Source organism: Aquamicrobium sp. NLF2-7 (assembly GCF_022359935.1).
Lineage (GTDB): Bacteria > Pseudomonadota > Alphaproteobacteria > Rhizobiales > Rhizobiaceae > Mesorhizobium > Mesorhizobium lusatiense.
This window is the reverse complement of the sequence record NZ_JAKSED010000001.1, coordinates 3,310,732-3,368,402: the sequence shown is the minus strand read 5'-3', so window position 1 is coordinate 3,368,402 and position 57,671 is coordinate 3,310,732. Positions and strand designations below refer to the sequence as shown.

Genomic DNA, 57,671 nt, shown 5'->3' with positions numbered 1-57,671 from the left:
CTTCTACAACCTTTTGTCGTCTTATGACGACAATACCTTCTCCAGCCAGAACGCGGGCTATGCGTTCGACAGCGATTATCATGACCGCTCCTACGGTTTCTCCGCCGAAGGTGGCACGGAACTTATTGAGCGTAACACGCTGAAAGCAGCACTTCATTACCGGCGCGACATCCACCGTCCGCAGCAGTTTGCCCGGCCGACACATCCGACCTCAGCCTTCCTCGAGCCACGGCTGGAACGGTCTGAGGACACGTGGTCGGCAGCGGTCGAAAACACGTTCCATGCCACCGACAAGCTCGATCTGGTTGCCGGCGTCAGCTACGACTGGAACAAGCTGCTGAAGGCGCAACGTTATTCAAATGGCATCGTGGAGTATCCGCTCGGCAGCAGCAATGCCGCCAACTGGCAGCTGGCGGCTATTTACCGGCCCACCGACCTTCTGGAACTGAACGCCAGCGTTTCGTCGCGCACCCGTTTCCCGAACCTGTTTGAACGCTACAGCTCACGCTTCGGAACCGCGGAGCCGAATCCCGACCTGAAGTCGGAACGGGCAACGCACTATCAGCTTGGGGCCACCACGACGCTTTCGGAAACGGCCCGGGCAGGCGGGGCGATCTTCTACAGCGATCTCAGCGATGTGATCCAGTCGATCCAGATCGGCACGACCTCCAACGGCGGTCAGCTCACCCAGAACCAGAACATCGGCAACGGGCACTATTACGGCATCGAACTGAGCGGCGAATGGGATATTCTCCCGGAGCTGACCATCGGCGGCAACTACACCTGGCTGAAGCGCAAGCTGGACGATCCCGTGCGTCCGGATCTGAGGCCGACCGATACGCCCGAACATACCGCGCATATCTATGCCCACTGGACGCCGTATGAGAATTTCACGGTGTCGCCTGACATCGAGCTGACCAGCTGGCGCTGGTCAGACTCTTCCTTAGCCCCGAACATCCCCTATGTGAAGACATCCGGTTTCGCGCTCGCGAACCTCAACATGCAGTACGACTTCTCCGACGGCATGTCCGTCAATTTCGGCGTCCGGAACATCTTCGACAAGAACTACGAGCTGACCGAAGGCTTTCCGGAGCCGGGCCGGAGCTTCTATCTCAAGACCCGCCTCACTTTCTGAGGCATCCTCCCCAAAGCAAAGCCGCCGGCGAGAGCATCGCCGGCGGCTCTTTCAAATCTGAGGGGGCCTTCAAAGCGTGTCGCGATCTTTCAGATTCGCTCCCTGCGCTTTAAGTTCCCGTTTTTCACGCATGTCGTCGTCCCGAAACCGGTTCCCTCTTTCGGGCGACATGCTTTAACCGACCTCAAAATCACCCGGCTGCGGCGGAGCGATGGCGGTGAAACCGGTCCGCTCCGGCTTCAGGTCGAGCAGTGGCGTGCCGTCGAGGCAATCGAGGCCGCGCACCAGAAGCGTGTTTGCCTCGCGCCCGGCCAGCGTCACGATTGAGGTGCCTATCGGATTGGGCCGCACCGGCGAGCGGATGGAGAAGGTTCCGCGAGACGTGCCATCGCTGGCGGGGCTTTGCAGCACCAGATCACGCCGCGACATGTGCAGCCAGTACAGCACTTCCAGTTCATCGAACTCTTCGATATTGGCCAGCGCCGCCACCCACGGCTCGAACACTTCCATGCGGCACAGCGGGCCGTCGCGCCGGCCCTGTCGCGGCGTCATCATGCGCGAGGTCCACGGTGTATGGATGCGGCCGATGAACACCAGTCCGGCATCGCTCGCCGGCGGCATCGCCACGGCCCGCTCGCCCTCGCGGATTTCGTTTTCCCTCACCATCCCTTACTCCTGACGGAAGCGGCCGAGCGCGGGTGCGCATATGCTTCGCCCGGCACCCTGCATGAATTCCACGGCAACCTCCACGCCATAAAGGCCGTGCAGGCTCTCCGGCGTCACCGCCTCGCTGGGCGAGCCATCAGCGACCACATGCCCCTGCTTCATCAGCACCGCCCGGTCGGCACAGGCGAAGGCATGCCCGGGATCGTGCGTCGACAGAACGATGGAAAGACCGGACCCCCGCAGTTCGTTGATGCAGTCGAGCACGCGCGCCTGATTGCCGAAGTCGAGGCTGGCGGTCGGCTCGTCCATCACGATCAGTTCCGCCTCCTGCACCAGCGCGCGCGCAATCAGGGTCATCTGCCGCTCTCCACCGCTGATCTCGTTGAAGGAGCGTTTGGCGAGATGTGCAAGGCCAAGCCGGTCCAGTGCGGCAAAAGACAATTTCCGGTCATGGGCGGAGGGCGTGGCGAAGGTGCCGATGCGGCTCGCCCGCGCCATCATCACCACGTTGAGGACGGTGAACGGAAAATAGGACGAGCCCGCCTGCGGCACATAGGCGACATGACGGGCGAATTCCGCTCTCGTATAGGCCTGCACCGGCCTGCCGCGCATCTCCAGATGGCCACCGAGCGGCGGCAGAAGGCCAAGCAGCGTGCGAAACAGCGTGGTCTTGCCGCACCCGTTGGGTCCCATCAGGCACAGCACCTCGCCTGAGTTGACGGAGATGTTGACGCCCTGCCCTATGGCCTTGCCACCATAGCCGAAGGCCAGATCCTGCGCGGACATCATCACTGCCATCCGCGCCTCCCGCTCACCAGCAGCCACAGGAAGAACGGCGCGCCGATCACCGCCGTCAGAATGCCGAGCGGCACCTCGATCCCGGCAATGGTCCTTGCCAGCGCGTCCACGCCAACCATGTAGCCGCCACCGAGCATGAGGGAGGCCGGCAGCAGGCGGCCGAAATCCGGTCCCACAAGAGAGCGGGCAATGTGCGGCATCACCAGCCCCACCCAGCCGATGATGCCGGAAACGGAAACGGCAGCCGCCGTCATCAGCGTGGCGGCCGACACCAGAATGAGGCGCAGGCGCCCGGTTTCGATGCCGAGTGCGCGCGCGTCCTCCTCGTCGAGAGTCATCAGGTTCATGCGCCAGCGCAGAAGCACCATCGGCACCAGCCCCAGCAGCATGGCCGGCAGGAGTGACGCAGCATCGGCGCGGGTGATGCTGGCGAGGCTTCCCAGCAGCCAGAAGGTGATGGCGGGCAACTGGTTGTAGGGGTCGGCAAGTACCTTGAGCAGGGAAATGCACGCCCCGACCAGCGCGCCCACTGCCACGCCGGCGAGAACGAGCACGAGCACGGGATCGCGGCCCCGCACCATCGACCCGATCGCATAGACCAGCGCGACGGCCGCCAGGCCTCCGGCAAAGGCCATGCCCTGTATGGCCAGTACCGGCAGCGACAGAAAGATGCCGCCAACCGCGCCGAGGCTTGCACCTGCGGAAACGCCCAGAATGTCGGGCGACACCAAAGGATTGCGGAACAGCCCCTGATAGACGCAACCGGCGGCCGCCAGCGAGGCTCCCACAAGCAGCCCCGCCAGCACCCGCGGCAGACGCACATTCCAGACCACCGTCTCGACAGTGGCGTCCAAACCACTCGGTGTTCCTGTCAGGCGCGACCAGACCACCCGCGCCATATCGGAAAGGGAAACGTCATATTTCCCGGCCGAAAGGGCCAGTATTACGACGACCGCCAGCAGCAAAGGCGGGAGCAGCACCGGGAAAAGAGAGCGCCCTGCCCGATTGCCGGCCTCTGGCAGCGCCCCGCTTTTGCTCATTTTATCGCGGAATCCGCCAGAAGCTGGTCAATCTGCTCTTGCGTGAGCTCGACCTGATAGAAGAGACGGTAGAATTCGCGCGTCCGCTCGCCCATGTCGAATTCCGCCTTGCCCGAATAGAGGATTTCCGTCAGCCACGTCACCGACATCAGCCGGTTGACACCAGGCGGAGAGTCGAACCAGCCGAATGGCAAGGTCGGCGCGCGGTAGACCCGGCCGTCCTTCACCGCCTTCAGGTTCGCCCATGTCGGGTCCGTCTTCACGGATTTCTGAAATTCCGGGCTGAGCGTCAAAATGACATCGGGGTTCCATCCGAGAACCTGCTCGATCGAAACGTTCGACAGGCCTCCCGATCCCGCAAGTGCCGCAACATTGTGCGCACCCACGACGTCGAGAATTTCCATGTTTATGGAGCCGGCGGAGCCGGTCTCAAGCCCGTCCGGCCCGCGCCCGTAATAGACCTTCGGGCGGTCTTCCGGAGCGATATCGGCAACCGTCTCCTTCTGCCATGCCATCGTGCGCTCGGCATAGGAAGCCAGTTCCTCACCGCGTGCTTCTACCCCCAGCAGGCCAGCCACCTCGCGCAGGGTTTCCGGCGTGCGCAGGAAGGCGCCATCAATCAGCACATAGGGAATGCCGGTCTGTTCCTGCACCCTGTCGGCCAGTGAAGCGTAGGTCGGATCGATGGTGCCGACATCGATGATGATGTCAGGCTTCATCGACAGGACCATTTCGATATTGGCCGTGTTGCCGCGTCCGGTGAGCCGGCCGGTCTCCGGCAAGTCCCGATACGGCTCGGCGAGAAACTGCTTTTCCGCATCCGATGGCGAACGCACCCAGCCCACCATTTTTTCCGGAGACACCACATAAAGCAGCACGGAAGCAGGCGGCCCCGCGGCAAGCACGCGCTCTACCCTGTCGGGTATTTCGACAGACCTTCCCGCCGCGTCCGTGAAAAGCCGTGCCGCCTGCGCAAGCGCAGGCATGAGAACCAGTTGCAGCGCGGCAAAGGCGACAAGCAGCAGACGAATTGGGAACATTGCGGGCTTCCGGAACCAGTGGCGTTTCTATGGTTATATAAGCTTGAACATATCGATCAAGCACGAACCGATGGTCCGGCTGCCGGCAATCATTGCTTAATCTTTTTCATTCTAAAGTTGTAAATATACACAATACACACTCGTAAGTTGAATTTCGATTGGAGGGTGTCGTGATTTGCGTTTTGCCGAACCGCCTCTGTGTATTCCGCCGATGTACCCGCGCTGCAGCGGCCGTCGAATTCGCCATCCTCGCGCCGATCTTCCTCCTGATGATATTGGGGATGATCGCCTACGGCATCTATTTCGGTGCCAGCCATTCAGTCCAGCAGCTGGCCGCCGATGCCGCGCGCATCGCCATGAGCGGCCTTTCGGCCTCCGAGCGCACGGCATTGGTAACGGACTTCATAAACCGCAACGGATCCGGCTATGCATTCGTCGATGCCACGAAGCTCACCATCAATGCTCATGACAGTGCCGCCGATGGCAGCCAGTTCGTTGTAGCCGTTGCCTACGACGCCTCCAATCTGCCGATATGGGGTCTCTTCCAGGGCCTAGCCATGCCGGGAAAGACGATCCGGCGGCAGTCAACGATCCGGATAGGAGGACTGTGATGCATGAACCTCCGGCTGCGGCCCCGCAATCGCCCCGGCATTTTCTCAGGAACAGGACCGGCAACTTCGCTGTGATGACTGCGCTGATCATGCCCTTTGCCGTGGTGCTGACCGCCTTCGCGGTCGATCAGGGGTCTCTCTACACCGAGCGGCGCCATGCGCAGGCGATAACCGATATCGCCGCTATCGCCGCCACCGGCAACATGAGCAAGGCGGAAGCAATGGTTGCCGCCACTTTAAGTGACAACGGCCTTGGTCAGGTTCTTGTGCGCGGCGCTGGAGACACCACGAAACCCTTGCCGGGACGGCCGGTCGCCAACGTCATTCGCGGTCGCTACACCCCCGACCCGTCGAAGCCACGCGCAAGCCGTTTCGTACCGGGACAGCAACCTTACAACGCAGTCGAGGTTTCGCTGGAAAAGCTCGGCAACCTCTACTTCGGCAGCAGCGTGATGGCTCCGCCGGTCATCGGCACATCGGCCATAGCCAGCATGAAATCCGAGGCCGCCTTTTCCGTCGGCTCGCGCCTGCTCCAACTCGACGGTGGACTGGCCAATGCCCTGCTTGGCGCCCTGCTGGGCGGCAACATCAATCTGAACGTCATGGACTACAGGGCGCTGGCGGCTGCCGACGTCAGCGTCCTGTCATTTCTGGATGCGCTGGCCATTCGCACAAACGCCACCGCACTTACCTATTCCGATCTGCTTTCCACAACAGCCACGGTGGGCCAGATTGCGGCTGCCATGGCCGATGTTCCCGGCCTCGACAGCGTCAGCCGCATCGCCCTGCAAACGCTGGGCGCACAATCGAGCGCCAGTCTGCTGGTGTCCCTGAACACGCTGATCGACCTTGGCTCCGTGGGTCAGCTCGGCATCGGCCAGCGCCCTGCCGGGCTGGATATAGCAGCCAACGTGCTTTCCATGCTGACCGCAAGCGCTGCGATCGCCAATGGCGACAATATGGTGGCCGCCAATCTTGGCGGCATGTTGCCCGGTCTTGGTGGCCTCAAACTGAAGATTGCAATCGGCGAGCCACCACAGCGCTCGCCATGGCTGGCGGTGGGCGAAGAGGGAACGGTCGTGCGAACGGCCCAGACGCGCGTCAGCCTCGTCGCCTCCGTCAGCCCCTTGTCGAGCAATCTCGGCGGCGGCATTCATCTTCTCTCGATCAACCTGCCACTGCATGTCGAGGTCGCCTATGCCGAGGCAAGGCTCAAGTCGATCGAATGCCCTACCGGCCGGCCGGAAAGCCTGCGGGTCACGATAGATACGACGCCGGGTATCGCCGAGCTCTATATCGCTGAAGCCTACGGTTCGGGGTTTGCCGACTTTACGCGCAAGATGATGTTCCGTGCCGTTGCGATTGCCGATGTCAGCCTCAACATCCTCTTCGTCATCAAGCTCGACCTTCTCAAGATCAAGGGCTTTGCCCATGCCATGATGGGCAATGATGTCGCGATCCCCCTTACCTTCACACAGTCCGACATAGCGGCAAAGAAGACGAAGACGGCGACGACCAGCAACTACACCTCATCGCTCACGTCCACCCTGATCGACGACCTCAAGCTTTCGGTTGAACCTCTGGGCCTTCCGATCGACATCGGCTGGCTGCTCGGCGTGGTCAAGCCACCAGTGCAACTGGCCCTCGGCGCCGTCACTCCGGTTCTGGATAAACTCCTCTACAATCTCCTCGGCGTGCTCGGCATCAGCCTTGGTCAGGCCGATGTGCGTGTCACCGGAGCGACTTGCGGACGCGCCCTTCTGGTGCAGTAGGGACCTCAGGTGATGACGCTCGGGCGCTCGCGGCCGGTATGGCGGCGAATGCCCGCAATCTCGTCCGCCGCTGCGATAAGATCGGCCAGCGCCGCCTGCGTGTCGATACCGTGACTGGCCGTATCGGGCTCATAGCGCTCTATATAGACGCGAAGCGTGGCACCGCTGGTTCCGGTTCCCGAAAGCCGGAACACCACCCGCGATCCGCCCTCGAACAGGATCCGGATGCCCTGCTGAACGCTCACCGAACCGTCCACCGGGTCATGATAGGCAAAGTCGTCAGCCGTTTCGATGGTGAGCCCGGACACCTGCTTTCCTGGCAAGGAGGCCAGCTTTTCCCGCAGTTCCTCCATCAGCGCATTGGCACCGGCGGCGTCCACTTCCTCATAGTCATGGCGCGAATAGTAATTGCGGCCGTATGTGGCCCAGTGTTTCGTCACGATTTCGCTGACGCTTTCGCGGCGGGCCGCGAGAATGGACAGCCACAGAAGCACAGCCCAAAGTCCGTCCTTCTCGCGGACATGGCTGGAACCTGTGCCGGCGCTCTCCTCACCGCAGATCGTCGCCATGCCGGCATCGAGCAAGTTGCCGAAGAATTTCCAGCCTGTCGGCGTCTCGTAAAGACCGACGCCCAGTTTCTGCGCCACACGATCAGCCGCGCCGCTGGTCGGCATCGAGCGCGCAATGCCCGCGAGCCCGCCCGTATAGGCGGGCGCCACCGTTGCATTGGCGGCCAGCAGGGCAAGCGAATCGGAGGGGGTGACGAAAATGCCCTTGCCGATGATCAGGTTGCGATCTCCGTCGCCGTCGGAGGCGGCGCCGAAATCGGGAGCATCGGGTCCCATCATCTCCTCGTAGAGGTGTTTGGCGTGAACCAGATTGGGATCGGGGTGATGCCCGCCGAAGTCCGGCAGGGGCCGAAAATTCCGGCATGAGTCGGGAGCGGCACCGAGACGGCGCTCGAATATCTCCGTCGCGTAAGGCCCGGTCACGGCATGCATGGCATCGAAGCGCATGCGAAAGCCGGAGGCGAACAGTTTCCGCAGCGCCTCGAAATCGAACAGGCTCTCCATGAGGTCCGCATAGTCGCGCACCGGATCGACAATCTCGACCTCCATGCCGCTGGCTTCGACCGTGCCGATGGTGTCGATGTCGATATCGCCGATTTCCGCGATCCGGTATTCGCGGATTTCCTTCGACCGCGCATAGATCGCGTCGGTTATCTTCTCGGGCGCCGGGCCGCCGTTTCCGGCATTGTACTTGATGCCGAAATCTTGCCTTGGCCCGCCGGGATTGTGGCTGGCGGACAAGATGATGCCGCCAAAGGCTTTGTATTTTCTGATCAGATGGGAGGCGGCCGGCGTCGAGAGGATGCCGCCCTGCCCGACCATCACCTTGCCGAACCCGTTGGCGGCCGCCATGGCAATGACCTTCCCGATCACCTCGCGGTTGTAGTAGCGCCCGTCGCCACCGACCACCAGCAGCCTGCCCCCGAAGCCGGAAAGCGCATCGAAGATCGACTGGATGAAATTCTCGGCATAGTTCGGCTGCTGGAACACCGGCACCTTCTTGCGCAACCCGGATGTTCCGGGTTTCTGATCGTCGAAAGGTGTGGTGGAAACGGTGCGTATCATCTGGCGGCGTGCCTTTCCGGGAAAAAGCCTCAGGTCGGGAACAACGCGCTGGCGCGCGCTTCGATCCCCGTCCCAGATACGCTTTCAGACAGCGTCCGTGAAGATGGCACTGGATCAGGCTGCGACGGCAGCCTCCGGCGGCGCCTTTGCCCCGGTCATGAAGGCCACCGCATCCGACATGGTGTAGTCCTTCGGATCGATGACGGTGAGCCGTCGGCCCAGCCGGTGAATATGGATGCGGTCGGCGACCTCGAAAACATGCGGCATGTTGTGGGAAATCAGCACGATCGGCAGGCCGCGCTTCTTCACGTCGAGGATCAGTTCCAGCACGCGCCGCGATTCCTTGACGCCGAGCGCTGCCGTCGGTTCGTCCATGATCACCACCCGGGACCCGAAGGCAGCGGCGCGCGCCACCGCCACGCCCTGACGCTGGCCGCCCGAGAGGGTTTCCACCGCCTGCCCGATATTCTGGATGGTCATCAGTCCGAGTTCGGAAAGCATGTCACGGGCGCGCTTTTCCATGGCAGGCCGGTCCAGCATGCGCAGCCATCGGCCAAGCGGCCCCGGCCGCCTGATCTCGCGGCCGAGGAACATGTTGTCGGCGATCGACAGCGCCGGCGACAAGGCAAGGTTCTGGTAGACGGTCTCGATGCCGGCCTCGCGCGCCTCCATCGGCGAGCGGAAGGAAACCGGCTTTCCCTCCAGCCTGATCTCGCCCTCATCGGGCGTCATCGCGCCGGAAAGCGCCTTGATCAGCGATGATTTTCCTGCGCCATTATCCCCGATCACCGCCAGTATCTCGCCCGGATAGAGATCGAAATCGGCTGAATCGAGGGCTGTGACGCGGCCATAGCGCTTGACCAGACCGCGTGCGGTGAGAATGGGTTCGCGCTGCATCAGCCTGCCACCTTCCTGATCCACTGGTCGACCGTTACGGCACCGATGATGAGCACGCCGATGAGCAGATAGGTCCATTGCGGATCGGTGCCGATGAGCCGCAGTGCCAGCGAGAATACGCCAACGATCAGCGCCCCGAACAGCATGCCGAGAATGGAGCCGCGCCCGCCGAACAGGGATATGCCGCCGATCACCACTGCCGTGATCGATTCGATATTGGCGAACTGCCCTGAAGTGGGCGAGACCGAGCCAAGACGCCCAATCAGCGCCCAGCCGGCCAGCGCGCAGATCAGCCCGGCAAGCGTGTAGACCGAAAGCAGCATTCGGTTGACGTTGACGCCCGAAAGCTTGGCGGCCTCGGGGTCATCGCCCACCGCATAGACATGCCGCCCCCATGCGGTGTGGTTGAGCACGTACCAGAGCACCAGCACCAGAACCACCATGGCAATCACGCCATAGGTGAAGACGGCATTGCCGATGCGGATATTGTTGCCGAACCATTGCAGCAGCGGCGCATTGGCCTCGATATCCTGAGCGCGGATCGTCTCGTTCGCGGAATAGAGAAAGTTGGCAGCCAGAATGATCTGCCAGGTGCCGAGCGTGACGATGAATGGCGGCAGCCTCAGCCGCGCCACCAGCCAGCCATTGAGGAAGCCGCAGGCAGCGCCGACAGCGAAGCCGCAAAGGATCGCAACAGGCGCCGGCAGCCCGTAGCGGAACGTGAACTGCCCCATGACCACCGAGGACAACACCATGATGGCGCCGACAGAAAGATCGATGCCTGCCGTCAGGATCACCAGCGTCTGGGCCGCCCCGATGATGCCGACGATCGCCACCTGCTGCAGAATGAGTGTCAGGGAAAACGGCGAGAAGAAGCGCCCGCCGATCACCAGAGCGAAGACGACAAGCGAAGCAATCAGGACGATCAGGGGCACCGCCGCCGGGCTGGAATGCAGGAAGTGCTGCAATTTCTCGACAGGGGTGCGGTCGTGTCCTTCAAAGCGCGCCACCGAACTGTCGCTGCCTTCCAGAGCCTTTTCGAACTCCTGCGCCCGCCCTTCGCCTGAAGCAGCTTCGTTCATAAGTGCCCTCCTCCCATCGAGCGCTTGCTCACGGAGGACGCGCAGGAAATTCCCGCGCGTCCGCAGAATAGTGTGCTCAAGCCTGCGCCGGGATCAACCCCAGCAAAGCTCAAGGCCTTTCTGGACATCGATCGACTCGACACCTTCGGCAGGCTTTGCGGTGACCAGCGCCACGCCGGTGTCGACAAAATCCTTGCCTTCGGTGGCCTGCGGCTTCTCGCCCGTGTCAGCGAATTTCTTGATGGCCTCGATGCCGAGAGAAGCCATCAGCAGAGGATATTGCTGCGAGGTCGCGCCGATCACCCCTGCCTCCACGTTCTTCACGCCCGGGCAGCCGCCATCGATGGACACGATCAGCACGTTCTTTTCCATGCCCACTGCCTTCAGCGCCTCATAGGCACCGGCAGCCGCAGGCTCGTTGATGGTGTGGACGACATTGATGGACGGGTCCTTCTGGAGAAGGTTTTCCATCGCCTTGCGGCCACCCTCTTCATTGCCGTTGGTCACATCGTGGCCGACAATACGCGGATCGTCCTCGTCACCGATGCGGTTGATGTCCTTGGTGTCGATGCCAAAGCCCTTCATGAAGCCCTGATCGCGCAGAACGTCGACGGTCGGCTGCGATGGCGTCAGATTGAGGAAGGCGATCTTTGCATCCTTCGCCTTGTCGCCGAGCGTGGCTGCGGCCCATTTGCCTACCAGTTCGCCGGCGAGCAGATTGTCGGTGGCAAAGGTCGCGTCGGCGGCATCCGCGGGTTCGAGCGGCGTATCAAGCGCGATGACGAGGATGCCGGCATCGCGGGCCTGCTTCACGGACGGAACGATGCCCGCCGTATCGGATGCGGTAATCAGAATGCCCTTGGCACCATCGGCGATGCAGCTTTCAATGGCCGCCACCTGGCTTTCGCTGTCGCCATCGATCTTGCCGGCATAGGTCTTCAGGTTGACGCCCAGTTCTTTGGCCTTGGCAACAGCGCCTTCCTTCATTTTCACGAAGAAGGGATTGGTGTCTGTCTTGGTGATCAGGCATGCGCCCACTTCCTGTGCGGAAGCCGGAGCGGCAAGCGCTGCCGCACCAAGCGCGGTCGCGCAGAACAGGGCGGCCTTCAACGCGGAGATTTTCATTGCATCCTCCCAGATGATGACGGCTCCGGACCAGTTCCGGGGCCAAGATACGAGCGCTCGCACTGCCTTCCCGGCCGCGCCCTGAGACAAAAACAAACACAGGTTCCGGCACCCTGTCAATAATTAAATCACTCTTATTTATTATTGACAGCATTGCGCCGATCCAACATTCTTGCCAAAGGACAGGGGAACTTTCGGGAGACTGGCTACGGTGGAAACCGGCACTGTGAAACATGGTCCGCCCGAAGCGGCGGAAAGCCGTTTCCACCGCGGCACCAACCAGAGCGGGATGCGCGATCACAATGAGCGGCTCGTGCTGTCGCTCGTGCGCCTGCATGGCAGCCTGTCGAAATCCGACATCGCAAGGATGACCGGCCTGTCGGCGCAGACCGTATCGGTCATCATGCGCGAGCTGGAACGCGACGGGTTGCTTCTGAAGCAGGCTCCGCAACGCGGCAAGATCGGCCAGCCTTCCGTGCCGATGTCGCTCAATCCCGACGGCGCCTTCTTCATCGGGCTCAAGATCGGCCGCCGCAGCTCGGATCTCGTGCTCATCGATTTTCTGGGAACGGTGCGTGCTTCGTCGCAGCTTTCCTACCGCTATCCGGTTCCGCGCGAAACGGTGGAGTTCGTGCTGTCGGGCATGAAGGAGCTGCGGGCAACCCTGAGCGCCGGCCAACAGAAGCGCATTGCCGGCCTTGGCATAGCGATGCCCTTCGAGCTGTGGAGCTGGGCCGACACCGCCGGTGCGCCGCGCGAGATCATGGACGAATGGCGCCACCGCGACATGCGCTCCGAAATCCAGCTTCTGTGCGATTTTCCCGTCTATCTCCAGAATGACGCCACCTCCGCCTGCGGGGCCGAACTGGTATTCGGCCAGACCAGCGCTTTGCGCGATTTCGTCTATTTCTACATCGGTGCCTTCGCCGGCGGCGGCATCGTGCTTGACGGCAGGCTCTACAGCGGGCCGACGGGAAATGCCGGCGCCCTTGGCTCGATGCTTATTCCCGGCAACGGCAACAAGCCGACCCAGCTGATCGACATCGCCTCGATCGCGGTGCTGGAAAAGCGCCTGAACGCAACTGGCGTGGATGCGCCGCATCTTTGGACGACGCCGGAAGAATGGGGCGACCTCGGCCCGACCGTGGATCAGTGGATCCTCGACGCCGCAAATGCGCTGGCCTATTCGATCGCCTCATCGACAGCCGTCATCGACTTTGAAGCCGCGGTCATAGATGGCTGGATGCCGGCTTCCGTCCGCGCCCGGCTGGTCGATGCCGTTCGCAATGCCATGTCGGGCATCGATGCCGAAGGCGTTTCCGTCCCCCGCATCCAGGAAGGCACGGTCGGCGTTCATGCCCGCGCCCTCGGCGCCGCCAGCCTGCCGCTCTCCGAACGTTTTCTGATCGGCCCGACCCTCCCCGCCAGAACGGCGTAGGCGGCAACCAATTTCATTCCCCCAGATTGAGCTACGGAGCGAACGCCTGATGATACTTTGCTGCGGCGAGGCCCTGATAGACATGCTGCCGCGCAGTTCCACGCTCGGCGAGCAGGCTTTCGCCCCCTATGCCGGTGGGGCGGTGTTCAACACTGCGATTGCGCTCGGGCGGCTTGGTGCTCGCACCGGCTTCTTTTCCGGCATCTCACACGACATGTTCGGCACGCTTCTGCGGCAGGAGCTGCAAGCCAGCAAAGTCGACTGCCGCTACCTCCACATCTCCCCGCGTCCGACCACTCTTGCCTTCGTCCAGCTCAACCGGGGGCAGGCCAGCTATACATTCTATGATGAGAACACAGCCGGCCGCATGCTGACAGAAGCCGACCTCCCCGCGCTCGACAACGAGGTCGCAGCGATGCTGTTCGGGGCGATCAGCCTCATCTCCGAGCCTGCCGGCAGCGCCTATGAAGCGCTTATGCGCCGCGAGCACGGCAAGCGCGTGATGATGCTCGATCCAAACATCAGGCCGGGCTTCATTCCCGATCGCGAGAAGCATCTCGCGCGCATCGAAGCGATGATGGCAATGGCCGACATCGTGAAGCTCTCGGACGAGGATCTCGCATGGTTCGGGCAGCCCGGCACGACGGAGGATTTCGTTGAAGGCTGGCTGACGCGCGGCCCCGCCCTCATCGTCATCACCCATGGCGCCAGGGGCGCGACCGGATATTCGCGCGCGGGCTCGGTCACCATCCTGCCGCCACCGGTCGATGTCGTGGACACGGTGGGCGCGGGCGACACCTTCAACGGAGGCTTGCTCGCCTGCCTGTCGGAACATGGAATGCTGTCCCGGTCTGCACTGTCGGGCCTGTCCATGAGCGGCCTGCGCTCTGCGCTGGAATTTGCCACGTCGGCCGCTGCCGTCACCGTTTCACGCGCCGGCGCCAACCCGCCGTGGCGCCATGAAATGAGCTGACTTCGCACACATCAAATTTCCGTCGCACCTGCGCATCGAAATGTGATCTGGCCGCACCGAAGGTTTGCGCCTGCGCCTTTCCCCTGTCGGACAGGTCTGGTACTTGGCCGCCATCTGAAGCGCATTTGCATTGGAGCAGTCATGCAGTTCATCGATCTCAACGCGCAACGCGAACGCATCCGTGACCGGCTCAAAGCCGCCATCGACCGCGTCGTTGACCATGGCCGTTACATTCTGGGACCGGAAGTCACGGAACTGGAAGAAAAGCTTGCCGCCTATGTCGGCACGAAGCATGTCGTGGCCTGCGCCAACGGCACCGATGCCCTGCTGCTGCCGCTCCACGCCTCCGGCATCGGCATCGGCGACGCCGTCTTCGTGCCGAGCTTCACGTTCGCCGCCACGGCAGAGGTCGTGGCTCTGACCAAGGCCGAACCCATATTCGTGGACGTCGATCCCAAAACCTACAACATCGACATCGCCAGCCTCGAAGCCGCCATCGACATGGTGAAGGCGGAAGGCCGCCTGCAGCCGAAGGCCATCATTCCAGTCGACCTGTTCGGTCTTGCCGCCAACTACGATGCCCTCATGCAGATCGCAGCGCGCGAGAAGCTTCTGGTGATCGAGGATGCCGCCCAGTCCATCGGCGGTTCAGCCGACGGCAAGATGTGCGGCGCCTTCGGCCACGTCGCAGGAACCAGTTTCTATCCGGCCAAGCCGCTGGGCTGCTATGGCGACGGCGGCGCCATGTTCACCGATGACGGCGATCTTGCCGAAAGGCTGCGTTCCTTCGCCTTCCACGGCAAGGGCGAAACCCAGTACGACAACATCGTCGTCGGCATCAATTCCCGCCTCGACACCATTCAGGCTGCCATCCTGATCGAAAAGCTCGCCATTCTCGAAGACGAAATGGAAGCCCGCCACCGGGTGGCCGCCCGCTATGCCGCGGGGCTCGGCGACATCGTCAAGGCCGCCAGCAACCCCGAAAACGGACGCTCCGCCTGGGCCCAATACGCCATCGAGACGCCGAAGCGCGACGGTCTGAAGGCACATCTGCAGGAGAAGGGCATTCCTTCGGTCATCTATTACGTCAAGCCTCTGCACACGCAGGTTGCCTATCGTAATTTCCCGCGTACGCCCAACGGCCTTGCCGTATCGGAGGAGCTGCCGCAGCGCATCCTGTGCCTGCCGATGCATCCCTATCTGTCGGAAGACGATCAGGATCGCATCATCGAGACGATCCGCAACTACATAGGCTCGAATTCGGTCGCAGCCGGAGAATAAGCCAGAAAACGGGGGCCGGCGTGAAGTTATGCCGGCTCCACCCCGCGGGCGATGAAGAACGGATTGGCGAAATCGACATCATCGGCAATGTTGCGCTTGCCATATGAAAGCGGCGCGCCATCCACGGTTCTGGTCATGCCGCCGGCCGCCCGCAACACGGCGTCGCCTGCCGCCGTATCCCATTCCATGGTACGGCTGAAACGCGGATAAACATCCGCCTCGCCTGCCGCAAGCAGGCAGAACTTGAGCGACGAACCGACAGAAACGATTTCGGCTGCTCCCAGACTGATAATGTATTCATCCGTCTGCGGCGTGTTATGCGAGCGGCTTGCCACGACCGTCTGCGTCATCGACGGCTCGCGGACGCTGACGCGCTGGCGCGCCACAACGGTGTAATCGTCACCAACCCACAGCGTCTCGGCCAGACCCGGCCGCCCGGAAAAAAAGCGGCCGCTGCACGGTGCGAAAACGACGCCAACCTCCGGCACACCATTGCGGATCAGGGCAATGTTGACCGTGAAATCGGACCGGCGGGCTACGAATTCCTTGGTCCCGTCAAGCGGATCGACGAGGAAGAACGCCTCGCCAAGCTCACCGGGACGAACGCCGGCAGACGCTTCTTCCTCGGCGACACAGACGATGCCCGGGAAGGCATCGCGCAGACCTTCAAGTATGATGCACTCGCTTGCCCGGTCAGCATCGGTGACGGGCGAGGTGTCGGCCTTGGTCTCCACCGCGCAGCCCGCCTCGAAGATCCGCATGATCTCGCGCCCGGCATCCAGCGCGAGAGTTTCAAACAAGGCAAGGACTTGCGTATCGTCAGATACCGCCGCCGCTTTCGTAATGCTGCTGGGCAATGTCACGCTCTGTCAACCACCGTTCCACCGCCTCTACCATCTCTTCCGGCGTCCGGCCGAGCGTCTGAAGGCGTAACTCGGGGTTCTCCGGCGATTCGTAAGGCGAGTCTACTCCCGTAAAGTTGTCGATCTCGCCTTTCAACGCCTTAGCATACAACCCTTTGGGGTCCCGGCGCACACATTCCTCGAAAGGTGTGTCAACGAACACCTCGATGAACTCGCCTTCCGTCATCAGTTCGCGCGCCAGAAGGCGTTCAGACCGGAACGGAGAAATGAAGGAAACGATGACGATCAATCCGGCATCCGCCATCAGCCTGGCGACCTCCGCGACCCGGCGGATGTTCTCCGCGCGATCGGCTTCGGTGAAGCCGAGGTCCCGGTTCAGTCCGTGGCGGACATTGTCACCGTCGAGGATGTAGGTGTGGCGCCCGGCCGCGTGCAGCTTCTTTTCCAGAAGGTTGGCGATGGTCGACTTGCCCGACCCGGACAAGCCCGTAAACCACAACACGGCGGGACGCTGATGCTTGAGGGTGGCACGCGCTTCGCGGCCGACATCCAGCGACTGCCAGTGGATATTATCCGCCTGCCTGATCGCCTGCCGGATCATACCCGCACCGACAGTGGCATTCGTGATGCGGTCGATAAGGATGAACGCGCCGGTGGTCCGGTTCTCGGCAAAAGCGTCGAAGGCCACCGGCGACTGCAGCGTGATGGTGACGTCACCGACCTCGTTCAGCTCCAGCTCGCGCGCCTCTTCCTCGGAAAAGTCGTTTATGTTCAGCCGATGGCTGATCTTGTCCACCGTGGCGCTTGCCTGATCGGTGGCGGTGCGCAAAACATAGCCAGCGCCCGGTCTCAGCACCTTCTCGTCGAACCAGACGACCGAGGCCGAAAACCGGTCGGCAACCTGTGGACGTGCCGAAGGCGCGACAAGCACGTTGCCGCGCGAAACCTCGACCTCCTCGTCCAGCACCAGCGTCACGGCCTGCCCTGCCACCGCAAGATCAAGGTCGCCACCTTGCGCAACGATCCGCCGGACCTTTGCCTGCCTTCCGGATTTGGCAACCACCACCGCATCGCCCGGCGAGACAGAGCCGGAGGCTATGGTGCCGGCGAAGCCGCGAAAGTCGAGATTGGGGCGATTTACGTACTGGACCGGCAGGCGAAACGGCCGTTCCACCGCCTCGTCATCGACCGGAACGGTCTCCAGATGCTCCACCAGAGTGGGGCCCCCATACCAGTCAAGCTGCTCCGATCGCTGGCTGACATTGTCGCCATAGCGCGCGGAAATGGGAATCGCTTCCAGAGTGCGGAAGCCAAGCGTGCCCGCGAACGCGCGATAGTCGGCGACGATGCGATCGAATACGCCCTGGTCGAAGCCGACCAGATCGATCTTGTTGATGGCCACCACGATATGGCGGATTCCGAGCAACGAGGCGATGACGGTGTGGCGCCGCGTCTGGCGAAGCACGCCCTGTCTCGCATCGACCAGCACGATGGCGAGATCGCAGGTGGAAGCGCCGGTGGCCATATTGCGCGTGTACTGCTCATGGCCGGGCGTGTCCGCCACGATGAATTTGCGTTTCGGCGTCGCAAAGAAGCGGTAGGCGACATCGATGGTGATGCCCTGCTCGCGTTCCGCTTCCAGACCGTCGACGAGCAGGGCGAAGTCCATCTCGTCGCCCGTGGTGCCGTGCCGGCGCGAATCCTGCTCCAGCGTGGCGAGCTGGTCCTCGAATATCTGCTTCGTGTCCGACAGCAGCCGGCCGATCAGCGTGGACTTGCCGTCATCGACCGAGCCGCAGGTCAGGAAGCGCAGCAGGGATTTCTTTTCCTGCGATACGAGATAGGCGCGCACGCCCTCGACCGCGTCGAGATTTTCCGGCGTTACGTGCTGCATTTCAGAAATATCCCTCACGCTTCTTCTTTTCCATGGATCCGGCCTCGTCCCGGTCGATCAGCCTCCCCTGCCGTTCGGAGGTGCGCGCCGTCAGCATTTCTCCGACGATGGCCTCAAGCGTATCGGCGCAGGAATCGATCGCACCGGTCAGCGGGTAGCAGCCGAGGGTGCGAAAGCGCACAAGCCGTTCCTGCACCTTTTCGCCCGGAAGCAGTTCCATACGCTCGTCATCCCGAAGTATGAGCATGCCGCCACGATCCACGACCGGTCGGCGTTTGGCGAAATAGAGCGGAACGATGGGGATGTTTTCCTGCAGGATGTACTGCCAGATATCGAGTTCGGTCCAGTTGGACAGCGGAAACACCCTGATGGATTCGCCGGGCGAAATGCGGGTGTTGTAGATATTCCACATCTCCGGCCGCTGGCTTTTGGGATCCCAGGCATGGCTGGCATTGCGGAACGAGAAGATACGCTCCTTGGCGCGTGATTTCTCCTCGTCGCGGCGCGCTCCGCCGAAAGCGGCATCGAAGCCATACTTATCCAGCGCCTGCCGAAGGGCCACGGTCTTCATGATGTGGGTGTGGGTATTCGAACCGTGTCGGAACGGATTTATACCGTCGCGAACGCCATCCTCATTGACATGCACGATCAGGTCGAAGCCGAGACGCGTGGCCATTTCGTCACGAAAGGCAATCATTTCGCGGAATTTCCATGTCGTGTCGACATGCAGGAATGGAAAGGGAGGCTTGGCCGGGTAAAATGCCTTGAAGGCCAGATGCATGAGGACGGCTGAATCCTTGCCGACAGAGTACAGCATCACCGGCCTGGAAAAACTGGCGGCAACCTCCCTGAAAATATGGATAGATTCCGCCTCCAGCCGCTGGAGATGGGTGAGCACCGGGGCCATGGCAGCCTGCTTTCCTTTCAACCGATCCAGAGCGGCTGCCAGATGCCGCCGGGTTCGGCCTGCCGTGCAGGTCGGTGCTTTGGTCGGTAAATCTGCGTCCGCAAACGGTTTTTAGCCGCAGCGGGACGCGCAACCAACGCAAGGTCAACTCACCAAAGCCACCGGAGGCGATAATTTTTCCACGAGCGCGACGATAACGGGTACAATCGTGCGACATGCTCCGTCCGCACGTCCACGCCATCAAACGGGCATCATTTTGTTGCCCTATAACCTCTTCAGCTGTAGGTCCTTTTCCCTGACCGACGCGATGTGCAGCGTGTCTGCACAATCATCGCCAGCCGCGCCGGAATATCGTCATCAGGGAGCCGGAGGTTTTGACCATTCCTGAAAATCCCAAGACAGACCGAAATCGCATGGCAGCAGTCCTTGCCCGGCTTCCGCAGAACGGCATCGATCGCAACAACTACATCTCGGCCTTTCTGATGGGGGCTCTGCCGGCTGTCGGCGGCAGCGTGATATCGGTGCTGCTCTATACCTTTTTCGTGTGGGCTATCTTCTCGCTTGCAATGGGCCGATTCAGCTTCCGGCTGACCGGATCCGACCGCCTGCTGGCATGGACCTTCACCATTTTCGCCGGAATGATCGTTCTCACGGCATTTGCCGGCGAAAACCGGTCCACTGCGCCGCTCTCATTTACCTGGCTGCTGGCTTTCCTTTCCCCCTGGGCGATTATTCCCCGACTGCGGGCAAGCCCCGCGATCGACTATCTCGAACCCTACACCGCCGGTGCCGCGACCGGCGCCATTGCCGCCTGCATCGTCGCTCTCATCCAGCTGTCGTTTCTCGGTATCCGTCCCGAGGCGGCTGCCGGAAACGCAGCGGTCTTCGGCATGATGGCGCTGATGCTCATGGGGCTCGGCGGGCTCAAGATCGGGTCACCGTCGCGTATCGTCGCGCTGTTCGGAGCGGTTGCCATCGGTGCCGGCTGCGCAGCCGTGTTGCTGTCACTGACCCGCGGCGTGTGGATCGTCTGCATCCCCGTTCTTGCGCTGCTGGCCGCATTCGCCCCGGCAAATGTGCGTACTATTGCCCGTCATCCGGTAGCGATCCTCGGAGCAGCGGCGGCAGCTTTGATAACCTATCTGGTTCAGGAGACTATGGACCTTCGCTGGCAGCAAACCATAAATGACTTCAGTCTCGTGCTTCAGGAACGCAGCATCGGCAGCTTTGGCGAACGGGTTCGGCTCTGGCACGCCGCGAAAGAAGCCATCAGCCATTCACCCATCTGGGGCTACGGCATCCAGAACCGCATGAGTGCGCTGCTGCCAACCCTGATGATGGACGGCAACCTCATACATGGCTTCACACATGCGCATAACGGTTTTCTAAGCTTTGCGCTGGATGGCGGCGTGCTGGTTCTCAGCGCCGTCATCGCTGTACTGGTGGTGCCGGTCTACATCGCATGGAATGCGCCGCGTGACCGCAACTACCGGCTCCGCCTGTTTGCGGCGCTGATCGTGACATCGTCCTACGCGCTTTGCGGCATGACACAGATCATGTTCAAGCACGATGTCATGGATTCCTTCTTCGTCTTCTTTTCAATGCTGATCGCGGCATCGATCCCGGCAGCCAACCCTGAAACGAAACCCTGATAAAGCCCGGCATCCCAAGAAACAAAAACGCCCGGCACCGTCAATGGTGCCGGGCGTTTTTCAGGTCTGATGCTTATTCTAGCGGAAGCGGGCCAGGATTGACCAGACTGCCGGCACGAGGCTGGCAGCCAGCGCGACCTTGATGAGATCGCCGACAACGAACGGCACCACGCCGAACTGCCAGGCCTTGTCGGCACCGATCAGCAGAGCAAGCCACGCAAAGCCCATCGCCATCATCACCACTTCAGCGACCATGAAGGCGCCGAACAGCTTGAAGGGGTTGCGGTCGAAGCCGCGATCAGCCGCCCAGCCGGCGATTGCGGCCATGGCAACGAAACCGGCAAGGTAGCCACCCGTGGTTCCAAGCATATAGGCGATGCCAACGCCCTTTTCCGGCGAGCTCTGGAAAACGGGCAGGCCCATGGCGCCCTGCGCCATGTAGAGCACGAGAGTGGCAACCGCCAGACGCATGCCGAACGCGGATGCGATGAGCAGCACCGCCAGCGTCTGCAGGGAAATATCAACAGGGCCGAGGAACACCTTGGTCTTGGCCGAAACCGTCAGCAGCAGCGTACCGCCGATGGCAAGAAAAACCTGAGCCGCAAGGCGGGCAGTGCCTTTCTCGGGCAGAGCCAGTGAAACAAGCGGACGCATCGTCGTTGCAATTGCCATGATCTTCCTCATTCCATTTGGTCGGGGCCGCTTGGTCAGGGCCAGTTGGTCGGGCCTTTCCTTAAAGAGGCAGGCACCGCACAGCACATTTCCCCTATATTGGCTTCCATGCTAAGCGGCAAATGGTTTCGCGAAACAGCACAGCGGATGGCAAGGTTTCATGGCACTTGAATTCGATACTGGTTTCGAGCCGGCGCATGGCTCGGCTGTCAGCGCGGCTCCCGGCATTTTGCGCGTTACCGCCGCAAACGCCTCGCCATTCACCTTCCACGGAACCAACAGCTATATCGTCGGCCATGACACGCTGGCCATCATAGATCCCGGCCCGGAAGACGAGCGCCACCTCAGAACCCTGCTCGACACGATTGCCGGACGGCCGGTCAGCCATATTTTCGTCAGCCATACGCATCGTGACCACTCGCCCCTCGCCCCCCGCCTGAAGGCGGAAACCGGCGCGATCATCGTCGCGGAAGGCCCGCACCGGGCTGCGCGGGAACTGGCGATCGGCGAGATCAACGCGCTGGATGAAAGCAACGACACCGAATTCCGGCCCGATAAGCTCCTGCCGGACGGAGGGACCGTCGATGGAGACGGCTGGTCGATCAGCGGGCTCCATACACCCGGCCATGCGGCAAATCACATGGTTTTCGCATTGGAGGGAACGGGCATCCTGTTCAGCGCCGACCATGTCATGGCCTGGTCCACCAGCATCGTCGCGCCGCCGGACGGAGCCATGGCCGACTACATGGCCTCACTGGAAAAGCTACTTGAGCGCGACGACCGTTTCTTTCTGCCCGGCCATGGCGGGCCGGTGACACAGCCGCAGGCCTTCATGCGCGGGCTGAAGGCGCACCGCAAAATGCGCGAACGCGCCGTTCTCGACCGTCTGGAAAAGGGCGACCGCACCATCGCGGACATGGTGAAGACCATTTATCGCGATACCGATCCGCGCCTGCACGGCGCGGCGGGGCTGTCGATTCTCGCACATCTGGAAGATCTCGTCGGTCGCGGTCTGGCGATAACGGAAGGCGCACCTTCCATCGCCGGCATTTACGAGCCCGTTCGCTGAGGCTTCTTACTGCCCCTGTTCAATCCCGGTCTGGCCTGTCACTTCCTGATCGAGTTCCTTCAGGAAGCGGACGATGCGATCGGCATTGTCCCCGAGGTCATGGCGTCCGTAACGGGATGCCGAACGCATGTCGATGACGCTGATTTCCTCATTGCCCGTAACGCGGATAGCCACATCGACCGGCAACTCCAGAGCGAAGCTGGAGGCAGCAGCGGTAATCAGCAATTCCCGCGCATCCCCGTTTTCGAGCACTGGCATGGTGGAATTTTTCCATCCCTGCCTTCGCAACACCTTCTGGACCATGACAACGGCCTCGGAAAAAGGCAGGTCGTAGCGGCGGCCATTGACCAGCGGATAGGCTTGCGTCTGCAGGCGCCATTCGCCCGGGGTAGCCGCAAAGGTGCGCCCGTCGGCAAGAGCAGGGGCCGTTTCAAGGTCTGTGGAAATGTCGCTCAGCGGCGGGAACGTCAGCGCCCACCAGGATGCAACCGCATAGGGCGCCAGAACCACCAACGCAATCAGTGCCCCTGCCGTGAGGTCGCGTCCTCCCTGATCACCGAAATTCCAGAGCCGAGCAAATGCCCAGCCTGCAAACAGCAAGGCGAATGCTGCCAGCAACGCCACCAGCGCCAGAACCCACAGATAGGCAGGCGTTTCGACAAGACCAAAGTGATGACCGGTCCATACTGTAATCAGCAGGACCGCCGAGAATGCCGCTGTACGGCGAGACCAGCCCGCTGCCATCGTCGTCTGTCGTTCAGGAAACGCCGTCATCGCCCGCCATCCGGATCACGCAATGGCATGGCTTAGAACATTCTGCGTCAAAGTTGAATGCACCGCCTGAAGCCGGCCGCATGTTCACGCAACACACAGCCGGGCGGCGCAAACATCTGCGCCTCAGCCAGCTTTGCGGATGGCGGATTGCGCTGCCGCCAGCCTTGCGATCGGCACGCGGAACGGAGAGCACGACACGTAATCGAGCCCCACTTCCTCGCAGAAACCGATGGAGGCCGGGTCGCCGCCATGCTCGCCACAGATGCCGAGCTTGATGCCGGGCCGTGTGGCCCTGCCCTTCTCGGCTCCCAAACGCACCAGCTCGCCCACGCCCTCGATATCCAGCGACACGAACGGGTCCTGCTCGATGATCCCCTTCTGGCGATAGACTTCGAGGAAGCTCGCCGCATCGTCGCGGGAAATGCCGAATGTCGTCTGGGTGAGGTCGTTCGTACCGAAGGAGAAGAACTCGGCGGTTTCGGCAATGTAATTGGCGCGAATCGCAGCGCGCGGCAGCTCGATCATCGTGCCAGTGAGGTACTCGATGGCAACGCCGGTTTCCTCCATCACGCTCTTCGCCACCGAATCGATACGCGCCTTGACGTAGTCGAGCTCCTTCTTGAGCCCGACCAGCGGCACCATGATCTCCGGGACCACCAGCTTGCCGGCCTTGCGCCCCGCCTCAACGGCCGCTTCGAAAATGGCGCGGGCCTGCATTTCGGCGATCTCGGGATAGGTTACGGCAAGGCGGCAACCGCGATGGCCCAGCATCGGGTTGAACTCGTGCAGCGACTCGGTGCGCTGGCGCAGCTTGTCCGGGGAGACGCCCATGCCCTTCGCCACCTCATCAATTTCCTCGTCCGTCTTCGGCAGGAATTCGTGCAGCGGCGGGTCGAGCAGACGGATCGTCACAGGCAGGCCGGCCATGATCTCGAACAGTTCGAGAAAATCGGAGCGTTGCATGGGCAGAAGCTTGGCCAGCGCCGTTCGCCTGTCCTTCTCCGTATCGGCGAGAATCATCTCGCGCACGGAGGTGATACGATCGCCATCGAAGAACATGTGCTCGGTGCGGCACAAACCAATGCCCTCGGCGCCGAAGGAGCGCGCCATGCGCGCATCCGCCGGGGTCTCTGCATTGGTGCGCACCTTCATGCGGCGTGCGGCATCCGCCCATTCCATGATGGCCGCGAAATCACCGGACAATTCGGGCTGGAGCATGGGCACGGCTCCTTTCAGAACCTGGCCCGAGCCGCCGTCGATCGTGATGATGTCACCCTTGCGGAAGGTCTGGCCGAGCGCCGTCAGCGTACCGCTCTTGTGATCGACCCGCAGCGAACCGACACCGGAAACGCAGGGCTTGCCCATGCCGCGCGCCACCACCGCCGCATGGCTGGTCATGCCGCCCCGCGTGGTCAGAATGCCTTGCGCGGCATGCATGCCGTGAATGTCCTCCGGGCTCGTCTCCACGCGAACGAGGATGACCTTGCGGCCGGCCGACTTCATTTCCTCCGCCTCATCGGAATTGAAGACGATCTCGCCTGTGGCCGCACCCGGCGAAGCAGGCAGGCCGACACCGATGACGTCACGCGCGGCCTTCGGATCGATGGTGGGGTGAAGGAGCTGGTCGAGCGAGGCCGGATCGATGCGGCAGACCGCCTCATGCTTTGTGATCAGGCCCTCACCGGCCATCTCGACTGCGATCTTCAGCGCAGCCTTCGCCGTGCGCTTTCCCGAACGGGTCTGCAGCATCCACAGCTTGCCGCGCTCGATGGTGAATTCGAGATCCTGCATGTCGCGGTAGTGGTTTTCGAGCCGCTGCGATATCTCGACGAAATGGCGGAACGCATCCGGCATCAGCTTTTCCATCGAAGGCCGGTCGGAACCGGCAGCAATGCGCGCTGCTTCCGTGATGTTCTGCGGCGTGCGAATACCCGCTACCACATCTTCGCCCTGTGCATTGACGAGGAATTCGCCGTAAAGCGTGTTCTCGCCGGTGGAAGGGTTGCGGGTGAAGGCGACACCCGTGGCCGAGCTGTCTCCCATATTGCCGAACACCATCGCCTGCACGTTGACGGCGGTGCCCCAGCTTTCGGGAATGTCGTGGAGACGACGATAGGTGATGGCCCGCTGGTTCATCCAGCTTGAAAACACCGCACCGATCGCCCCCCAGAGCTGCTCGCGCGGATCCTGCGGGAAAGGCTTTTCCAGCTCTTCCTCAACCTTCGCCTTATAGAGCGCAATGATGTCCTGCCATTCCGCAGCGCTCAGATCGGTGTCAAGATCATGGCCGAGGCTCGCCTTGGCGTCTTCCAGAATTTCCTCGAACACTTCGTGATCGAGCCCGAGCACGACGTTGGAGTACATCTGGATGAACCGGCGGTAGCTGTCATAGGCAAAACGCGCATCGCCCGAATCGGAAGCCAGCGCCTCCACCGTCTCGTCGTTCAGGCCCAGATTGAGCACCGTATCCATCATGCCGGGCATGGAAGCGCGGGCACCTGAGCGCACAGAAACCAGCAGGAGCTTCGAGGGATCGCCGAAGCGGCGGCCCGTCACCTTGCCGACATGGTCGAGGGCAGCATCGAGCTGCGCCTCAAACTCATCCGGATAGCGCCGACCATTGGCATAATACCAGTTGCACATCTCGGTGGTGATGGTGAAGCCCGGTGGCACAGGCAGGCCGAGACTGCACATCTCGGCAAGATTCGCGCCCTTGCCACCCAGAAGGTTCTTGTCGCCGGCTCGCCCTTCGGCAGCCCCGTCACCGAAGGTGTACACCCACTTGCTCATGCCCGCTCCCCGGCTTGCTGTGGTCGAAATGCCCCGGCCGGGGCTGGATGCGGGCAGCGATAAGGTGCCGAAAAGCGAAAGGCAAGCACGCGCTTGGGATAGCGGCCATCTATATCGATTAAAGACACGCAAGCCGCCCTCGCAGAACAAGGCGGCAATACCGGCCCTGCTCCGCAAGGAAGGTCGCTGAGCCGAAACCGCCTCTTGCCTCAAAATCCAAAGAGGGTTAGAACATAAAGTGAACATGGAGGCGGCAATGAAAAAGACAGGCAAGCTCGACTATCTGGAAATGCCTGCGACCGGAGGGACGCTGGACAGCGTGAAAGCCTTTTACAGCGCCGCCTTCTCGTGGTCGTTCACTGACTATGGCCCTGCCTATTCGGCCTTCAGCGAGGGGCTCGACGGCGGTTTTTACACCGACACAAGCGAGGCATCGTCCAAGCCGCTGCCAGTGCTTTACAGTGAAAATCTCGAAGAGACGCTGGAGGCTGTCGTTTCCGCCGGCGGCCGAGTCGTGAGGCCGATCTTCTCGTTTCCGGGCGGGCGCCGTTTTCATTTCACCGATCCGGCGGGAAATGAACTGGCGGTCTGGAGCGAGTAGCGCACGTTCCAGAGGGATTGCGCTGATTGCGGTCTGCAGGGCAGAGCCCGGCTTTACGCGGCCGCACATGCCCTTTTGGAAAACCTGTTCCGCTATCGACAGGCGCGCTCCGGTGCAGCTCCGACAGAAATGGAAAGCGTCCTCGTGGCTGGAATTACGTCAGAACGAAAGGGGCGGAGCGTTTCTGCGAATTGGAGAAAAGCAGAAATGATCTAATCGCAATATGACGGATTGTGCTTTTGATCGTCACTGCCTATAAGGCCGCTCTGTCCGGTCAAGGACGTTTCAGTTGGGGCGTCGCCAAGTGGTAAGGCATCGGTTTTTGGTACCGACATTCCCAGGTTCGAATCCTGGCGCCCCAGCCATCATCTGACTTTTCTGATTTCAACCGCCTTCTGGTCCGGGTCAAAGATCCGGTTTTTTCCTGCGGCGGGACGACAGGGCGGCTTGCTGAAGGGTCGTTTCCAGAACGTCGTAGACTTTCTCCGCAGCATAATTGTCATCGAAAAAGCGGCGGGCATTGGCTGCGTGCGAAGCGAGCCGTTCCGGTCCGGCATCCATCAGCACCGCGATCGCGCCGGCCAGTGCTTCCGGCTGGCTGGCCGGAACCGCAACGCCCGCGCCCGATTCATTGACGATGCGGGCGCCCTCGCCGTTGAGCGAGGCGACGATCGGCTTTCCGCACGCCAGATAGCTTTGCGTCTTGTAGGGCACGGTCAGTGCGAATATCGGAATGTCCTTCAGGCTGACCAGCATCGCATCGGCATGGGCGAAAAACTTCGGCATATCCTCTTCCGGGTGGCGTCCGAGAAAATGCATTCTCTCCTCCAGCCCGTTCTCCGCCACGAGCCTCCTGACGCGCTCCTCATCTCGGCCGCTTCCGACGATGACCCAATGCAGGTCCGTACGTTCGCGCAGCAATGCCGCGGCGGCCACAAGCGTATCGAAATCCTGGCTTTCGCCGATGTTTCCGGCAAACATCAGCCGGAAACCGTCCTGCGGCACCAGCCGCTCATGCTCCGGGGCATCCTCGGGCCTCAACGGACGATAAAAATCGGGAGCGGTGTTCGGAAGGAATCGAATGCGATCTGGAGGAACGCCGAACCTCGTGATCATGTCGTGGAAAGCAGCGCTCTGCACCATGACGATATCGGCACGGCGGTAAAGCCAGCCGCAAACCGCGTTCAGCAGGCCGACCACGAAGCGGTTATGAAGGCCCAGCGTATATGTCGCGCTTTCCGGCCAGATGTCCTGGACCCAGTAGACAAGTCCACATCCAGTCTTCCATTTTTGCATAATACCCGGCAGCACCATAAAGACAGGAGACAACTGGCTGACGAAAATGACATCCGGTCGTTTCCTTGCGAACAGAATCTTGATGCTTGCAGCGACCGGAAAGGTGATGTAGTTGGCGAACAGGGATAAAGAGCCCTTTCGGCGAGGTATGGTCCATACCCGATGAATGAGGATGTTGCCCCATTTCTCCTTCTTCCTAGCTCGGTTCGAGTACCCCTCGAAAAAATATCCAGACGGATAATTGGGAACTGCAGTATATACTTCTACTTCATTACCCCTATCTACAAGATTTTCAGATATTTTGTTATTTGAAACTTGCTCTGGAAAAAAATACTGAGATATAAATAGTATTTTCATAATTAAATTCCAAAAAGTCCTGACAACAGACCAATACGAAGCAGGGAATGGCCATGGCGAAGTGCAAAATCCTTCTGTCCGGTGCCACAGGGTTTATTGGGCAGCGACTGGCTGCACATCTGCTTGCGGCGGGCTATCACATCTCAGCACTCTACCGCAATGAAAGATCAAACCTCGCACCAGGCATCTCCTGGGTTAGAGTGCGAGACTTGGCAACGGACGCTCCTGACCCCGATATAGGGCGCGGCATCGACATCTTCATCCACCTCGCGGCCACTGTGCGCCCGTCATCCGGGGACCCTTCGGGCCAGGAATCGCAAACAGCAGCTATCGCCCGGAACGTATCACGCTTCGTTGCGGACGCCGGCATACCTCGTGTCCTGGTGCTCAGTTCAATCGCGGCTAGTATCGCCGAACACGATCCGGCTCGCGCGCGCCGCTACGGCACTGAAAAACTCATTGCCGACAGGATTTTCCTCCAAAATTCCAGAAAGGGGCGTCAGGTCGTCATCCTTCGCCCCCCAGCGGTCTACGGGAAGGGTATGCAAAACAGCATTGCCACACTAGCTCGTATGATAGGCAAGGGACTGCCGCTTCCTCTCGGCTCTGCCACCGAGCCTCGCTACTACATATCCGTTCATAACCTCTGTGATCTTATGGAAGCGATCGTCGGCAGCAGCAAAGAGCGCTGGGCCAGTGCGGCGGGACGCGTTTTCGAGCCGTCCGATGGTCAGGCCATAGCCACACGTGATCTGATTGGTATGATGGGCGACGCCATGGGCCGCCATGCTGTGTTGTTGCCAGTCCCCACGGCCTTGCTGCGCGCTCTGGGCAAAATGACTGGCCGCTCCGAGCTGATCGGCGGAGCCATTGACCGCCTCGATGTAGCTCCGCTCGGGGAGCTTGAAACGGCTTTCGGATGGCGGCCCGTCGAGCGGATGCCGGAGAGCCTGGGCTTCCTGCGTGACGAGGTCAGGCGCTCCTGACGGCATCGCCACTGCCGCCGCCCGTGGCAGTGCGCACGATGTAGCGCAGATCGTCCATGAAACGGATTTGCGCCGCATAGCGGGCATCCGCTTCCGCCAGTTCGACGGGCGTCGACATGTCGATGCCGGCAAGCTGGGCGGGGCCGGTGATGCCCGGACGCACTTCATAGACGCCCCGCTTGTCCCGTTCGGCCACCAGAACGTCCTGGCTCGGCAGGCACGGGCGCGGGCCGACAAAGCTCATGTCGCCCCTCAGCACATTGACCAGTTGGGGCAGTTCGTCGAGCTTTGTCCGGCGCAGAAGGCGCCCGATACGCGTGATCTGCGCCGTCGAGATTTCGTGGCTTGCCCGGTCGCCGGTGCCCGTCGACATGGTGCGCAGCTTGTAGAGGGTAAACGGCCGACGGTTGTAGCCGACCCGAACCTGCCTGAAAACGGCCGGAGCGGCATCCTCGCGCCTGATGAGGACGATACAGACGAGGCAAAGCACAAGCGCCGGCAATGCGAGCACGAGCGCCAGTGTGATGTCCATCAGGCGCTTGCCATAATCAGCGTACATGCCGGGGGCCCCTGTCAGTTCAGATCGTTCACGCGAATGCCGTCCCACGCATTGGAAAGCTTCGCGGTGCCGAGGATCAGGTTCACCACACGTTCGGAGGTATTGTCGATGCAGTAGTCGGCCGGAACCGGGTGCGGCCGGCCGGCCGCATTTCGCTCGGCAAACAACCGCGTCACCGCGTCGACGCCGCTCAGGATGGTGTCGCGGTCCAGTCCCGTCATCACGATACAGCCCACATCCAGTGCTTCCGGGCGCTCGATCGCATCGCGCGGCGTGATGGCGGGAAAGCCAAGGATGGAGGCTTCCTCCGCGATCGTGCCACTGTCGGATATGGCGCAAAAGGCGCTCATCTGGAGGCGGTTGTAGTCATGAAACCCGAAAGGTTTCATGAACTGCACACGCGGATCAAGTGCTGCCGCTCCCAGTGCATCGAGCCGCTTGCGCGTGCGCGGATGGGTGGAGACGATCACCGGCATGTCATATCGCCCGGCCAGCGCGCCAAGCGTTTCGACCAGAGCCGAAAGACGCGCGCTGGAATCCACATTCTCCTCGCGGTGTAGCGAGACGATGAAATAGCCCTGCGGCTTCAGGTCAAGGCGCTCAAGAACGTCCGAGCCCTCGATGCGGCCGCGATAGTGCTCCAGAACCTCACGCATGGGAGAGCCGGTGAGATAGATGCGGCGGTGGGCGATGCCTTCCGACAGCAGATGGCGACGCGCATGTTCCGTGTAAACGAGATTGAAATCGGAGATGTGGTCGACCATCTTGCGGTTGGTCTCTTCCGGCACATTGCGGTCGAACGACCTGTTGCCGGCCTCCATATGATAGACGGGAACCTTCAGGCGCCGCGCCATGATCGCCGAGATGGCCGAGTTGGTATCGCCCAGAATGACCACGGCATCAGGTCGTTCCGCCTTGATCACCCGTTCGCTTTCAGTGAGGATCTTGCCCAGCGTCTCGCCGAGCGTTCCGCCGCCCGTCCCGAGGAAATGATCGGGACGGCGCACGCCAAGATCCTCGAAGAAGACTTCGTTCAGCTCGAAATCGTAGTTCTGTCCGGTATGAACTATCCGGTGATCGCAGTGCTGGTCGAGCCGCGCCATCACGCGCGACAGACGGATGATCTCGGGGCGCGTCCCGAGTATGGTCATCACCTTGAGCATCATCTTACCTCAGAACAGGGTCGGCATAAGTATCCGGCGAAGCAGGGTCGAAGACCTCATTCGTCCAGAACAAGGTGAGCATCGGTCTGCTGCCGACATTCTCTATGCTGTGCGTGTGAAGGGTCGGCATGTCCACAACCGCCGGAGTATCGCCGCTCACACGGTACTCCCAGACTGTGTCGTCCAGAACCCGGCGGATGCGTATGATGGCTTCGCCTTCCAGCACCAGAAACCGCTCGATCTTGGAAAGATGGAAGTGGTTGCCGCGTGTTGCGCCGGGCTCGGTCCAACTCAGGAAGGTCTGCCCGCCGCCACCGCCCTTCACCGCTTCGAAAAGTGTTCCGCGCGCGTCGCTGTTGAGCTTCAGCGGTCGGGGAAAGCCATCCGGATAGAGCGCTGCGCGGTAGCTGTTGAAGAGAGCGACCTCAAACGCATCGTCAAGATCGGAAAAAACATTGGCGCCATAGGAGGCGTGGTAGTTTTCTATCCGCGCGAGCAGTTCGGCGACCGTCATGGGACGCGGCTCGGGGCGCAGCGTGCCGGCAGCACCATCGAGCCCCGCGTCGATTGCCGCCTGCGCGGCTGCTCCGGCGTGCAGGAGTTGCACCCTGCCCTGCGGATCGACCTGCGGAGTCTCGCCCGAGATCACCTGTTCGATGAAAGTGGCGGTGACGTTGTTGTAGCGCGGCCTGGCGCATTCGCCGAAGATGTGCGGCAGTACCAGATCGGTGTAGCGGGACGAGAAGGCAGCCAGTATCTCGCCCGCCCTTTTCTTCCCGCGGCCATAGGGCGTGTCTGATGCCGCATGTGTCGAATTGGCGTAAACGATATGGGGGCTTGCACCGGCCTCCCGGCAGCCCTGCACCAGCGTCTCGGCGATCGCTGCGTTGCCCTTTTCGACCTCCTGCTCGGATGCCCGGTTGACGCCCGCGAAATGCAACACCGCATCGGCGCCCGTCACGGCATCGCGCAGGACGGCTGGGTCATCAAACCCGTGATGATCGAGCGCCACGACATCGAAAGGACGGGGCTCATTGCGGAAGGCGGCCGTGCAGTTGGCCGCATGGAGACGCGCCGAGGCATGCCACCCCAGAAGCCCCGTTGCACCGGTGACGACAATGCGCCTCACGCGCTCTTTTTCCATGTAGCGAGCTCAGCCTGAACCTCTGGAAGCGTCATCAACAGGGCTTTTACCTGCTCTACATTGAGGCGCTCGGTGTTGTGCGAATGGTAGTCCTCGTGGCGCACCGTCTCGTCCTCGCCTTCGGTGAAGTAGGCCTGATAGTTGAGGTCGCGGCCATCCATGCGGATGCGATAATAGTCGCCCATATCCTCGCTCTGACCAAGCTCCTGGGCGGTTGCCAGCGTCTCGTAGAGCTTTTCGCCATGGCGCCAGCCGATGTGCTCGACCGGGTGATCCGGCACACCAAACAGTTCGGCAAGCGCCTGCACGAGATCTGCTATAGTGGCGGCGGAGGCCTTGCGGATGAAAAGATCGCCCTGACGCGCATGGGTGAAGGCATGATGCACCAGCGCGACTGAATCGCGCAACGGCATGAGGAAGCGCGTCATGGCCGGCTCGGTCACGGTAACGGGCTGTCCGGCCTTGATCTGCCGGATAAAAAGCGGGATCACCGAGCCGCGCGAATACATGACATTGCCGTAGCGCACGAGCGACACGGTGGTGTCCGCATCCGGTCCGATGGCGCGGGCGAGCGCGGCCGCAATCTTCTCCATCATAGCCTTGGAGATACCCATTGCGTTGACCGGCATCACCGCCTTGTCGGTGGACAGGCAGACGACCGAGCGCACGCCGGCAGCCACCGCGGAATGGACCACGTTGTCTGAGCCCAGTATGTTGGTGCGCACCGCCTCCAGCGGAAAGAACTCGCAGGATGGGACCTGCTTGAGTGCTGCAGCATGGAAGACGCGGCTGACACCGGCCATCGCCCTGTCAACGCTGCCCCGGTCGCGGATGTCGCCGACATAGAAACGGACATTGCCGCTGCGCAGGCTGTTGCGCAGCGCGTCCTGCTTTTCCTCGTCACGGCTGAAGACGCGGATCTCGCCGCAGCCCCGCTGCAACAGGTCCTGCAGCATGGTCTTGCCGAACGAACCTGTGCCGCCGGTGATGAGAACGCATTCGTTTTTCATTCTGTCGCTTTCCGCTGCGCTGCTTTTCCGTCCAGCCCGTGCGTCATGGTATAGTCGAATGAGTTGTGAAAGGTAAAGCTGCTCTGCGGCCGCCCCACGGCCGCAAAGCGTGAATATTTCCCGCGGGCCGCCGCGTTCCAGTCCGCACCAACGGCCCATCGCGGCGGTGATCGTCGCAACGACGTCATGGCAGCCAGCTGTTTATGCCCACAACGATGCCAACATTGTCGTCCACCTCGGTAATGCCGGGGATAAGCGCCGGGCAGGCCAGCAGATAGCGATGCCCCGCCCCGCGCGCGTAGAGCATCAACGGGCGCGGAATGTAACCGTAGCTGGAGTAGGGCAACTCTTCGTCCTGCAAGGTCATGGAGACCCATCCGTCCTCCGGCGCGATGACCTGGTGCGCCTGGCTCCTGCTGCCATTGCGAACGAACGTCTGGCCGGCACCTTCCCTGATCCACGCCACAGGTGCATCGAGCGCGCGGACATACATATGGAACGTCTGCGAAGGCAGACGCGGCTTCTGTCCGAAATAGGTGCTTATGTAATAGATGTTTCCGTCGATCGGGGTGCTCGCAGTCGTAGTCCCCGACCCCATAGTCATCTGTGCAACGTAGAACTCCGGACCATAACGACGGCGGCCGGAGTCGCGGATAGTATCGACAAGGTCTTTGACTGCCGCCGGCAGCGCGCCTGCCGTGCCGCCGTAGTCGGTATTGTTGTGGATGAACTTTCCGCCGTCGGCCGCCGTCGTGCCATTTGAAATCGTAAGATAGGACGGAAAGGAGAAAGCGCCTATGGCGAGATCCTTGGCGCTGTTGCCCGCGAAACGGCCGCTGTCTGGCAGAAGATTGAAGACCGCATCCCTGAGCGTATTGGTGTATGGCAGGGTAACTCTACCGCTCTGACGGTCGATCCTGAGCGCCTCCTTCCAGGCCGACCCATCGGTGCTTACCTTGATCGTCAGGTCATCTCCGCCGACCAGCCCGATCTCTGCCCGGCCGGACCAGTTCGACTGCATCAGCAGCGACAGCACATTGGCCGCGCCTTCCTTGTTCATGGTATAGCGCAGGTCGCCGTTGCCGCCGTCGCCCGCCGGCCGCGCCGTCCACAGCGCCTTGTTGAGCCGGGCGGAAAAGGGATTGGCGGCATCCGCCTCGGTGCCGACGCCAAGCAGGGCGAGATTCTGCAGCGGCGGAAGCTCGGCTGTCACTTTCTGCCACGCCGCCCCGGTCCAGCTAACCAGCGCATGCTCATCCAGCACCCATGCAATCCAGCCTTCCTTCGGCACAAGGAAGCGCCAGCCGCCATCACGCCACACGGCGATCGCGCCGTCCCGCTCTGCCCACTCGCCGTCAGCGCCGGGCGGGACGATCCAGCGCGCGCCCTCCTGCGGTTCGGGCGGAGCAGAGGCGAGGGTACGTCCCCCCACCGCGCATTGAACGAGCGCATCAAGCAACTCCAGCGCCTCATTGTGCGTGACATGCTTCTGCGCCTGACTGGGCATGATGTAGGGTAGGTCGAGATTCGTGGTATTTTCCATCTGGCTATCCTCGGGCTGAGTGTTCGGCCCGAGTATGAGCGAATCATGATGGGTGTGGATAAACTGGATCCGTAATGTGGGTCCGGGATGGCAGTTGTTTGCACTGTTGAAGGAAACTATGTCTTTCCTATCAACAGCTCCAGATATCTGTTAGCGCGCTCCGCTGGAGAGGAGAAGGAAACCGCGTGTTCGCGGGCCGCGCGCAGGGTTCTCGGGTCAAGTCTCCTCCCTCTCCCAAGAACTCCGGCGATGCGGTCAGCCGCCGTTTCAGGCACCAGCGGATCGAAGTAATGAGCGTGGCTCCCACAGACATCGACGTTGAAGGGCCGGTCGGAGGCGAAAATCGGTGTCTCCATCGCCATGGCCTCCAGCGGCGTGGCGGAAAAGCACTCCAGCAGAGATGGGAAGACTACGCCGTCGAGCGCCCGGTAGAACGAAGGACATTGCGCCACCGTCAAGGGGCCTACATTGATGCATACCTTGCGGAACTCCGCGGAACAGGCTCGCCATTCCTCCTCGGTGAAGGTCACATAAAAACGCGCATGAAGACCATGCCTGGCTTCCAGCGCACTTGCGATCTCAGGAAAAATCCCGGTGTTCTTGTGCATGTGGTTACGGCCGACGAAACCGAGCCGCAGGTCGCAATCGGCCTGCGGCATGTCGACCGCTTGCCAGAGGGCTTCGTTCAGATAGAGTGAGGATAGGCAGTTGCGCACGACGTGAATTCGCTCGGGCGGAATGCCCAGTTCCCGGACAAGCCCTTCCTTCACATGGTCCAGCTCGACCACCAGCACGTCGGCACGCCTGAAGAACTGCGCCTGAATCCAGAATTTCAGCCGGGTTTTCAGCCGCTGCACAACAGATAGACGATCATAGCATTCGTTTCGCGGATAGATAATCCAGGCTTGGGCAAATCCGACAATACTGCGAAACGGAGGCGACCAGCGATAGAGCGGGCCGAAGATGGTGAGGACGCTGTCGAAACCGTCCATCCTGCGCCACGCGGCGCGGTTCCACGCGTCGAAACCGCGAATGTCCATTGTTTCTGGACGAAGGTGCCCGGCCGAGCGCAAGAGGCCTGTGTCGAGGTTGCGCTCCACGGCCGAGGAAACGAGGACCGTCAACGGGACTTCGACATCGCCCCGCGCCGCCATCTCGGAGATGACCGAAGCCCCGACCTGCACCCCCCCGCCCGTATGCAGGTTCGAGGCGTTAACAAGGTGCTTCAAGCCGTTGCTCCCAGGCTCCGTGTGCCGCTGGTTTTTTCGGTTGGTCCACCGTTCCTGACGAAGGCAATGCGAAAGGTGATGATGAGCGCGAGTGTGAGGATCAGCCCGCGGAGCGGTCCCAAACTCGACGCAAACCATATAAGCGTAAGCGAAAACTGTGCCTTGAAGAGCAAAAAGCCGTAAATAGGTTTTCCGCTCGCGAAGGTCGCAACCATCTTTCTCTGGGCGAAGCCTAGAATGAAGGTGACTGTAACGTGAAGCAGTAGCGACGCAATCATTCCGAAAGTCAGGATCGAAATAGCGGGCATGAAGCCAGTGAGCGCGTTTCCGCTATCGGCATAGTGGTTGTAGAGTCCTGCAGGAAGGTATCTTTGCGTAATGTAGTCTATGCCGCTTGCAAATGAGCCGCAGCCGAAATAGCAGTCGAGTTGCTGCGGCAGCAGGCCTAGAGCACCTGGCTCGTCAAAGACGCTCCAGAGCAATTGGGCTTGCAGGGCGGCGCGCGTGAAGACAAAGGATATATCCTTTTCATCCAGAAGGTAAGAGGCAGCGGTGTATGCCAGAATGGCGGCCATTGCGACTGCGACCGTAGCGATGTATTTCGGCCCAAATCGGAAACCGGGCAGTACTCCGGGTAGGAGCAATAGCCATGTGTTCAAGAAGATGATGAAAGCGCTGAACTTTTGCCCTAGAACGAAAATCGCGGTCAAGACATAGCCCATCACGACGAGGGCTGGCAAAAGCATGCTCCGACCCGACCTGCGCTGCCACAGGAAGTAGAAGGCGGCGAAGAAGAAGGACTGGTTCACCAGGCTCGGCAGGAGGGAGGTGCCAGATGGCGCCATCGTTTGCCAGAAGGTTACGCGATCGACACCACGAAGGAGCGGGCCGCCGGTCCTCACGAAGACATAGGCCGCGATCGCCAGCGTAGCTCCGACGACGAGGAGCAGGATCAAGCGGCCGGCGCCCGATGGCGGCCGTAGCACGCCCGGGCCAAGCCGAACGCGGCCTCCGCATTCGTAGCCGACACGGGTCATCTCCAACCCGGCTACGAAGTAGATCATCATGATCCAGAAGAAACCGTTCTGCGTGCCGTACTGGTTGATTTCGATCATATGCGTCCCGCCGGAGATAATTGCGGCGCTGACCAGCATGCCGAGCGAATAGTAGACCTGGTAGAAACTTGTAAGCAGGACCGTGCTGCGATCGCGGAGGAACATCCAAAGATACCAGACGAGCAGCACGAAACCGAGGATATGGTTCCAGTTCGCCCAGTCTCCGCCGTAGGCGCGTTCGACGACATAGGCCCCTGCCGACAGAGCGAGCAGAAAAAAGCCGAGCAGTGGCCGTCCCGATCTATGTCGCCTGGTTCCTTTCACGGTCCCTTCAACCTGCTTGCCGCGTGCCGGAGAAATAACCGGCGCCTGTCATCTGCTGATGAACGTGCCCGGCGAGCCGGGCGGCTTCCTCCGCCCCCTGCATGAGGTTGAGCGTTCCCGGAAGGGTCGCGCGATGATAGGCGCAGACGAAATCGTTGTTGTAAGCGTCATCCCAATCGACCTCCCGCGCGAGGCCGTCGATCAGGATGTCGCGCAACGCCGCCGGATTCTCGACTCTCCTAACGCCTTGGTGGAATTCGTAGAAAACACGGCCGTAGAGAAAAACCCGCTTCCTCAGGAGAAGCGCCTCGTAACCCACCGTGCTCGTCAGGGTGATGACGGCGGCGGACATCTTGATCAACTGCTTCGTCGGTTCCTCCGGGGCGAGAATCCTGACATTCGGAAGTCGCCGGGTGCGTCGATAAAAATCCAGCGATGGGAAGGCCCAAGCACTGACATGGTCCTTTACATAGAGGCGAACGCCCTCGGGAAGACTGAAAGCGATGTTTCGAATGACTTCATATTCATCGAGATAAGCGCCAGCGAGGATCGAGGTGGACGACTCCGGATGGAAGTGCAGAGGATAGAGTAAAAATCTCTCCCCTTGCACCGGCTTCTGGTAAAATTTCCTAACGCTTCCACTTCTCAACCGACGCCCGACATTGCGCAGAAACAGATTGGCATGGGTGCGCAGCGGGTTGCCAATCTGGAAGTTGCCTGTGCGGCTGTCCGCGCTGTGGCGCAGGAGCGAGACTATCTTGTCGAGCCGGTCCCGGCGGAAATAGCGCCCGAACAGCGCCAGGTGGTCCAGCCTGTTGATCTTCATGTAGTCCGGGACGACCGTTTCTATCCCGGCGATATAGTCCGTGGCCCAATCACGCAGTTCCTCGTCCACGGTGATTTGCCCACTGCGGATCGCCGCGAAATCGCTTGCGATCGTTTCATCCTCGATCGGGTCGGACGTGAGCTGGAACCGTCCGGGCAGGCGCGTTCCGGCAAGGCCGCAGTAGGTTATGTTCTTTCGTTGCGCTACGAAAAGGGCGAAATGCGCGAAGGCATTGGATACGTTCTCATAAATAACCAAGTCTGTTCCGTGCTGTTCGAATATACCCTCGAAAAAGGTGAGCAGAGCGCTTTTCAGCCTGTCGAAATAGTCGAGGTCAGCACCATCGCCCCAAATTCGATAGACTTCGGCCCGCTCAAAATCAGACAAAAGAGCGGCATTCAGAGCAAAGTCCGAGTAGCGAGCGAGGATTTCGGAATCTGTCCTATGCGTGGCAAAGAACGCCGCAAATTCGTGAATCCTGGCGAATTCCAGATCGTCAAGCCGGTTTTCCTCGCGCGAGAATGCGCTATCGGCAGCTACCGCCACCTTGGCCCCATCGCGTGCTAGCAATCTCACCAGAGCATTGAAGAAATGATGGTAGTTCGGCGCGCTGTTCGAGAGCAGCAGAATATTCATACTTCCTGCATCCTCTCGAGCAATTCCATGCTGACCGGCGTGCAGGCTTCCACGTTTCGCGTCACGGTGCAGCCTATCACCTTCTCGAGATATTTCGGCGCCAGTCCGTAGCCCGGGCGCACGCTGCGCACGGCGTCGGGAGTAATGATCTCCCCGGCCTTCAGGTCCCTGACGAAATATAGCGAGCGGCGGAACTGGACATTGCCCTGCTCGCTCGATTTGCGCCCGTAGTCGACACGGCCGAGCGCTTCCCAGGCGGTCCTGGAGCCGGTGCACAACGCGGCCATCTCCGCCGGCTCCAGCGAGAAGCTGTCGTCGGGTCCGCCGCCGTTGCGGTCGAGCGTGAAATGCTTCTCGATGATCGAGGCGCCCAGCGCTACTGCGGCGATGGCCGTGGTGTTGTCGAGCGTATGGTCCGACAGGCCGGTGATCAGGCCAAAGCGTTCGATCATGTCGGGAATGGTGCGCAATTTGTAGTCCGCGGGCGGGGCGGGATATCCGGAAACGCAGTGCAGGATGGCCAGTTCGCGGCAACCGCCTTCTCGGGCAGCCTCAATGGCTTCGGCGATTTCCTCTTCATCGGCCATGCCCGTGGAAATGATCATCGGCTTTCCGGTCGCAGCGGCATAGCGGATCAGCGGCAGGTCCACTGCCTCGAACGAAGCGATCTTGTAGGCCGGTGCGCCGAGGTCTTCGAGCAGGTCGATCGCCGTGGTGTCGAAGGGCGAAGAGAAAATTGTGATATCGAGCTTGCGCGCATGCTCGAAAAGGGGCGCATGCCATTCCCAGGGCATATGCGCTTCCGCGTAGAGGTCGTAGAGCGTGCGCCCATCCCACAAACCGCCCTCGATCCTGAATTCCTTCCTGTCACTGTCGAGCGTGATGGTATCGGGCCGGTACGTCTGCACCTTGACCGCATCGGCGCCCGCCTTCTTCGCTTCACCGATGATGCGCAATGCCGTGTCGAGGCGGCCGTTGTGATTGGCCGACAGTTCGGCGATCACATAAGGAGGATGGGATGGCCCGATGGCGCGACCGGCGATTTCGAGTGTCGTCACGTTGGTTCTCCAAATCTTTCAGTCGGCCGCCATTCGGCTCTCAAAAGGCCGAAACAAACAAGAGAATGATATAAGCCATCAATAAGATACTGATCGCGCAGCATTCCTTCTCGGATGAAACCGAGAGAGGCATGTAGCGCAATGGAAGCCTGGTTGGAAGCAATGGCCTGACCACAGACTTTATGAAGCTCCAATATGTCGAAACCGTGAGAAAGCGCCACCGTTCCAAGCTTGCGCCCTGTGCCCTTTGGAGCCCCCGGGCGTGCATAAAAACCCCAGTCCGAAATGCCACCCCGGCCAACATTGGCGAACTGCACGTAACCGAGAGGCTCTGTTCGTTCCTCAACGATCAGCAACCGCCGGGTCTCGTCCTTGCTGGCGCGTGCGAACCAGTCCCGGTGCTCTTCCCGGGTGATTTCGTGCCGGGTCAACATGAAATCGCGAATGGACGGATGATTTCGCCAGCCTAGCAGCATCGGCAGATCATCTTCAGTCACAGCGCGCAAAGTGCAGTTTCCGGTCATGTCATGTCACCAAATGGTGCCGAACACGCTTGGCGCCATCCCCGTCTGTAACGCCTGAGGCCGCCAGGCTCATTGCCTGAAGCAATTCCGACAAGCCTCCCGACGATAGCTTGCCCTGCAACGGAGTCACGACTTGCCTCGCATCAGCGGCGATGACAGCAGCCCCTGCCTCCTGCAATGCTGCGGCGAGGCAGCGCTGATTTTCCGCGAGCACCAGTTGAATAGTAGGCAGGGCGAGGCAGCAGCGTTCCCAGGATGTGCTGCCGGCAGCGCCTATGGCGAGGTCGGCTTCAAGCATCAGGCGGGCCATGTCGTCGACGCCCGCCAGCACACGGGTTGGCCGGGACATCGTTTCGGCCTGCGAGCGCACCTGCGCCAACCAGGGCGCATGCGGGCCCAGCACCACGGTTATACGCAAGTCTGAAGGAAGGTCGCAGCATTGCAGCGCCGTCAGAACCGCGCCTGTTGCGTTGTCCTTGTCGACGCCGCCCATCGTGATTAGCAGATTCTTCAATTGCGGATGCCGGCGTCGTGCCAGGCTTTCAGCGCGAAGGGCCGCAAATTCGGGACGCAGCAGCGCATAGTGCGGGCCGATCAGCATTTGCGCCCCCGACGGCAGCAGGCCGCTGTAGTCCTCCGCACGCCGGCCAAGATTCTGATCGAGAAGCAGATCGCAGTCATGCGGACGGTCCGCGAGATCGTCGATCACCATAAGACGGCGAACACTCGAGCGCATCGTCCGCTGCCAGCGTCTGTCCAGGGCATAGTGGTCCGCAACGAGCCAGTCCACGCTTCTGCCCGCCAAAGCTTCCAGGCAGTCTTGACCATCGGTCATCCAATCCGTGCCCAGCCAATGCGCATGGGCAGGCAGCGACTGATCGGGCGCTGTTGATGTCGCAGCATCCCGCGCGGGGAGAGCTATCGCCCTGTGGCCGCGCGCGGCAACCAGCTCAAGCAGATGTCCGTCATGAGGCCGGCACAGGAAAAGACACTCCGCTCCGTCCTCGCAAAGCGCGTCCGCCAGCGTGAGGCAGCGCATGACGTGACCGGTACCTATCTGCACCGAAGCATCGGCGCGGAAGGCGGCTCTCACGCCCCCTCCGTTCCAGAACGGTCGGCAGCAGCGATATGCGCCAACGCCTCAGCCATATAGAAATCATGCCAATCATCGATATCGATCGCGTTATGGACTGGCATTGGGCACAACACATGGCCGGGTCCATAGAAGGTTCTGTGTAACCTTAGTTCCGACGTATCAGCGATCCAGATTGCACCTGTAGGGCAATACAGCCGGTCAAGGTCCTGCGAGCGGGACATACGCGCATCGGGAAAGAGCCAGTCAGGCTTCCCGTTCGACGCTATGCGCGCCGCCCACCAAGGGTTCATCCAACCGAATTCGAAGGCGCTGATCTGAAACCTGTGCGCGCCGCCTTGAAACATCTCCCACGCGGCTCGAATCTCTTCAGCGCGGCGCAACGGACAATTAGGCATTAACTGTGCGACGGTGTCAAACTTGATATCGTAATGCATTTCGGCCTGTCCTAGAGCGGTAATAATCGCATCGCTGACCGGGCTTTGATCGTCGGCGTTAGTCTTGCGTAGAAAAGGCACCTCGGCACCCTCTGCACGGCTTACCGCAGCAATTTCTGGATCGTCGGTGGACACCAGCACACGGTGAAATACTCCACTTTCCAGCGCTGCACGGATTGTCCAGACAATCATCGGCTGACCGCGAAATGGGACTATGTTTTTCCGAGGGATCCGTTTGGACCCACCGCGAGCGGGAATGATCGCGATACTACTCACCACACACTCCACCCGCCATCCGCCATCAGGACATGACCCGTTACTGCAGAACTGGCTGTTTCATCGAGGAGAAACGCTACAGGTCCACCCGCATCCTTCTCTGTCAGCATTCGTCCCAGTGGCGACAGCCGACCGTAGCGCTCTTGGAATACCGCATCCGTGCGTCCTACGAATCCCCCATAGGCCACGCAATTTACACGCACGCGCGGCGCGAGGCGAATTGCCAATTCACGTGTCATATGATGCAGAGCTGCCTTGGCCACACCGTATTGAAGAGGGCTGCGGCTCAGATCGCCGTTATACAGTGCAGGATTTGGCCCTACCTCGCCATATTGTGAACCAATGGTGACGACGGCGCGTATATCGTGATGCGGATCGCGCACCAGTGACATCAGAATGCGATAGGGACCGACGACATCAATCGCGAATTCATCTACAAAGGGCTGTATCTCCGTTAGACCGCCTTCACCTGTTACCAATGTGTCTATCGACCGCGCATTACTGACCACATGGGTTATCGTCACGCCCATATCCGTTACACGGCGACCCATTGTCTCTAAGCTATCCACACATAGTAGGTCGAGATCGGCAGCGTGGACGACGGCCCCTACCTCTCGTAGTTCCTCGGCCAGGGGCGCGCAGCGCCCCGCCTCGCGCGAGGTAAGCACCAATTCCCAGCCCAAAGGAGCTAGGTGGCGAGCGATCGCACTACCTAGCTTTCCCGTCGCGCCAGTTATCAGTACCGTTCTAGTCATTCTATCCCCATCTCGATGATCTGAACCGCGCGGCGGTTGAACGCCTCCGGCAACCGCGAATACCCCTCACGCACACCGGTCACGAATTCCATTAGCGCCAATTTGAAAGCCCGGAAGCTATCTGAGAAGGTCAGCGTGATTTCACCTTCATCGCCAACCACGCGCAGCAACAGCGGCGAAAGCACATCGCTCCCCACTGCCGTCAGGTGCACATCCGGTCCGCCTTGCGGCCAGCGTAACGCCAAGAACCGACCATCGGTTCCGACCGGCCCTGAAAACAACCTCTCTGGCATTGCCTCGTATCCCAACATGGCCAGAACCGGATCGACCAAGTGCATGGCGTAGGTCGTCCAGTACTTCGGCGTCATGCCTTGGATCAGCCGAATCTGCCCAATGCGCTCCGCGGTTTCCGCGTCCAGTTGCATTTCCGGGGCAAAGCGCAGCGCCGAGCAACTGAATATTTGGCCTGGTCGAGTCTGCAATGCGTGAAGCTCGTCGAACTCAACCTCGGACAGCGCAACCGGTTTGTCGATATACACTGGAACTCCCGCGCGCAGGAATGCTTCTACCAATGGTCGATGATTCTGCGCATCGTCGCGCGCCAATAATAGCGCGTCAATCCCGCCTATCATCTCCTCGGGCCGGGCGACCACCGTATCGATCAGGGCCGCCCTTGCGACACGATCAGAGACCGCCCTGTCCTGTGTCCACACATGCGTCACGCGAACCCCGGGAATCCGGTCTTCAGGCCAGTTGCGACGGGCCAGATACTCGGGGATAACAGGAAAGCCACAATCAGCCATCGCTGCGGGATCATAGCCGTTGCAGATTGCCGACCACGAATACGGATGCCCGTTTCCGGGCGACAATCCCAAGATACCCAGTCGAAGTGTCATATATCATTCTTCCAGTAACGGGGATCGGTTAGCTCCGGCGTCACCCCGGGGAAATCCCCGAGATCCGTGCACACTACCCCCGCCGCAAAGACCAGTTCGTCCAACTGTGCGAGGTTATCTGCGCCAACAACCACGCGATGGATGTACGGACTATGCAGCAGCGGAGCAAGCGCCGCCTCCTGTTGCGTCAGCCCGCGAACTGCAGCACGTGCGCGAAAGGTGTCCAGCGTATCACGCCAAGGCCTGAACTGATCGGGCAATCGCTCGGGATTGGACAGGAGAAAACCTTGCAGAAAGGCTGATCGCACATGGACTTCGACGGTGTGGGGAAGCCCCCCGTTGCGAAACCAGGGTGTAAGCACGTTGGCCGGAAGTTGCACGAGAGTTAGAGGATAGCGGGCACACAGCGCTTGCGCCTCATCAAAACCATAGGCCGATACACCGAATCGTTCGACACGCCCGTCGGCAACCAATTGCTCAAGTGCGGCCAGAACGCCAGGAAGCTCTATATCGCGCGATGAGTGCAGGAGATAGCCTGCAAGCCAATTCGTGCCCAGCGCAGCACAGGAGGCATCAAAATTCGCCAGCAACTCCACGGCAGGGTTCTTCGCATAGTCAAGCCTGGGGCATTTTGTAACGATCCGAAAGCGATCCGCAGCTTTCTCTTTTCCAAGGACTGCTTCGGATTCTCCATATGCACGGGCCGTGTCGAGAAGATCTATGCCTGCAATTCTGGCATAATCGAGCATCGCCGAAACCTCGGGCCGCGCAACCTGCCTTCCGGCGCCGAAGGCTCCGTAGTCAAGCCCAAATTGCACAGTTCCGAGTGCAAGTTTCATCTCCCAACGGCCTCTCGCAGGACTTCGATGACGAAATCCTGCTCAGCGTCAGTCAGTGTCGGGTGCATCGGAATGCTGATCGACTCGCGGTAATATTGCTCAGCCTGCGGATAGTCGCCCGGCCGGAATCCCATCTTCTGATAGTGGGGCTGGGTATGCACAGGGATATAGTGCAGATTGACCATGATGTCGCGAGCGCGGAACGCCTCGAATACCTCAAGATGCGTGGCGCGTATCCTGTCAAGCCGGAGGCGGATCACATAGAGGTGCCAGGCCGAGTAGCTGTCGGGATGTTGCCACGGCAGGGTCAACGGCATGTCAGCCATCAACCGATCATAACGCGCTGCTATCTCATGACGGCGTAAAACGTATTCGGGCATGCGGTTTATCTGGCTCACACCGAGAGCGGCCTGAATATCCGTCATGCGGTAGTTATAGCCGAGCGTGACCTGCTGGTAATACCAAGGCCCGTCCATCCCCTGGGTCATGAGAGCCGGATCGCGGGTGATACCGTGGCTGCGCAGCAGGCCAAGGCGGGTGGCCAGTTCATCATCATTCGTCAGAGCCATTCCGCCTTCGGCCGTGGTGATGATCTTCACCGGGTGGAAGCTGAAGACGGTAATGTCGCTGTAACGACAGTTACCGATCGGTTCGCCCTTGTAACGACCGCCGATGGCGTGTGAGGCATCCTCGATGATGCGGAACCCGTATTTTTGACCAAGCGCATGTATGGCCGCCATGTCGCAGGGCTGGCCGGAGAGGTGCACCGGCACGACGATCTTCGGCAGGCGCCCGTCCTTTTCGGCCTGAACGAGTTTCTCCTCCAGTGCCTGTGGGCACAGGTTGTAAGTGCGGGAATCGATATCGACGAAATCGACCTGAGCGCCACAGTAGAGCGCACAATTGGCCGAAGCGACGAAGGTATTGGGTGTGGTCCACAACCAGTCGCCGGGGCCAAGGTCGAGTGCGAGGCAGGCGATGTGAAGTGCTGAGGTGGCGCTGTTGACGGCGACAGCGTGCCGGGCACCTGCATGCGCCTGCACCGCCTGCTCAAACTGAGGGATATTCGGTCCCTGAGTGAGGTTGACGGACTTCAGCACACGGATAACCGCGTCGATGTCATCCTGCACAATATCCTGCTGTCCATATCGAATCATGTGGGACGAACCATTCTGAAGTTAGGGGGATGATGTAGAGGGCTTTAAACTATTAGGGCCGCTTTGGAAGCGCCAGTAAGCAACCACCTTCCACAAGAGCACCAGGGCAAAGCAGGCTCCCAGACCAACGGGCACAGCGATCATGGGAAACGACATGCTCACAAGCCACGTCGCCAGCACGAAAACCGGTAAGGCAGCCAGATGGCTGTAAATGATCGGGCGGTCGAGCCCCAGCGCGTAAAGCGCATAGTGCGGCACCATGCCAAGGGCGTTAATCATCATGGCTGCCAACACCCAAGGGTAAAGATACAGCGCTGCCTTGTAGAAGGGATTGCCGATCCAGTCCAACAGATAAGGTAGCATCATCCAGCTGCAAACGGCGAAGATAGCGCATGTAGCCACGACCTGGAACACCATCTGCCACACCCGCCGGCGGATCAGGGCATAATCCCTTTCATGCGCCAACCGTATGAGTTCAGGATAGGTATACGAGAATACGCCTGCATCGAGAAAGACCATCAGCGCGCTGGCCATGCCCAGGAAAAGCACGTATGCGGCGACGATCTCTATGTTGGCAAGAGCTTCGAACCAATAGCGATCGATCGTCTGAACTCCACGCAGGCACAGGGTCGCCACAAGGAAGCCGCCGCTGACCAGAATGCCTTTTTTTATCCAGGCGACATCAATGGGAAGATCCCAACCTCCCATCTTCAACCAGTGCAGCTTAAGGCAACCCAAAACAACAGCCACGATGCCCGAGCCTGTCCACAACATCATGACGGTGTCGAGATGCCGGCTGCCATCGTCAAGCAACATGAGCGCGATGGCCGCAATAGCCCAACTACCCTGCCGGACAAAAAGCAGGATACTGGCAAAAATCTGATCCGAGAGCGCGATGAGAAGCCGATAGAGTTCCTGATTGAGATGCTCGAGGATAAGTATCGGCGCAAACCAAAGAATGAGGTTCGTCGGCCAACCGATAAACTTCAGAATCAAGAACGCCACGGGCAAAGTTATCACATAGAGAACAGCAGAGAGAGAGATCTGGTTCTTAAGCAGCAATCCCCTGCTCTCTGCTTTTGTTCGTATGATCTCCCGCGTAGTATGTACGTAAAAATCCAAGCCGACCAAATACAGAAAATAAGTGATGGTCGCCGTGAACAGGCCATAATAGCCAACCTCTGACGGCTCAAGATATCTGGCCAGACAGAAAATAAAGATGAAACGGGTGACCAGCGTCGTCACCCGCAGCATCAGGTTCAGTAATCTGGAGTTAAACGACAAGAAAATCCTCTCCTGCCTGTTCCGCCCGGTGCTTTAAAGTCAACACCGGGCAGAAGGCAGTCGCTGTTTTCATCTTCAATCCAGGCGCTGCTGGTGGTGCATCACCGTTCGGACGCAGCCCGCGGGCGCCTCAGACTTCCCGCCATCAACACGCCAACTATACTTAGAAGCAGTCCCGCAAGTGCAGCTGCCCCGACAATCAGCGCGCTTCTCAGCGAGATCAGCGGGCTGGCCCCAAGGCGCGGACCAAGAAGCGGCTGGAACAATTCTCCGCCCCGCGTGCGCAGTTGCTCCTCGGCAGCGCGCAGCATCTGAGAGTATTGCGATGTCAATGTACCAAGCGCAGCAGCGGCGTCTGCGGTGAAATTCGGAGAAACCGCGATGTCGTTGCCACCCACGGTAGCCACCTCACGCTCTTTCTCCAGAGCAGCAAGCTCAATCATCAACTCTCGCCGCTCGTCGAGCACTTGCCTCACAAGACCCGCATAGGAGCCGCGTTCTGCAAGTTCCACAATGCTGGAAAATGCAGAGTCGCCGATCTGAATGGTGCTCGATTGGTCCGACGTTGTGACGGGTACTTGGGAGACCTGTTCCGATCGGCCGCTACGCTGATAATCACCGAGCCCCTTGAGCGCTGCGTCGGAAGCTTCGATCTGGCGATTCTTTTCCGAAATATCGAGACGCAACCGATTCAGGTAGGCCTGCGCGGCAGTATCACCCGACTGGAATGCCCGTGCCTTCAACACATTGAAATATATCGCCTGGAAATTCTGCAATTCGATGAGAAGATCCGCAGGAGATACGCCGTTCGCGACCCTGTGCATGGACAAACGATTGTCTTCCAGAAATGTATTCACTCCCTTGAGCATTGCCGTCAGACGATTGTTGGCAATGAGAATGCTTGCTGTCGTTTGCAAACCCTCCTCAGTCCGCGTAACGGCAAGGTCTGCAAGGCCACGGTCGGTGAAGATTCGATATTTCGTGGTGTAGACCAGCGTCCAGAGACGGGGCACGTCGGCGGCGAGCGCCAGGCCTCGTTCACTGTCGAGCCCCAGAAACGGGTAATCCACGGTGATCCTGAGAGCCGAACGCATAGAAGTGCGCAACTCTTCCAGATAGCTTTGATTGAGAGCTTCAATCTCGGCCTGCGAGAGATTGCGGGCCGCAAGCCTCTGCTGATAGGACTTGGCTATTCCGTCTGCAACCGGCGAATCATAAGCCACTGTGATTGCGTCATTCAGGTCAACATCTGCCGGAATATTGTACAATCGCCGAATCTCATTCAGCACTTCCGGGATCAGCAGGTCGCGGGGCGAGAAATCGGAACCATTGGGATAACGCTGATTTTCGATGTTCCGCAGGTTAACGAGATAGGTTACCTGCCGGCTTTGCCCAAGCGCCGAAAAAACAACGACAAGCGCAGCAATGCCTGCGAGCAGTATTGGGACGATTACGATAAGGCCGCGCCATTGCCATAACCTCCAGAATATATCGGAGAGGGAAATGCCACTCTCTTGTTCCGAAATTTCTGACACTACAACCTCGCTTGATATTCGGATGTCTGGCCCAAGCCTTCCCGCATGAAGACCTGCAATACACAACCCTTGCCCGCTTCGCCAAACAAATTCGATCACATGCCGGAAAGCTGCCGGGAAACTTCGCGGATCTGTCGAAGACAATTACGTCACCACGGCGACAATGGGAGCAAATCGTCGTCTTCGCCATCAGCATACCCGATTGAATCGGGCAAAGACACCGACGTGCTTATCGGATGCAGACACAGCCGTTGTAAAGGCATAGCCCGCAAAGACACGCATTTGTCATGGGCCGCGCGCGCGCGATAGCGGGACCCATGCCGGCTTAAGCTTCAGCGCCCACTCCAATGTCGGGAACAGCACCGGAGGTCACTTTTCGGTATTCCGGCACGATGTGCGCGAGCAGTTCAACCGCGCGCACCGCATCTTCGCGTGTGAGGCACGCCTGCATTTCATTCAGCGTTTTCTCGACCAGTCGGCGATCGACAATGCGCGGCGATGCAACGACATAGCCTTCCTCCCCATGTCCGTCCGGCACCTCGTCCGCATCGAACAGTTCTTCATACAGTTTCTCGCCCGGACGCAGGCCGGTGAATTTGATCTCGATATCGATCCCCGGCCTGTATCCCGCGAGCAGGATCATGCGCTCAGCAAGATCGGCGATACGCACCGGCTTGCCCATCTCGAGCACCATGATCTTGCCGCGCTCGCCCTGACGGTTGAGGGCATGGCCGCTGGCCTGCAGAACCAGACTGACAGCTTCCGGAATTGTCATGAAATAGCGCACGATCTGCGGATGCGTCACCGTGACGGGGCCGCCGGCGGCTATCTGTTCCTGGAAACGCGGCACAACCGATCCATTGGACCCCAGAACGTTGCCGAAACGGACCGTTCTGAAGCGCGTATGCACCGAAGTTATGTCGAGCGATTGGCAATAGGCTTCGGCCGCACGCTTGGTGGCGCCCATTATATTGGTGGGATTCACCGCCTTGTCCGTCGAAATCATCACAAAGGTAGCTGCCTTGCTCTCCAGCGCGGCGTCGGCAACATTTCTTGTCCCCAGTATATTGGTCTTTACCGCTTCGAGCGGGTTCTCCTCCATGAGCGGAACATGCTTGAGCGCCGCTGCATGGAAGACGACTTCCGGGGTGAAGGTTGAAAACATGTTGGAAACGCGGGTTCTGTCCCTGACATCCACCACCCTGGAAACGATGTCCACGTCCGGATGTTTTTCACGCAGTTCCTTGTCAAGCTTGTACAGGTGAAATTCCGAATGGTCGGTGATGATCAGCTTTGCCGGGCTGAACGTAGCGATCTGCCGACACAGTTCAGAGCCGATCGAGCCACCGGCGCCGGTTGCGAGCACAACTTTGCCCTGAATCAGGCGCGCAATATCGGCAACGCTGCGCTTCACTTCCGGACGTTCCAGCAGATCCTCCAGTTCGATGCGCTTGGGCTCCAGAAGAAGATTGCTGGTCAGTTCCGCCATTTCGGTCGGATCGGGGATGCGTGAAACCGTAAGCGACAAGCCGTTGGCGCGCTCGATTATCTCCGCGAGCCGCGCCCGGCCGGGAGCGCTTTCGGTAATGACCAATTCGCCAACATTGATCCCGCGGCGTTCCAGCTTTCCGATAACGCCCTCAAGCGTTGCCAGGCTGCCAAGGACTTTCACACCCTGAATGGTGCGTCCCAGATTCATTTTTGTATCGTCGACAATTCCGACGATCGAGAACTGGCTGTCCAGGTTGCGCCTCGTGGCACGGATGAAGCTCTCGGCCTTATCCGAGAATCCGCAAAGCAGCACGCAGTTGACATTGCGTTCCCTGCCTCCCGACAGACTGGGGAAGTAGACGACCCGTTCCACGATCATGCGATAAGCCAGGCGTGCGCCAGCCATGGCCGTTACCAGATAGATGAAGCCGAGTATCAGAACGGAGCGCGGAATATCGTTGCCGCGCGAAAGCATGAACATGCCCACCGTGTAGATAGCCACGAGGCTTCCGGCGCTCAGAACTATCGTCTTGAGGTCGGGGATCGACACATATCGCCATGACCCGCGATAGGGCCTGAAAACCAGATATACGAAGAATGCGACAGCGACGAAGGCGATTATTTTAAAGTTGAAGGAAGGGACCGCCAAAGTCGCCGGATAGCCAAGGATTGTTATGTAGGACAGCAAAAATGCGCCGGCAGCGGCCAGAAGATCGAACAGAAGGCTTACGAAATGACGCGATATGAGGCGTAGCTGCGTGGTGCTCGGACGAGTGAACAATTTTGTTATCCTAAGGGCAGAGCAAAAACATTCAGCAAATACGACGGGGCAAATCGTCTACCGGAAAACATCACTGATACACCCCGCAGCATACAATCCGCAACCTTCGAGACCTTGCGGCAAAGATATTCGTGGTTGCGCTTCCATCGCGAGGCGGTCTGACAGTGCATATTCTCATTCCTGCGAAAAAACTGCACTACCAAAGCATAAGACCGGCAAACCAGAGCTGTCCCATCCTCATCCCTTCGGCTGCCGGCAGTGCACACCAAATCAATGCCGCCCAAAAAATCGTCTCGCCTGCCGATCACGGCTCACGGACACGGGTGGAGCACTCCCAAAAGGATCTCGAAATCGCTAAAGCGTATGGCGACCTTTCAGGGTAGCTCCTTACGCTTCTATTTCCCCTTTCTTAAGGCGTGTCGTTGTCCCCAAACCGGCTCTGGCTTTCGGGCGACAGGCCTTTGATCCGCCAGTGCGCTTTGATTGACCGGTCAGAAGCGTTCAGATGTCTTGCATTGCCAAATGGCATTACTGTGACACAACGTATACTGATTTCGCTTCAAGTCAGTATTTCAGGAAATTGAACCCCGTTCACGATCCGCTCTGGCGAGCAATCCGTTTTCCACCGGCTTGCTGAGACCGTCCGGCAGTGCCATCGTTGCATCCGCGCTTTCTTCAGCTTGCCTCGCGCAGGGCCTCGGCTTCCTGAAGATCGACCGATACGAGTTGGCTTACCCCCTGCTCCGCCATGGTGACACCGAAAAGGCGGTCCATGCGTGCCATGGTGATCGGATTGTGGGTGATGACGACGAAGCGCGTCTCGGTGCTCGCCGCCATTTCGTCCATCAGATTGCAGAAGCGTTCCACGTTGTGATCGTCCAGCGGCGCATCGACCTCGTCCAGCACGCAGATCGGCGCCGGATTGGTCAGGAAAACGGCGAAGATCAGCGACATGGCCGTCAGCGCCTGCTCGCCACCGGACAGCAGCGTCATGGTCTGCGGCTTCTTGCCCGGCGGACGGGCGAGGATTTCAAGGCCAGCCTCCAACGGATCATCCGATTCGATCAGCTGCAATTCGGCGGTGCCGCCTCCGAACAGATGCGTGAACAGACGCTGGAAATGCCCGTTGACGACCTCGAAAGCGGCAAGCAGGCGCTCGCGCCCTTCGCGGTTGAGGCTCTGGATCGCCTGCCGCAGCTTGCGGATCGCCTCGATGATGTCGTCTCGCTCGGACACGATCAGATCAAGGCGCCCGGAAAGCTCGCGCTGCTCTTCCTCGGCACGCAGGTTGACCGCTCCCAGTCGCTCGCGTTCGATCTTCAAACGCTCCAGCGTACGCTCCACATTGCCGGCGTCGGGCATCGGATCATCGGCCTGCAACCCTGTATGACGGATGACCAGATGCGGTAGCGTATTCAGCGCTTCCTGAATGCGTGCCTCGACCTCCTGGCGCCTGTCGTCAGCAGCCGTGAGGCGCTCTTCGGCGCGGGCGCGGGCCTCGCGGGCCTCGGACAATTGCTGGATCGATGCGGTGGCGGCCTTGTCCAGTTCGATCTGCCGGTTTTCCGCTTCCCGCAACACATCCGAAGCCGCGCTGCGGCTGGCTTCGGCTTGCGAAAGTTGCGACAGCAGCGAGCGCCGGCGCGCATCGAACTCATCCGGTGCATCCGCCAGTCCCTCGCGCTCTTCCAGCGCTTCGGCGCGGCGTTCCTGCAGTGCCCTTATGTGGCCATCGGCGTTTTCCGCCCGCATCAGCCAGTTGCGGCGCTCGGCTTCGATCGCCTGAAGCCGGCGGGCCCGTGCATCCGCCTCCCGGCTCAGGCCATCATGGATGGCACGCGCTTCCGCGAGAGCACCACGGTCAGCTGAAACACGTGCCATGGCCTGTTCAAGGCGCAGTTGCAGGTCCGCCGGATCGGATGTTTCACGCAGCGCCCCTTCCGCCTCGGCATGGATGGAAGTGGTTTCCTCAAGTTCCTCCATCAGCCGCTGGCGCGCATCTTCCAGAGCATCACGGCGGCTTGCGATCTCGCCCGCCGCCCGTTCCGCTTCAGCCAGCGCCCGGCGTGTATTGTCGAGCCCATGCTGCGTATCGCGCAGCGCCTGCCGTGCGACACGTTCCATTTCGGCATTGGCGCGGATGGCGGCTTCGGCGGCGGCAAGCGCCTCTTCCGCCGTACGCACTTTCGACGTCGCCTCGATTGCCTCGGCGTCAAGCTCGGCCAGCCGGTTCTTCTGCGCCAGACGAAGCGCTGCCGCCGTCGGCGCATCGGCGCTGGCCGTAAAGCCGTCCCAGCGCCACAGCGCGCCTTCCCGCGTCACCAGCCGCTGGCCGGGCGCAAGCATCAGCTGAAGCGCCGGGCCATCCGCTGCCTCTACGATGCCGATCTGGGCCAGACGCCGGGCCAGTTGCTGCGGGGCGCGTACGACCGAAGCTAGGCTGCGCACGCCCTGCGGCAGGGCCGGATCGCTTGTCGTAAGCTGAACGTCGCCCCAATGAACCGGCGCACCGTGATCGAGCGGCACGTCGAGGTCCTCCCCGAGCGCTGCACCCAAAGCCGTCTCGAAGCCGCGCTCTACACTGATCTGCTCCAGAACGGCCGGAAACAGGTCACTGCCGCCAACGCTCAGCATCTTTGCCAGCGTGCGCGCCTCGGTCTCGATGCCGGCCAGTTCGGCGCGTGCGTTCTGCAAGGGGCCGCGCGCTTCGGCCTCGGCTTCGCGCGCCTCCGCCACGGCCTGCTCACAGGTCTCGACGGAAGCTTCCGCTTCCTCAAGCGCGGCTTCCGCCTGCTCGACCAGCAGCTTCTTTTCGGCAGGATCGGGAAGTGCGGCCAGACGCGATGCGATCCCGGACAATTCGTGATCCATCTCGCCGAGCTGGCGGGCGAAGCGCTCGCGCCGCTCACCGGCTTCACGCAGGGAGCGTTCGAGCTGATTGCGGGATGCTGCCGCCTCCGCCCGCTCGGCGGTCAGACGCGAAAGCGCGTCCTCGCTGGTAGCCAGCGTTTCGGAAGCGGCCTCAAGAGCCGCTCGCGTTGCTTCCGCGCGCGCGTCGGACCCTGCATTTTCGTCAAGGAGAAGGCTTTCCTCTTCCGCCAGCCGCTCCAGAATATCGGCGTTTTCGCGCACCATGCGCTCTTCGCGGGCGATGTCGGCATCGAACTGCTCCAGCCGCCTGTCGAGTTCCGACTGGCGAGAAAGGATGCGCCTGGCTTCTTCCTCAAGCTGCGCGTTGGCGATGGACAGGCGCTGGAAAGCGGCCGCGGCCGCGGCTTCCGCCTCGCGCAACTGCGGCAGTTTGTGCGCACTGATGGCCTGCTCTTTCGCGGCCTCCATCTGTGCTGCCGCGCGCTCGCCGACCAGCGAGGTTGCTTGCGCCAGCGCGGACCGCGCCTCGCCTTCCTGCGTCTTCGCGGCTGTCCAGCGCAGATGCAGAAGCGTGGCCTCGGCTTTGCGGATGTCCGAAGACAGGTTCTTGAAGCGCGAGGCCTGCCTTGCCTGTCGTTTCAGGCTCTCGATCTGGCCTTCCAGTTCGCCGACCACATCGTCGAGACGCTCAAGGTTCTGCTCCGCCGCCCGCAGCCGCAGCTCCGCCTCATGGCGGCGCGTGTGCAGGCCGGAAATGCCGGCCGCCTCTTCCAGAAGGGCGCGCCGCGCCTGCGGCTTTGCCTGAATGAGTTCGCCGATGCGGCCTTGCCCGACCATCGAAGGCGACCGCGCGCCGGTCGACTGGTCTGCGAACAGAAGCTGCACATCCTTGGCGCGCGCATCCTTGCCGTTGATGCGATAGACCGACCCCGCCTCGCGCTCGATGCGGCGCGATACCTGCAATTCATCGGCATCATTGAATGCCGGCGGTGCGGTGCGGTCGCTGTTGTCGAGAAACAGCGTCACCTCTGCCGTGTTGCGGGCCGGACGCGACCCGGAGCCGGAAAAGATCACGTCGTCCATGCCGGACGCGCGCATGTTCTTGTAGGAGCTTTCGCCCATGACCCAGCGCAGGGCTTCGACAAGATTGGACTTGCCGCAACCATTCGGCCCGACAATGCCGGTCAGGCCGCGCTCGATGACGAACTCACCGGGTTCTACGAAGGACTTGAAGCCGAGAAGACGAAGGCGCGAAAACTTCATCCGCGCCGTCCCGCCGCAGGCGAGAGGCCGTGCATCAGGGTGTACGGCACGCCAAAAGCGTGCCGCCCCGATGCTGCCGAGACGTTACAGCAGCGGATCGATGACCGCCGAGAACTCGTCAATCGACATGGCTCCCTTGTAGACCTTGCCATTAATGATGAAGCTCGGCGTGGAGTCGATCCTGAACTCTTCCGCACCGCGCTTCTGCACTGCTCTCACTTGGTCGAGAAGATTCTGGTCCGTCAAGCAGGCGTTGAAGCTCTCCTGTGTAAAACCGGCGAGCTTGGCGAGCTGGAACATGGCGTCCTTGACGTTTTCGGCCGCTGCCCAGTTCATCTGCTGCTTGAACAGCACATCGATCATCGCAAAATAGTTGTCGCCCGAGCAACGGGCCAGCATGAAGCCGGCTTCGGCGCGCGGATCGAACGGGAATTCACGCAGGATGAAACGAACCTTGCCGGTGTCGACATATTTCTTCTCGACTTCCGGATAGGTGTTCACGGCGAAACTGGCGCAATGCGAACAGGTCATCGACGCGTATTCGACGACCGTGACCTTGGCGTCCTCGCTGCCCTTCACCTTGTCGGGCAGCGCGCCCGGCTTCAGCACTTCGGCCATGTCCAGGGTGCCCGACGGTTGCGGCGCGGCAGCCGATGGCGCGGCATTGGCAGTCCCCTGTTGTCCGGAATCGCTGCAAGCCGCCAGCAGCAGGCCGGCGGGAACAGCCGCCATAGAGGACAGGATCGTTCTGCGGGACAAGGTCATGCGAATCACCCGATTTGTTTTCTGATTGTGCACTGTGAGTGGCTATAAAAGCGAGAGTTGTGGCCAATTAAGGCATTGTCGCGAACAATCCAATCGGCTGGCCCATTTTGCCCGATCACGAAAGCGCGATGGCGCAGCGCCCCGCTTCACTTCCGGCTGCCGAGAACCGTAGCGCCCAGCCGTTCCAGCGAGGCCCGCAGGCCTTCATCCTCGATGGCCTCCACGGTATGCGCCAGCTTCGCCTTTTCCTGTTGCGACAAGGCGCGCAGAACGGGCCGCGCTTTTCGCGCAGCTCCAGCGATGGGTTTCTGAACGATCCTGATGCGGCCGATTGCGGCGAACCCCAGAAAAGCGTTGACCCGGCCGATGATCTCGCTGCTCTGGTGCTGGATATGAAGCGCTGCCAGCCCCTCGCATGCCACGATCAGAACCGCCGGCTCGAACGGATCTTCCTCGCGCATGCGCCGGGGCCACTGTATTTTCTCAGGCCTGCAGCTTCCTGCCAGCCGCTCGCCCACGATCTCGTCCCACGACTGGATGAGCCCCACCGATATGCCGGTGCGCTTGCGCAGCACGGGATCGAGGATAGCGGTAGCCAGATCGCTGACCGGAACGGGATTGCCCCGGAAGGGTTTCCCTGCCATGTGCGTACTCCAGCGACGTTTATCTGAACCTCAGGCACCGGAAACCGGCACTTCCCGATCAATGGCACCGCAGGACCAAAGCCGCAAGTCCGGCATAGCCGCCCGGCTCCTCGACTGGTACGACGCCCACCATCGCGAATTGCCATGGCGCGTGGCGCCGCCCCAACTGGCGCGCGGTGAGCGGCCCGACCCCTACCGGGTATGGCTCTCCGAAATCATGTTGCAGCAAACCACGGTGGAAGCGGTCAAATCCTATTTCACCGCCTTCGTCACGCGCTGGCCGACAGTCGGCTCGCTCGCTGCCGCATCGAATGACGACATCATGAAGGCATGGGCAGGGCTCGGCTACTATTCGCGTGCCCGCAACCTGAAAGCCTGTGCCGATCTGGTCGCCGCGCAAGGCGGCATCTTTCCGGATACGGAGGAAGGCCTGCGCGCCCTGCCGGGCATCGGGCCCTACACGGCGGCAGCGATTGCCTCGATCGCCTTCGACCGCCCGGCCGCTGTTGTGGATGGCAATGTCGAGCGCGTCATATCGCGGCTTTATCGCATCGAGACGCCGCTGCCGCAGGCCAAGGCCGAAATCCGCCTTCTTGTCGGCCAGTTGCTGCCCCTGAACCGGCCCGGCGATTTCGCGCAGGCCACCATGGATCTCGGCGCCACCATCTGCACGCCACGCCGGCCGAAATGCATGCTGTGCCCGTTGCGCGAGGATTGCGATGCGTTGAGCGCCGGCGATCCGGAACTCTATCCAGTCAAGCTGGCGAAGCCGGAAAAGCCCCTGCGGCGCGGGGCGGCCTTTGTTGCGGTGCGCGCGGACGGCGCGGTGCTCCTGCGCAAACGCCCGGAAAAAGGCTTGCTTGGCGGCATGAGCGAAGTTCCGACAACCGGCTGGACCGCGCGTCAGGACGGGGAGACCTCGCCCGATGCGGCCCCCTTCCCTTCACAATGGGAACGCAGCGGCCAGATCACCCATGTCTTCACGCATTTTTCGCTGGAACTGGACATTTATCGCACCAGCTTCGATGGAAACACTCCGCAGGACCATTTCTGGTCGGGTCCCGATGCGCTTCATGGCGAGGCGCTGCCCACCGTCATGAAAAAGGCGATAGAGGCTGCCATTCCGGGCGCGACCAAAGACAAGAAGGGATAGGCTCATG

The 57,671-nt window shown here is 60.7% G+C and carries 49 protein-coding genes and 1 tRNA gene (2 of these 50 only partly in view); 13 read left to right on the top strand and 37 right to left on the bottom strand.

Annotated elements, in window-relative coordinates:
• Nucleotides 1–1,135: the 3' portion of a TonB-dependent receptor gene (locus MIC97_RS16500; protein ID WP_239800918.1), read on the top strand. Its footprint begins 944 nt before the window's first position; 1,135 of the gene's 2,079 nt are visible here — the last part of the coding sequence; the start codon falls outside the window, past its left edge; the stop codon is at nt 1,133–1,135.
• Nucleotides 1,136–1,309: 174 nt separating this feature from the next.
• Here the strand turns inward: MIC97_RS16500 and tsaA are convergent, their stop codons facing one another.
• From tsaA to MIC97_RS16480, 4 genes are read right to left on the bottom strand one after another with little or no spacing between them, the layout of a single operon-like run.
• The gene (gene tsaA, locus MIC97_RS16495) at nt 1,310–1,801 is read right to left on the bottom strand and encodes a tRNA (N6-threonylcarbamoyladenosine(37)-N6)-methyltransferase TrmO (protein WP_239800917.1); all 492 of its coding nucleotides are present in this window, start codon (nt 1,799–1,801) and stop codon (nt 1,310–1,312) included.
• A 3-nt stretch (nt 1,802–1,804) separates the two neighbouring features.
• Entirely contained in the window at nt 1,805–2,593 is a 789-nt protein-coding gene (locus MIC97_RS16490; protein ID WP_239801176.1) for an ABC transporter ATP-binding protein, read from the bottom strand.
• Nucleotides 2,590–3,639 (bottom strand): iron ABC transporter permease, encoded by a 1,050-nt coding sequence (locus MIC97_RS16485; protein ID WP_239800916.1) that lies wholly within the window; start codon nt 3,637–3,639, stop codon nt 2,590–2,592. Before MIC97_RS16485 ends, MIC97_RS16490 begins: the two co-directional genes overlap by 4 nt.
• The gene (locus MIC97_RS16480) at nt 3,636–4,679 is read right to left on the bottom strand and encodes an iron ABC transporter substrate-binding protein (RefSeq protein WP_239800915.1); all 1,044 of its coding nucleotides are present in this window, start codon (nt 4,677–4,679) and stop codon (nt 3,636–3,638) included. The genes MIC97_RS16485 and MIC97_RS16480 overlap by 4 nt, the downstream gene beginning before the upstream one ends.
• Nucleotides 4,680–4,849: 170 nt before the next feature.
• Here MIC97_RS16480 and MIC97_RS16475 point away from each other — a divergent pair, with 170 nt between their 5' ends.
• On the top strand, nt 4,850–5,290 hold the full coding sequence (locus MIC97_RS16475; protein WP_239800914.1) for a TadE/TadG family type IV pilus assembly protein: 441 nt from the start codon (nt 4,850–4,852) through the stop codon (nt 5,288–5,290).
• Nucleotides 5,290–7,062: a TadG family pilus assembly protein gene (locus MIC97_RS16470; RefSeq protein WP_239800913.1), complete on the top strand. Its 1,773-nt coding sequence runs from the start codon at nt 5,290–5,292 to the stop codon at nt 7,060–7,062. Before MIC97_RS16475 ends, MIC97_RS16470 begins: the two co-directional genes overlap by 1 nt.
• 5 nt (nt 7,063–7,067) lie before the next feature.
• Here the strand turns inward: MIC97_RS16470 and MIC97_RS16465 are convergent, their stop codons facing one another.
• The 4 genes from MIC97_RS16465 to MIC97_RS16450 all read right to left on the bottom strand — a co-directional run bounded on the left by MIC97_RS16465 (nt 7,068) and on the right by MIC97_RS16450 (nt 11,800).
• Nucleotides 7,068–8,696 carry an alpha-D-glucose phosphate-specific phosphoglucomutase gene (locus MIC97_RS16465; RefSeq protein WP_239800912.1) on the bottom strand — a complete coding sequence of 543 codons (1,629 nt, stop codon included), beginning with the start codon at nt 8,694–8,696 and terminating at the stop codon, nt 7,068–7,070.
• Nucleotides 8,697–8,810: 114 nt separating this feature from the next.
• Nucleotides 8,811–9,593: an ATP-binding cassette domain-containing protein gene (locus MIC97_RS16460; RefSeq protein ID WP_239800911.1), complete on the bottom strand. Its 783-nt coding sequence runs from the start codon at nt 9,591–9,593 to the stop codon at nt 8,811–8,813.
• On the bottom strand, nt 9,593–10,675 hold the full coding sequence (locus tag MIC97_RS16455) for an ABC transporter permease (protein ID WP_239800910.1): 1,083 nt from the start codon (nt 10,673–10,675) through the stop codon (nt 9,593–9,595). Before MIC97_RS16455 ends, MIC97_RS16460 begins: the two co-directional genes overlap by 1 nt.
• Before the next feature lie 93 nt (nt 10,676–10,768).
• On the bottom strand, nt 10,769–11,800 hold the full coding sequence (locus MIC97_RS16450; protein WP_239800909.1) for a sugar ABC transporter substrate-binding protein: 1,032 nt from the start codon (nt 11,798–11,800) through the stop codon (nt 10,769–10,771).
• A gap of 211 nt (nt 11,801–12,011) precedes the next feature.
• Here MIC97_RS16450 and MIC97_RS16445 point away from each other — a divergent pair, with 211 nt between their 5' ends.
• From MIC97_RS16445 to MIC97_RS16435, 3 genes are all read left to right on the top strand, one after another.
• Nucleotides 12,012–13,238, top strand: coding sequence for an ROK family transcriptional regulator (locus MIC97_RS16445; RefSeq protein WP_239800908.1), 1,227 nt, complete (start codon nt 12,012–12,014; stop codon nt 13,236–13,238).
• A gap of 49 nt (nt 13,239–13,287) precedes the next feature.
• Nucleotides 13,288–14,211, top strand: a complete 924-nt coding sequence (locus MIC97_RS16440) for a carbohydrate kinase (protein WP_239800907.1) — start codon at nt 13,288–13,290, stop codon at nt 14,209–14,211.
• A gap of 141 nt (nt 14,212–14,352) precedes the next feature.
• Nucleotides 14,353–15,492, top strand: a complete 1,140-nt coding sequence (locus MIC97_RS16435) for a DegT/DnrJ/EryC1/StrS aminotransferase family protein (RefSeq protein WP_239800906.1) — start codon at nt 14,353–14,355, stop codon at nt 15,490–15,492.
• 26 nt (nt 15,493–15,518) lie between these two features.
• Here MIC97_RS16435 and cysQ read toward each other — a convergent pair whose 3' ends face one another.
• The 3 genes from cysQ to cysD are packed head-to-tail and all read right to left on the bottom strand — an operon-like array spanning nt 15,519 to nt 19,177.
• Entirely contained in the window at nt 15,519–16,349 is an 831-nt protein-coding gene (gene cysQ / locus MIC97_RS16430) for a 3'(2'),5'-bisphosphate nucleotidase CysQ (protein WP_275592360.1), read from the bottom strand.
• Nucleotides 16,312–18,249 carry a sulfate adenylyltransferase subunit CysN gene (gene cysN / locus MIC97_RS16425; protein ID WP_239800905.1) on the bottom strand — a complete coding sequence of 646 codons (1,938 nt, stop codon included), beginning with the start codon at nt 18,247–18,249 and terminating at the stop codon, nt 16,312–16,314. The genes cysQ and cysN overlap by 38 nt, the downstream gene beginning before the upstream one ends.
• A 1-nt stretch (nt 18,250) precedes the next feature.
• Nucleotides 18,251–19,177 carry a sulfate adenylyltransferase subunit CysD gene (gene cysD / locus MIC97_RS16420; RefSeq protein ID WP_275592359.1) on the bottom strand — a complete coding sequence of 309 codons (927 nt, stop codon included), beginning with the start codon at nt 19,175–19,177 and terminating at the stop codon, nt 18,251–18,253.
• A 392-nt stretch (nt 19,178–19,569) separates the two neighbouring features.
• On the opposite strand from cysD, the gene MIC97_RS16415 reads away from it, so the two are divergent.
• On the top strand, nt 19,570–20,808 hold the full coding sequence (locus MIC97_RS16415) for an O-antigen ligase family protein (protein ID WP_239800903.1): 1,239 nt from the start codon (nt 19,570–19,572) through the stop codon (nt 20,806–20,808).
• Nucleotides 20,809–20,886: 78 nt separating this feature from the next.
• Here MIC97_RS16415 and MIC97_RS16410 read toward each other — a convergent pair whose 3' ends face one another.
• Nucleotides 20,887–21,480 (bottom strand): biotin transporter BioY, encoded by a 594-nt coding sequence (locus MIC97_RS16410; protein WP_239800902.1) that lies wholly within the window; start codon nt 21,478–21,480, stop codon nt 20,887–20,889.
• Nucleotides 21,481–21,640: 160 nt separating this feature from the next.
• Between MIC97_RS16410 and MIC97_RS16405 the strand changes: the two genes are divergently transcribed.
• The gene (locus tag MIC97_RS16405; RefSeq protein ID WP_239800901.1) at nt 21,641–22,549 is read left to right on the top strand and encodes an MBL fold metallo-hydrolase; all 909 of its coding nucleotides are present in this window, start codon (nt 21,641–21,643) and stop codon (nt 22,547–22,549) included.
• Between the two features lie 6 nt (nt 22,550–22,555).
• On the opposite strand, the gene MIC97_RS16400 is transcribed toward MIC97_RS16405, so the two are convergent.
• Together MIC97_RS16400 and ppdK are read right to left on the bottom strand one after the other, a co-directional pair.
• Entirely contained in the window at nt 22,556–23,323 is a 768-nt protein-coding gene (locus tag MIC97_RS16400) for a DUF1499 domain-containing protein (protein WP_239800900.1), read from the bottom strand.
• A 123-nt stretch (nt 23,324–23,446) separates the two neighbouring features.
• A complete protein-coding gene (ppdK, locus tag MIC97_RS16395) occupies nt 23,447–26,113 on the bottom strand; it encodes a pyruvate, phosphate dikinase (RefSeq protein ID WP_239800899.1) in 2,667 nt (888 codons plus the stop codon).
• A gap of 256 nt (nt 26,114–26,369) precedes the next feature.
• Here ppdK and MIC97_RS16390 point away from each other — a divergent pair, with 256 nt between their 5' ends.
• Together MIC97_RS16390 and MIC97_RS16385 are read left to right on the top strand one after the other, a co-directional pair.
• Nucleotides 26,370–26,714, top strand: a complete 345-nt coding sequence (locus tag MIC97_RS16390) for a VOC family protein (RefSeq protein WP_239800898.1) — start codon at nt 26,370–26,372, stop codon at nt 26,712–26,714.
• A gap of 290 nt (nt 26,715–27,004) precedes the next feature.
• A tRNA-Gln gene (locus tag MIC97_RS16385) sits at nt 27,005–27,079 on the top strand.
• Between the two features lie 40 nt (nt 27,080–27,119).
• Here the strand turns inward: MIC97_RS16385 and MIC97_RS16380 are convergent.
• Complete coding sequence (locus MIC97_RS16380) at nt 27,120–28,367, bottom strand: glycosyltransferase family 4 protein (RefSeq protein WP_239800897.1); 1,248 nt, start codon at nt 28,365–28,367, stop codon at nt 27,120–27,122.
• Nucleotides 28,368–28,414: 47 nt separating this feature from the next.
• On the opposite strand from MIC97_RS16380, the gene MIC97_RS16375 reads away from it, so the two are divergent.
• Nucleotides 28,415–29,353: an NAD-dependent epimerase/dehydratase family protein gene (locus tag MIC97_RS16375; protein WP_239800896.1), complete on the top strand. Its 939-nt coding sequence runs from the start codon at nt 28,415–28,417 to the stop codon at nt 29,351–29,353.
• Here the strand turns inward: MIC97_RS16375 and MIC97_RS16370 are convergent.
• The 22 genes from MIC97_RS16370 to MIC97_RS16265 all read right to left on the bottom strand — a co-directional run bounded on the left by MIC97_RS16370 (nt 29,340) and on the right by MIC97_RS16265 (nt 56,511).
• Complete coding sequence (locus MIC97_RS16370; protein WP_239800895.1) at nt 29,340–29,912, bottom strand: sugar transferase; 573 nt, start codon at nt 29,910–29,912, stop codon at nt 29,340–29,342. The two genes, MIC97_RS16375 and MIC97_RS16370, sit on opposite strands and share 14 nt — an antisense overlap.
• A gap of 14 nt (nt 29,913–29,926) precedes the next feature.
• Nucleotides 29,927–31,075, bottom strand: coding sequence for a UDP-N-acetylglucosamine 2-epimerase (non-hydrolyzing) (gene wecB / locus MIC97_RS16365; RefSeq protein WP_239801174.1), 1,149 nt, complete (start codon nt 31,073–31,075; stop codon nt 29,927–29,929).
• Between the two features lie 4 nt (nt 31,076–31,079).
• Nucleotides 31,080–32,219, bottom strand: a complete 1,140-nt coding sequence (locus MIC97_RS16360) for an NAD-dependent epimerase/dehydratase family protein (protein ID WP_239800894.1) — start codon at nt 32,217–32,219, stop codon at nt 31,080–31,082.
• Nucleotides 32,201–33,229: a polysaccharide biosynthesis protein gene (locus MIC97_RS16355; protein ID WP_239800893.1), complete on the bottom strand. Its 1,029-nt coding sequence runs from the start codon at nt 33,227–33,229 to the stop codon at nt 32,201–32,203. The genes MIC97_RS16360 and MIC97_RS16355 overlap by 19 nt, the downstream gene beginning before the upstream one ends.
• Nucleotides 33,230–33,413: 184 nt before the next feature.
• Nucleotides 33,414–34,772 carry a DUF2793 domain-containing protein gene (locus tag MIC97_RS16350; protein WP_239800892.1) on the bottom strand — a complete coding sequence of 453 codons (1,359 nt, stop codon included), beginning with the start codon at nt 34,770–34,772 and terminating at the stop codon, nt 33,414–33,416.
• Nucleotides 34,773–34,888: 116 nt separating this feature from the next.
• A complete protein-coding gene (locus MIC97_RS16345) occupies nt 34,889–35,956 on the bottom strand; it encodes a glycosyltransferase (protein WP_239800891.1) in 1,068 nt (355 codons plus the stop codon).
• Between the two features lie 41 nt (nt 35,957–35,997).
• Nucleotides 35,998–37,380 (bottom strand): DUF6418 domain-containing protein, encoded by a 1,383-nt coding sequence (locus MIC97_RS25245; RefSeq protein ID WP_239800890.1) that lies wholly within the window; start codon nt 37,378–37,380, stop codon nt 35,998–36,000.
• 7 nt (nt 37,381–37,387) lie between these two features.
• Entirely contained in the window at nt 37,388–38,842 is a 1,455-nt protein-coding gene (locus MIC97_RS16335; protein ID WP_239800889.1) for a hypothetical protein, read from the bottom strand.
• A complete protein-coding gene (gene pseI / locus MIC97_RS16330) occupies nt 38,839–39,900 on the bottom strand; it encodes a pseudaminic acid synthase (protein ID WP_239800888.1) in 1,062 nt (353 codons plus the stop codon). Before pseI ends, MIC97_RS16335 begins: the two co-directional genes overlap by 4 nt.
• Entirely contained in the window at nt 39,897–40,424 is a 528-nt protein-coding gene (pseH, locus tag MIC97_RS16325) for a UDP-4-amino-4,6-dideoxy-N-acetyl-beta-L-altrosamine N-acetyltransferase (RefSeq protein WP_239800887.1), read from the bottom strand. Before pseH ends, pseI begins: the two co-directional genes overlap by 4 nt.
• 1 nt (nt 40,425) lies before the next feature.
• Nucleotides 40,426–41,517, bottom strand: coding sequence for a UDP-2,4-diacetamido-2,4,6-trideoxy-beta-L-altropyranose hydrolase (pseG, locus tag MIC97_RS16320; RefSeq protein ID WP_239800886.1), 1,092 nt, complete (start codon nt 41,515–41,517; stop codon nt 40,426–40,428).
• Nucleotides 41,514–42,230 carry an acylneuraminate cytidylyltransferase family protein gene (locus MIC97_RS16315; RefSeq protein ID WP_239800885.1) on the bottom strand — a complete coding sequence of 239 codons (717 nt, stop codon included), beginning with the start codon at nt 42,228–42,230 and terminating at the stop codon, nt 41,514–41,516. The genes pseG and MIC97_RS16315 overlap by 4 nt, the downstream gene beginning before the upstream one ends.
• Complete coding sequence (locus MIC97_RS16310; protein WP_239800884.1) at nt 42,227–42,985, bottom strand: SDR family oxidoreductase; 759 nt, start codon at nt 42,983–42,985, stop codon at nt 42,227–42,229. Before MIC97_RS16310 ends, MIC97_RS16315 begins: the two co-directional genes overlap by 4 nt.
• The gene (locus tag MIC97_RS16305; RefSeq protein WP_239800883.1) at nt 42,982–43,881 is read right to left on the bottom strand and encodes a Gfo/Idh/MocA family oxidoreductase; all 900 of its coding nucleotides are present in this window, start codon (nt 43,879–43,881) and stop codon (nt 42,982–42,984) included. Before MIC97_RS16305 ends, MIC97_RS16310 begins: the two co-directional genes overlap by 4 nt.
• Nucleotides 43,878–44,720 carry an aldo/keto reductase gene (locus MIC97_RS16300; protein ID WP_239800882.1) on the bottom strand — a complete coding sequence of 281 codons (843 nt, stop codon included), beginning with the start codon at nt 44,718–44,720 and terminating at the stop codon, nt 43,878–43,880. Before MIC97_RS16300 ends, MIC97_RS16305 begins: the two co-directional genes overlap by 4 nt.
• Nucleotides 44,717–45,877 carry a UDP-4-amino-4,6-dideoxy-N-acetyl-beta-L-altrosamine transaminase gene (gene pseC / locus MIC97_RS16295; RefSeq protein WP_239800881.1) on the bottom strand — a complete coding sequence of 387 codons (1,161 nt, stop codon included), beginning with the start codon at nt 45,875–45,877 and terminating at the stop codon, nt 44,717–44,719. Before pseC ends, MIC97_RS16300 begins: the two co-directional genes overlap by 4 nt.
• 21 nt (nt 45,878–45,898) lie before the next feature.
• Complete coding sequence (locus MIC97_RS16290; protein ID WP_239800880.1) at nt 45,899–47,161, bottom strand: hypothetical protein; 1,263 nt, start codon at nt 47,159–47,161, stop codon at nt 45,899–45,901.
• 101 nt (nt 47,162–47,262) lie between these two features.
• The gene (locus MIC97_RS16285; protein ID WP_239800879.1) at nt 47,263–48,840 is read right to left on the bottom strand and encodes a hypothetical protein; all 1,578 of its coding nucleotides are present in this window, start codon (nt 48,838–48,840) and stop codon (nt 47,263–47,265) included.
• Nucleotides 48,841–49,021: 181 nt separating this feature from the next.
• Nucleotides 49,022–50,968: a nucleoside-diphosphate sugar epimerase/dehydratase gene (locus MIC97_RS16280; protein ID WP_239800878.1), complete on the bottom strand. Its 1,947-nt coding sequence runs from the start codon at nt 50,966–50,968 to the stop codon at nt 49,022–49,024.
• Between the two features lie 675 nt (nt 50,969–51,643).
• A complete protein-coding gene (gene smc / locus MIC97_RS16275; RefSeq protein WP_239800877.1) occupies nt 51,644–55,102 on the bottom strand; it encodes a chromosome segregation protein SMC in 3,459 nt (1,152 codons plus the stop codon).
• An 84-nt stretch (nt 55,103–55,186) separates the two neighbouring features.
• The gene (locus tag MIC97_RS16270) at nt 55,187–55,867 is read right to left on the bottom strand and encodes a DsbA family protein (RefSeq protein WP_183828277.1); all 681 of its coding nucleotides are present in this window, start codon (nt 55,865–55,867) and stop codon (nt 55,187–55,189) included.
• Nucleotides 55,868–56,013: 146 nt separating this feature from the next.
• Complete coding sequence (locus tag MIC97_RS16265; RefSeq protein WP_239800876.1) at nt 56,014–56,511, bottom strand: DUF721 domain-containing protein; 498 nt, start codon at nt 56,509–56,511, stop codon at nt 56,014–56,016.
• Nucleotides 56,512–56,572: 61 nt separating this feature from the next.
• Here MIC97_RS16265 and mutY point away from each other — a divergent pair, with 61 nt between their 5' ends.
• A complete protein-coding gene (gene mutY, locus MIC97_RS16260; RefSeq protein ID WP_239800875.1) occupies nt 56,573–57,664 on the top strand; it encodes an A/G-specific adenine glycosylase in 1,092 nt (363 codons plus the stop codon).
• A gap of 4 nt (nt 57,665–57,668) precedes the next feature.
• Nucleotides 57,669–57,671 carry the 5' end (the start) of an HAD family phosphatase gene (locus tag MIC97_RS16255; RefSeq protein ID WP_239800874.1) on the top strand. It continues 606 nt past the right edge of the window, so 3 of the gene's 609 nt are visible here — the first part of the coding sequence; it begins with the start codon at nt 57,669–57,671; its stop codon lies off the right edge, out of view.

Excerpts from the sequence above, each read along its gene's own strand:
- tsaA (WP_239800917.1), bottom strand. The coding sequence starts at position 1,801 with ATGGTGAGGGAAAACGAAATCCGCGAGGGCGAGCGGGCCGTGGCGATG.
- MIC97_RS16485 (WP_239800916.1), bottom strand. The coding sequence starts at position 3,639 with ATGAGCAAAAGCGGGGCGCTGCCAGAGGCCGGCAATCGGGCAGGGCGC.
- MIC97_RS16480 (WP_239800915.1), bottom strand. The coding sequence starts at position 4,679 with ATGTTCCCAATTCGTCTGCTGCTTGTCGCCTTTGCCGCGCTGCAACTG.
- MIC97_RS16470 (WP_239800913.1), top strand. The coding sequence starts at position 5,290 with ATGCATGAACCTCCGGCTGCGGCCCCGCAATCGCCCCGGCATTTTCTC.
- MIC97_RS16465 (WP_239800912.1), bottom strand. The coding sequence starts at position 8,696 with ATGATACGCACCGTTTCCACCACACCTTTCGACGATCAGAAACCCGGA.
- MIC97_RS16460 (WP_239800911.1), bottom strand. The coding sequence starts at position 9,593 with ATGCAGCGCGAACCCATTCTCACCGCACGCGGTCTGGTCAAGCGCTAT.
- MIC97_RS16455 (WP_239800910.1), bottom strand. The coding sequence starts at position 10,675 with ATGAACGAAGCTGCTTCAGGCGAAGGGCGGGCGCAGGAGTTCGAAAAG.
- MIC97_RS16450 (WP_239800909.1), bottom strand. The coding sequence starts at position 11,800 with ATGAAAATCTCCGCGTTGAAGGCCGCCCTGTTCTGCGCGACCGCGCTT.
- MIC97_RS16440 (WP_239800907.1), top strand. The coding sequence starts at position 13,288 with ATGATACTTTGCTGCGGCGAGGCCCTGATAGACATGCTGCCGCGCAGT.
- MIC97_RS16435 (WP_239800906.1), top strand. The coding sequence starts at position 14,353 with ATGCAGTTCATCGATCTCAACGCGCAACGCGAACGCATCCGTGACCGG.
- cysN (WP_239800905.1), bottom strand. The coding sequence starts at position 18,249 with ATGCAGCACGTAACGCCGGAAAATCTCGACGCGGTCGAGGGCGTGCGC.
- MIC97_RS16415 (WP_239800903.1), top strand. The coding sequence starts at position 19,570 with ATGGCAGCAGTCCTTGCCCGGCTTCCGCAGAACGGCATCGATCGCAAC.
- MIC97_RS16410 (WP_239800902.1), bottom strand. The coding sequence starts at position 21,480 with ATGGCAATTGCAACGACGATGCGTCCGCTTGTTTCACTGGCTCTGCCC.
- MIC97_RS16405 (WP_239800901.1), top strand. The coding sequence starts at position 21,641 with ATGGCACTTGAATTCGATACTGGTTTCGAGCCGGCGCATGGCTCGGCT.
- MIC97_RS16400 (WP_239800900.1), bottom strand. The coding sequence starts at position 23,323 with ATGACGGCGTTTCCTGAACGACAGACGACGATGGCAGCGGGCTGGTCT.
- ppdK (WP_239800899.1), bottom strand. The coding sequence starts at position 26,113 with ATGAGCAAGTGGGTGTACACCTTCGGTGACGGGGCTGCCGAAGGGCGA.
- MIC97_RS16390 (WP_239800898.1), top strand. The coding sequence starts at position 26,370 with ATGAAAAAGACAGGCAAGCTCGACTATCTGGAAATGCCTGCGACCGGA.
- MIC97_RS16380 (WP_239800897.1), bottom strand. The coding sequence starts at position 28,367 with ATGAAAATACTATTTATATCTCAGTATTTTTTTCCAGAGCAAGTTTCA.
- MIC97_RS16375 (WP_239800896.1), top strand. The coding sequence starts at position 28,415 with ATGGCCATGGCGAAGTGCAAAATCCTTCTGTCCGGTGCCACAGGGTTT.
- MIC97_RS16370 (WP_239800895.1), bottom strand. The coding sequence starts at position 29,912 with ATGTACGCTGATTATGGCAAGCGCCTGATGGACATCACACTGGCGCTC.
- wecB (WP_239801174.1), bottom strand. The coding sequence starts at position 31,075 with ATGCTCAAGGTGATGACCATACTCGGGACGCGCCCCGAGATCATCCGT.
- MIC97_RS16360 (WP_239800894.1), bottom strand. The coding sequence starts at position 32,219 with ATGGAAAAAGAGCGCGTGAGGCGCATTGTCGTCACCGGTGCAACGGGG.
- MIC97_RS16355 (WP_239800893.1), bottom strand. The coding sequence starts at position 33,229 with ATGAAAAACGAATGCGTTCTCATCACCGGCGGCACAGGTTCGTTCGGC.
- MIC97_RS16350 (WP_239800892.1), bottom strand. The coding sequence starts at position 34,772 with ATGGAAAATACCACGAATCTCGACCTACCCTACATCATGCCCAGTCAG.
- MIC97_RS16335 (WP_239800889.1), bottom strand. The coding sequence starts at position 38,842 with ATGAATATTCTGCTGCTCTCGAACAGCGCGCCGAACTACCATCATTTC.
- pseH (WP_239800887.1), bottom strand. The coding sequence starts at position 40,424 with ATGACCGGAAACTGCACTTTGCGCGCTGTGACTGAAGATGATCTGCCG.
- MIC97_RS16310 (WP_239800884.1), bottom strand. The coding sequence starts at position 42,985 with ATGACTAGAACGGTACTGATAACTGGCGCGACGGGAAAGCTAGGTAGT.
- MIC97_RS16305 (WP_239800883.1), bottom strand. The coding sequence starts at position 43,881 with ATGACACTTCGACTGGGTATCTTGGGATTGTCGCCCGGAAACGGGCAT.
- MIC97_RS16300 (WP_239800882.1), bottom strand. The coding sequence starts at position 44,720 with ATGAAACTTGCACTCGGAACTGTGCAATTTGGGCTTGACTACGGAGCC.
- pseC (WP_239800881.1), bottom strand. The coding sequence starts at position 45,877 with ATGATTCGATATGGACAGCAGGATATTGTGCAGGATGACATCGACGCG.
- smc (WP_239800877.1), bottom strand. The coding sequence starts at position 55,102 with ATGAAGTTTTCGCGCCTTCGTCTTCTCGGCTTCAAGTCCTTCGTAGAA.
- MIC97_RS16270 (WP_183828277.1), bottom strand. The coding sequence starts at position 55,867 with ATGACCTTGTCCCGCAGAACGATCCTGTCCTCTATGGCGGCTGTTCCC.
- MIC97_RS16265 (WP_239800876.1), bottom strand. The coding sequence starts at position 56,511 with ATGGCAGGGAAACCCTTCCGGGGCAATCCCGTTCCGGTCAGCGATCTG.
- mutY (WP_239800875.1), top strand. The coding sequence starts at position 56,573 with ATGGCACCGCAGGACCAAAGCCGCAAGTCCGGCATAGCCGCCCGGCTC.